The following is a 57671-nucleotide window of genomic DNA, read 5'->3' on the forward strand; positions in this document are numbered from 1 at the left end:
CTCCGCACCGGATCGCTGAAATTCCTGTCGGCTAAAGCCGGCAGCACCAGCTTGGTATATACCCGTGAGGACGAAAACGACAAAATCATCATCTTCATGAACAATGCGGCAAAAGCGAAAAACATCAACGTGTCGGTGCCGGAGGAACGCTGGCAGGATATCCGCACCGGCGACAATGTATCCGCCCACAGCGGCGTGCTCAGCATGAAGCTGCCTGCCTACGGCTGTGTGATGTTAAGGGCCTTATAAGATAACGTGCAAACAAAACGCTGCATGCGCAAAGGGGATGCCCGCTAACGCGGGACATCCCCTTTATTTTGCAAAATTCGATTCCGGCCGCTCCCGGGTACAATAAACGAATAAACCGTTTTGCTCTATCTATTGCGGATTGAAAGTCGCTCCTTGGATTTTTGCAAAATCCTCCATTTGGAACAAGATATTCAAAACGCTTCGGATTAAACCGGCTTCAGACGAAATTTCTCGTATCGTTGTTCCGTCCGAACTTGTATGTCGCGATCAGGAAGAACACGACTGCAAATGCAAGCAAAATCGACAGATGAAACCAAATGGAGCCGAACGTTTCTCCCGCCTGCAGCTTTTCGATGGACTGCAGCACCCAGCTCTGGGGCAAAAAGTCGGAGACCCGGCGAAGCGTCTCGGGCATGATGCTGAGCGGGAAAAAGCAGCCGGACAGCAGGCATGTCGGTATGATGACGAGGTTTTGGAGCGCGCCGGCCATGCCCGAGCTTTTCGAAAATGCGATGATGACGAGCGACAGGCTGATCGATACGACCGCAAAGATGGCCAGAATGCCCAGCATCTCACCGATCGGAACGCCCGGGTCCAAACGGAACACGACCCGCATGAAAAAGAGCGCGATCACGATTTGCGCGACCATGACGATGGCGTTCACCACAATGTTGGCAAGCACATACGTCTTGGCGTTGATCGGCGAAGAAAGAATCCGGTAGTAGGTCCGGTTTTCCCGGTGTTTAAGCATCAATTCCGCCAAACTCGAGGCCGAATTCAACATGAACATCAGCAGGAACCCGATCGATTGGTATGACATTTCTTTCGTCACGGACGTATCGTTTACCGATTCGGACGTCAGTTTAAACGTAGAGGAGCGGTATTGATCGTACAGCTTTCCGAATTTGTCCGCATCGCCGCCCGCGATTTTGCCCATTGCCGACACGTTATCGATATATCCGTGCAGCATCGATTTCATATACGCGGTGACTTGCGCGCCTTTCACCGATTCGATCGCGATATGATCGGGACTCCCGCTCAGCACGCTTTCCGAAAAACCCGAATCGATGATCAGGCCGCTGTCGAGTTTGCTTGCAGCCAGCTGCTCTTTTAATTCGCTGCGGCTAACGTTGACGAGGCTGACATGATCCAGGTTCTTAACGAATCCGACCGTGTCCTCCGCGATCTGTTGACCGCTGTCCTCGTTGACGACCCCTACCCTCAGTTCCGTCGGTCCGCTCGAACCGTAGAGCAGAACGGAGCCCAGTATGCCAACGATCGGCAGGCCGAAATATAAGATCAACGCGCTGCGTTTGCGAAACGTCATGAGCATCGTTCGGGTCGCCAGAAACCATATATCTCTCCACATGTTACAGTCCCTCCCTGCGTCTCATTGCAAATATGGATACGACCAAGAATAAAACAGCGAAACCGATGTTCAGCATGACGACGGGCCATGCCGCCGAAACGTTGTTGCCGTAGATGACCTGCGTCAAACCGTGGTTCGCCCATCGGATCGGGGACAGGTTCACGAGAAATCCCATCACGCCTCCGCCGGAATCATCCCCGATCGGGAAGTAGGCACCCCCGAAAAAGGACAACAATTGAACGACGAGGCTGATGATGCCGCGCGATGCCGCTCCTTTCAACAAATAGCTGCCGGCCAGGCCGAAGCTCATCGCCATGATGACTTCAGATATCAACACGATGATGACGATTCCCATATGATGGCCCCAATAGGCTTTGAACACGTATTTGCTGAACACAATAATGACGATGACGCATAATAAATTGGAAACGAGCCCGCCTAAAATTTTGCCCGCAAAAATCTCGCTTTTGCGGATCGGGGCAATGACAAGCCTTACCGCCGTTCTTTGCCAAACCTCGCCTTGAATGAGCCCGCCTGCGGCCATGGCCGCCCACATGCCGACCATGACGGTCATCGCCAGCGCATAGTAATCGATCGAGCCCGGCGTCCGATTGGGATCGACGGACGATTCCTTGATGTAGTCGCTTCCGCCGCTTGCAAGCACCATCTCCGTCTTGGCCGGTTCGATGCTCGCCACTGCCGCCGTCGCATTGTATTTATCCGTAAAAGAAGCCAGCATCCCCTGCACGATATTGCTTTCGATCGCGTCGCGGCTGCTGCCGTACATGGAGATGCCTTGGTTCGTCAGCTCCACATAATCCGCGTAGCGATTGTTTTCGACTTCCTCTCTACCGTCCATGCCGGGTTTTAGAGGTTCGAAGGTAACGCCCATTTTGCCGACTTCCTTCGTAAAGGCCGCAAAAGCTTCGGAAAGCGGCCCTCCGCCGGTGGCGTCTTTTACGACGACCTTCACGTCCCCGATCGACACTTCCGAGCTGAACGCATTGGTCAGCGCGAGTCCGAGGATCAGCATGAGCACGATCGGAAAACAGAGCATGAATAGGATCGTGCGCCAGTCGCGGAAATCCTGTTTGATCTCTTTGATTGCAATCGATAAAATATTCACGGCATAAATACCTCTTTTCGTCGAAAATTAATCCCGTAAATTACGGCCCGTCAGCGTCAGGAATACCGACTCCAAATTCGGCTCCTGCTCCTCGACCGAACGGATTTCTTTGCCGGCATCCATCAGCTGCTTGAGCATCCGGTTCAAATTATCGACAGCCGCATCGCTGTGCACGCGGATCACGTTATCCTCCTGGTGCACGGTCCGTACGCCCGGAACCGGCTTCAGCAGCTCCCCTTCCGTTCCCTGCACGGTTTTCAGCTCGATGCGGATATCCTTGACGTCGGTGATGGTCGATTTGAGCTGTTCTTTCGTGCCCTCGGCGATGATTTTGCCATGGTCGACGATCGCAATGCGCGAGCAAATTTCTTCGACTTCCTCCATGTAGTGGCTGGTATAAATGATGGTGCAGCCCGATTCGTTCAGTTTCCGCACCGAAGTCAAAATATAGTTGCGCGATTGGGGGTCAATCCCGACCGTCGGTTCGTCCATAATGATCAGCTTCGGTTTATGCGCGATCGCGCAGGCGATGTTGAGGCGGCGTTTCATACCGCCCGAAAAATTTTTCGGGAAGTTTTTCGCCTTGTCGCTGAGTCCGACGAACTCCAGCGCTTCCTCGGTCCGCTCTTTCAGCTTCTCGCCCCGAAGTCCGTACAATCCGGCAAAAAAACTTACATTTTCATAGGCGGTCATATCTTCGTAAATGGCCAGATCCTGCGGAACGATGCCCAAGTTCATCTTGGCAAAACGGCTCTGCTTCATGATGTCCTTTTCCAAAATCCGGATTTCTCCGCTCGTCGGACGAAGCAGCGATGAGATCATGTTGATCGTGGTGCTTTTACCGGCGCCATTGGCGCCGAGAAACCCGAAAATTTCCCCCTCGCGAACCGTCAGCGACATGTTGTCGACCGCGACGAAATCGCCGAATTTTTTCGTAAGACCCCGAATATCCAAAACGTTCATTTATTTTTCACTCCGTTTCGTTGTTCTCTTGATGTCCCTATCTTAATAAAAAAGGACGCCCTTACGTCAGTGCATAAGTTCATCCTTTGTACATGAGAAATTTCATATGTTGTTGTGGGCATCCGCCGCGGGGCGGATGAACATTCTCACTTGCCCTCATGCGGAATCAGGGTCGTGATGCTGAAACCGTTCGTGCCGTCGGCAATGACCGTTCCGCTGACGGACGCGGTACGCTCCTCCATCCCGATTAAGCCGAGACCTTTGACGATTTTGGCTGCGCCTTTTCCGTTGTCGGCGACGACGGCTTTGATCAGGCGGTTCAGCACCCGGATTTCGACGTGAACGGCTGTGGCGCCGGAATACTTCGCGCAATTGGTCAGCGCTTCCGTCACGTTTTCATAAATGATTTTCCACTGCAGCGGCGTGATGCTTTCCATGTTTCCTTCATGAACGACCGAGGTCATCAGTCCGGTTTTTCCGCTAAAAGCTTCGACGGCCGTTTTCAGGCGGCTAAGACCAAGCTGCTCCACGGGGGGTTTGTTGCTTTTGAGCGTAATCCGGATTTCCTCGATCGCTTCTTTGGAAATGCCGATGGCGTTTTGCAGCAGCGTTTCCGCGGTGGCCGGGTCGCTGTTCAGCAGCCGTTTGGCGGCCTCCATCTGAATCAGCGCGCCCGTCATCGAATGGCCGATGCCGTCATGAATTTCCTGGGTGAGCCGGTTCCGCTCCTCGAGCTTGACCATATATTCGGAAGCGCGGGCGAAATCCTGATTTTCATTGAGGCTTTTGGCCATCTTATGCAGCTGCCTGCGCATGCTCCCAAGCTCGTCCTCCTGCCTGACCACTCTCCCCATATAGCGGCGTACCATACAATAGTTGAAAAAACCGAGCGCAGCCACAAATGCATATAAAATCATCATCGCATCGCGCAAAAAAATGACCGGGGCCATGATGGCCAGCAGCAAATAACCGTTTGAGCCGGGATAAAAAGAAGCCAGCTCATTGAAGCTGAACGGCAGCAGCAGCGTAAAATACGGATGATAGACCGAGCAGCCGATCAAAAACAGAATAATCGCCAGAACGATCGCCTTTTTGGTGCGGGTGCGCTTGACGATATGCAGGATCAGGTTCAGCGCCAAATAGGCGAGAAACAGGAAAACCAGCCATACGTCCCTCGTGGCTGCCGTAAAATAGGTCGCGATGACGGCAAACAGCACCATGATCGTTTTATTGCCGACCGTCCACAGTTCCATACATATGTTATCCTTTCACTCTAACGGGTTTTGCCCGTCAGGTAGTAGATCGCGATCTGCGTGCGGTGCGAAAGCGCCGTTTTGTTCAAGATGGAGGTGATGTAATTGGCCGTCGTTCCTTCGGATATAAACAGCTCCTTGGAAATTTCCTTGTTGGACAAGCCCTGGGCGATCAACGACATCACCTCAAGCTCCCGTTCGGTGAACAAGCTGCGGTCGAAGGGACAGGCATCCCCGCGATCTCCGGCATCCTTCTTTGAAGCTTCTTCCGCTGGCGGCTTCCCGGCCGCTGGCTGCGGCGCTGGCGAACCACCGCCCGGCCCGCCCGTCACCTGCGACTTCAGCTTATCCAGCACCACGTCCTGAAGGACGCTGTGCCCGTTGTGCACGCTTTTGATCGCGTCGCGGATCCGCTCCGGATCGTTGTTTTTCAACAGATACCCTTTCGCGCCGGAGCGGATGGCATCAAGTATGTATTCATCGTCATCGAAGGTCGTCAGGATCAGCGGTTTGGTCCGCGTTTCCTCGGTCAGCAATCTGGCGGCTTCCACCCCGTTCATGTTCGGCATCCGCACATCCAGCAAAGCGACGTCCACCTCATGCGCCTTGCAGTATTCCACCGCCTGCCGCCCATCGTCCACCGTAGCGAGAACTTCAAAATCCCCGAACGTATTCAGGATGATCTTCATGCCTTCCCGTATAAAGGAATTATCATCCGCGATCAGCACTTTAATTTTCATGCGCAGCCTCCTGTCTCCTTATCAAACTCATTTTACATGATGCCGCGCCCGGTGGGGAAGGGATAGAAAAAAGCCCCTGAATCAGGGGCTGGGGCTTAGCTGCGTACAACTTATAACATAAAAAAGATAATTCCCGCAAGCACGATCCGGTATACGGCAAACGGCACGAGCTTGATCCGGTTGATGAGCTTCAGGAAAAAACGGATGGCAAGCAGCGCCACGATAAAGGAACTGATAAATCCGGCAGCAAAAAACGGCAGCATATCGGCCGTAACATACTCCCAATTTTTCAGCAGCGACAAACCGCTTGCTCCCGCCATGATCGGCACGGCCATGATGAACGTGAAGTCGGCCGCCGCCCGGTGGCTCATCCCAAATAACACCCCGCCGGAAATGGTCGATCCGGAACGGGAAAATCCGGGCCATAAAGAAAGGCACTGGATCACACCGACCGAAAAAGCTTGGCCGTATGTTATCTGGTCCACCGTTTCGGCCTTCGGCCGCTTAGGGCCCCACACATCGGCGGCAATCATCAGAAGCGCCCCGACAACCAGGCCGATCAGTACCGTCCGCGTCGAAAACAGATGCTCGTCGATATAATCGTCGAACAGCACGCCCAGAACGCCCGCCGGGATCAGCCCGACGATGACCTGCGTCAGTTTGAGGCGGCCTTGATCGGAGCCGTTGCCCCCGTTCTTCGCCTTTCTTCTCCGGAGGCCCAGCAGGTCCATGAACCGGCCCCAGAACAACACCACAACGGCCAAAATCGACCCGAGCTGAATGACCACCTTAAAGGTGTTCGCTGCCGGCTGCGATAGAAATTGCTGCGTTTTCAGCCACATGTCGTCCACGATAATCATATGCCCGGTGGAAGACACCGGGGCAAATTCCGTCAAACCTTCGACGATTCCGAGAATTACCGCTTTGATGTACTCCATCCACTCCAAAACTGCTACAACTCCTTCAGGTTATTGCCGGTTTTCATTTTTCTAGCCCGGCGCAGATACAAATACAAAACCGCAAATACGGCCAGCGCGATCACGGCATAGGTAAAATGGGAGTACACATCCATATAATGCACGATGTTTTCCCATGACTCGCCCAATGCCGCTCCCAAATAGACAAGGACCGTGTTCCATATCAACGTTCCGACCGTCGTAAAAAGCAGAAACAAGCCGAAATTCATGCGGGCCATGCCCGCCGGAACCGAAATGAGGCTCCGCACCAGCGGAATCATCCGGCACAAAAAGACCGTCCAATACCCGTACTTGGCGAACCACCGGTCCGCCCGGCGAACGTCTTCCTTTTTTACGCGCAGAACATGTCCCCACCGTTCGATGAAACGTTCCAAACGCCGAACCTCCAGAAGCAAGCCTACATAATAGAGCAAAACGGCCCCGACCACCGAGCCGATCGTCGCAGCGACGATCACCCCGGGCAGCGTCAAATGGGTTTTCGTGGTCATAAACCCGCCGAAGGTTAAAATCACCTCGGACGGTATAGGCGGAAACAAGTTTTCCAGCATGATCACCAGCGCAATGCCGGCGTAACCGAATTGTTCCATGATATCCGTAATCCAGGTTTGCATGATGTACCTCCGATACATTTAAATAGGAAGGCGATTCGGGAACAGCGGCGGGCGCCTATTCCGCTAAGCATCTACAGCAGCCTTTTCCTTACGTTCCGCAAATAGTGGTAACGGATGAAGAAAAAATACAGCGCCTGGGCCGCGAAAAAACAAATCAATACGACGCCCATTTCAAACGCGATCGACAAATAAAAAAGGCTTTGCAGCGCCATAAAGGCAAAACTGCTGTGAATGACCGCCATGGCGATCGGGACGAAAAACAGGAGCGCCATCTGCCGGGTCACGATCCGGTTCAGTTCCTGATCCGTCAGCCCGAGCTTGGCCATGGCCGCATATTGCCGCCGGTCGTAGTCCAGATCCGCATAAAGACGGAAGTACAGGAAGGAACCCGCGGCGATGAAAAATACCGTGCCGATCAGCAGCGCGGCAAAAAGCATCGCGCGATACGCGCTCATCTGCATGACGTACAGCGTGCCGCTGACGGCGATCGCATAACCTCGGCCTTCGCCGTATTTCACCTCGCCTGAGGCGGCCAGCTCGCCCGCCGCTCCAAGCGTTTTCCGGAAATCGTCCACGTAAAACGCGGTATAACGGTCGGTCCCCGCCCGGGACTCCAAGCGGCCGAATAATTCGTCGCTGACAACGATGCCGCTGGTATAGCCGTCCATTTGCCGCAGCTCCGTCCGCAGCATATGCTCGGGCACCGCCACATGCCGGGTATAGCCGATTTCCTTGATGCGCAGCCGGCCGCCTTGCGCGATGTGCACCGCCAGCGGCCTTGCTTTCATGTACGCCTTATCCCGTTCGGAATTGATCATCGCAAGCGCATCATAACCGGTTAAAGGCTGCTCGCGGTACGGAAGGCCCGCCATTCGGATCGCCCGCTCATAACTGGAAATTGGAATGACGGACAGCACCTCGGAAGCAGGGCCGGAGCCTTCCGGAACGACCTGGATGTTTTTGACCGGAAATTGGAGAATGCGAGGGTGCAGTCCTTTCGCCAGCAGTTCGCCTTGGATGGATTGCAAATGGTCCCGCTCCTGCCGGCTGCCGTCCTTGGCCACATAACTGACCGCAGCCGGGTAATCGTTATGAAATTGTTCCGACAGCGTATTAATGGAGGCCGATACGCCTACCGCGCAGAACGAAACGGTCGACACGATCGTCACCATGAACAGCATCCGGGAATGGTCCTTTAACCGGTAGGACAGATTGGACAACGTGACGATGTTCGTTTTTTTCCAAAACAGGCCCCGCTTTTTCTGAAGGCGTTCGACAAGCCATACCCCCGCGTGGTTATACAGCAGATAGGTGCCCACGACGGTCATGGCGGTGACGGGCAGCATGCGAACGTACAAATTGGAGACGCTCGTCGTAGCTGCAAACCAATAGGCTGCGATGATGAGCACGGCGGCCGCCCACGATAGCCGGGCCGATCCTTTGGGAGCAACTTTTGTTCGACGTCCGGCTTGAAAAAGCTCGATTAACGCAGGATTCCGGAACAAAGCCGACGTGCACACCGAAATGATCAGAAAAAGCACGGCAAACGCGCCAACCGTAAGTGCAAGCGCCTCCCACGTCAAGCGGAACGGGATCGAGGGAATGCCGAACACAGGGGAGCCCATCATCAGAAAAAGCTTCCCGGTGACAAGCCCCGAGAGGATACCTGCGACAATGGCCCCCGTTCCGATCAGCATGTTTTCCAAAAAAATCATCCGGTGCAGCTGCTTATTCGTCATGCCGTGCATCAGCCAGATCCCGATCTCATGTTTGCGCGAGAGCAAAAATGAACTTACCGAGTACAGTACAAAAAAGAACAAAAAAAGATACATTACGCATAAAGCCGTAATCATCGTCTTCATGACGATCGGATACACAATAGACTCACGGAGTCCAGGATTAAAAATGAACAAAGTGCAAACGAAAAAAATCAGAACCGAAAAGGCGCTGCTTAAAAAATAGGCCGCATACGTCCGCTTGTTGCGGGAGACGTTTCTATAGGCGAATTGTAGAAAGGACATGGCGATCCCCTCCCAAGAGCGAAAGCATGTCGATGATCCGCTGAAAAAATCCTTGGCGGTTGTCTCCCCGGTAAATCTCGTTGTAAAATCGCCCGTCTTTGATAAAAATAACGCGCTTGCAAAAGCTGGCCGCAACCGGATCATGGGTCACCATCAGGATCGTGGCCTCTTCTTCCCCGTTCAAAGACCCCAGCGTCCTCATCACGTCGTCCGAAGCCTTCGAATCCAGATTGCCCGTCGGTTCATCGGCAAGGATCAGCGACGGCTTGTGGATGAGGGCACGGGCGATGGCAGCACGCTGCATCTGGCCGCCCGAACATTCGTAAATCCGCCGATCCAAAATGTCCGAAATGCCCAGCTTTGAGGCCATATCGTTTAATTTTTGCTCCATCTCCCCTACCGGTACGCCGTCAAGCGACAACGGCAGCACGATATTTTCAGCCACGGTCATGGCGTCGAGCAGGTTAAAATGCTGAAAAACAAACCCAAGCTCGTGTCGGCGGAAAAGCGCCGTCTCCGTCTGTCCGAGCTGGTGCGGATTAACGCCGTTGATGATGATTTCCCCGGAGGTCGGCTCGTCGATGGTGGCAATCACGTTCAAGAGCGTGGTTTTCCCGCTCCCCGACGGCCCCATGATTCCGACGAATTCCCCCTTCAGCAGGGAGAATTGGACATTGTCCAGCGCTTGCCGCGGCACCTGTCCTTCATAAATTTTTGATAAGTATTTCACGTCCAAAATCGTCAACGCTTCCGGCTCCTTGCTTCATAAGATCGATCTTATGTTTTTATTATAGGGAGGATGCGGTTCACGCTGCTATCCCGTAAGCTTACACAAGCTTACACTTTTGTAAGCTTCACTTGCGCGAGCGTCATTTTTCTAAAAAATGATCCGAACGGTCGTACCTTTCCCCGCCTCGGATTCAACCTGAAGGTCATGGCCCAGTTTCCCGCAAATTTGCTTGGCCAAATAGAGCCCCATGCCTGTCGATTCCCGGAACTCCCTCCCGTTCTCCCCGGTAAAATAAGGCTCGAATATGCGGGGCAAATCCCCTTTGGGAATGCCGACTCCTTCATCCTGCACCTCGAGCACCACACGTTCATCGCGGCAATAGCTATAAAAAACGATCTTGCGATTTTCGCCCCGCGTATAACGGACGGCATTGGTAATCAACTGCGTCAGCACAAAGCCAAGCCATTTCTCGTCCGAGGCGATAGGAAACGGCTCATCCATCCGGATCAGCGGAAACACATGGCTGCGGATAAACAGCCTTTTCTGGGATGAGGTCACCTCCCGTACGACCTGGCGCAAATCAAGCGTTTCGACATGAAAATCCCGTTCGAACGTATCCAGGCGCGCGGTATACAGCACGATGTCGAGTCCCTTTCGGATCCGGTCCAGCTCGTCGCCGATGGCGGCGAATTCCGCTTCGTCCCTGTTCCGGATCATCAAATGGATGACGGACAGCGGCGTCTTCATCTGATGGACCCACTGATGAATGAACTCCATATGGGATTCGATTTTATGCTTGTACTGCTGCAAATCGGTCTGATAACGCCGGTGCTGAAGCTTGATCATGCGCTGCAGGCTTTGGGCGAGCGGCGTCTGCTGCTTGTCCTTCAGCAGCTCCTCGGTGGAAGAAGCCTCTGCGGCCAATCGGGCATAAAAGGTGCGGTTTCTTATGTAGCGGATCACGAGGTAGGCGGACAACAAACATACGCTGAGCAGGCCGGCATACAATCCGGTATTCAAATGGCGGCTGCCGTCGAGCCAATACACGAGGGTTACGAGGAATAGTTGCAAAAAATAGACGGCGACAAGAGGGGCTTGGTCCCGGAAAAACAACCTCATGTTTCATCCCCCCAGTTCGGCAGCAGGCGGTACCCTTGCCCGCGGATCGTTTGAAGGGCGTCTTCGATGCCGACCGACGCCAGCTTTTTGCGGACGCGGGTGACGTAGACGTTAAGCGTGTTATCGTCGACGAACCATTGGTCGTCCCAAATTTTATCCAGCAAACGGTCCCGGCTGACGACTTGTCCGGATCTTGCAATCAACTCATCCAAAATTTTGGCTTCGGTCGGGCTTAAGTCGGTTTTGTCCTCATTGAAGGCGAGCGTCAGCCGCTCTACATCGAGGGTTAACCCCGAGACGGCCACCGTCCGCTGCTGCTGCGATGCGGCGTAAGATCCGTAAGCCCGGCGGAGTTGGCTGTTGATTTTGGCGAGGGCGATTTCGAAATCGAAGGGCTTGGTCAAATAATCGTCGGCCCCGTTTTCCAGCGCCATCACCTGGTCCATTTTGCCGTCGCGCGCGGAAATGAAAATGATCGGGCAGGTCGAGCCGTTCCGGATTTGCCGGCACCAATAAAACCCGTCGTACATCGGCAAATTGACGTCAAGCAGCACGAGATGGGGCTGAAACCTTTCAAATTCGGCGATGACCGCCCCAAAATCGGCAGCGCATTCCGTATCGTAACCGAACCTGCGTAAATGCTCTTCCAGCAGGCCCACAAGGCCTTGGTCATCTTCGACGATAAATATTTTGAACATTCGAGTTTTCTCCTTCGTCAAAGGGGTATTTGCCTAGTATTGTACCATGAAGATCCGCGACTAGCTTGCATCATGCCTGCTCCTTTTGAGCGGTAGACGAACATGGAAAAGGAGCAGCTGCCGCGAGACAACCGCTCCTTTTTGACTTGCTTTTTTCAGACGTTACGGGAAATCCCCGCCCGTCTCTCCCTCCTTGTCATTGCGAGTTTATCTATTCGCAACCGTCGATTTAACCGCTTTTGGCCGATACGGGAAAATAACGCATCTCAACAGGCGAGACAGACTTTGCTTTTGGCCCTTCTTCTATCCTTTCGGACGAATCGTCCCCGCTTTCATCCGAGCAGTCCCGGCGGACTCTCCCCTCTCCCAGCTTCATGTCGATAAAATCGACCACCTGCTGCAACGAGGCGATTTGGCTGACGATATTTTCCCGGTGGCTCATTAAACGCTCCACCAGCTCGGGATATTCCGCGGGATCGGCATCGGCGGAAACCGCCAAAAACGGCCGCATTTCCTCCAGCGGCATTCCCGTCTTTTTCAAACAGGATAGGAGCCGGATCGTATGGATGTCCTCCTGCCGATAGATGCGGTGCCCGTTGTCCTTCCGGTCCGCCCGGGGCAGCAGCGCGATCTTTTCGTAATAACGGATCGTATCCTCGGAGATGCCGGTTTGCTCGGCGGTTTGTTTGATCGTAAAAGTTTGCTCTGCCTTCACCCTACTCCCTCCTGGAGATTGTTTTTTGTGCATTATACATCTTGGAGCTGGCTCCAAGTCAAGTCTATTCGCCTTTGAATCAAAACCTTGTTTCTACTCCTTGACTTGGAGCCGACTCCAAGTTCTACAATGTGCGCTACTAGGGGAAATATCCCGACTTCAGGAGGAGAAGCACAATGAACGAAAACCAACGCGAAAATATCGCACTGATTACGGGCGCAAGCGCCGGGATCGGGTTGGAATTGACCCGGAAATTATTGTCGGAGGACTGGCAGGTGGTCGCTTTGAACCGTTCGGACTTTCCGGCAGACGATGCGAGCATCCAAAAAGCGGTCAAAAGCAGGCGGCTTCGCATGTATAAAGTAACCGATCTCGCGGATTACGCCAGCTTGAGACGGGCTTTGGAGGAGATCAAAAATAAGGAACAGCGGATCGATGTTTTGTTCAACAACGCGGGCGGGAGCTTTCACGAGCTGAGTTATTCGATACAAGGGCGCGAGAAGCATTATGAAGTGATGACCGTCGTGCCGTATATCATCCTGATGGAATTGAAGGAACTCATTAACGGCGGCCGCTTAAAAACGGTGATCAACACTTCATCTTCAGCGCTTAAATTTACGAAAGAGTTCAGCATCGAAATTCTGGAGCGCCCCAAAACCTTTCGCAAGCTGATCGGCCCTTACGCTACCTCAAAGCTGGCGCTTTCGCTGTGGACGCAGGCCATCGCGCCGCAGCTTGCCAAGGACGGCATCAAAATCCGCAGCGTCGACCCGGGCAGCAACAATACGTTAAGAAAGGGAAAAAAATCAGGACTACCCCTATTGGTCAAACCGTTGATGAAGCTGTTTTTCTCCCCGCCTACCCAAGGCGCTGATCGGTTGTATGAGGGTGCGCTCGGGGAACATCGCCATGAGACCGGGGTGTTTTTGCTGAAGGGTCAGGTCGCTGATTTGCATTTTAAAGATCAAGCTCAGAACGTTTTAGACAGGATAAACGCGATATACAAACATGAGTTTCTTGGTGAAGCGCGCCTGAATGATTAAAAAGCTTGAAGCCGACCGGCGAACACAAGCAGCAGGAGGCAGCCGACAGGCTGCCTTCGATTGTTGATCGAGCTAACTTCCCTTTAGCTTAACCGCATCCACCATGTAACGCGACTTCATAAAAAATGGAACAGAAGAACCTGCAAACATTAAGCTGCTTTCCGTTTGTACGCGCGCATCGCAAAGAAATAAGCTACAAGCATAATTCCGACGCACCACGCAAGCGCGATCCATATACCATTGCCCACAGGCTGGCCTGACAGCAGCGCACGGATGGATTCCACGATTGAAGTCACCGGCTGGTTTTCGGCAAAAGCGCGAACGACCTTCGGCATCGAATCGGTCGGCACAAAGGCCGAGCTGATAAATGGCAGGAAGATCAGCGGATAGGAAAATGCGCTTGCGCCTTCCACCGATTTTGCTGACAATCCGGCAATCGCCGCGACCCACGTCAAAGCCAGCGTAAACAGCACGAGGATACCGGCTACGGCAAGCCATGATAGAACCCCGGAGGACGAGCGAAAGCCCATCAGGAGCGCTACGAGAATGATGACGACCAGAGAAATGACGTTGGATACCACCGAGGTCAGCACGTGCCCCCACAGGACGGCGGAACGGGCGATCGGCATGGAGTGGAACCGCTCAATGATGCCCCGCTGCTTATCCAGAAACAGGCGGTAAGCCGTATAGGATATACCGCTTGCGATTGCAATCAGCAGGATGCCCGGCAACAGGTAGTTCACATAGTTATCCGTACCGGTGTGGATGGCGCCGCCGAACACATAGACGAACAGCAGCATCAGCGCAATCGGTGTGATGCAGACCGTGATAATGGTGTCCATGCTGCGGAAAATATGGCGCATGGAGCGCCCGAGCATGACGCCCATATCGCTAAAAAAGTGATGCTTTACCGTTTCCATTTACATGGCCTCCTTATTGCCGATGATTGCGAGGAAAATCTCCTCCAATGAAGGTTGTTTTTCCACATATTCCACCTTCGCTTGCGGGAACAGCTTTTTCAGCTCCGAAAGCGTGCCATTCGCGATAATCCTGCCTTCGTGAAGAATGGCGATTCGGTCGGCAAGTTGCTCGGCCTCATCCAGATACTGAGTGGTTAGAAATATCGTCGTGCCGCCGTCTGCAAGTTCCTTGACGGTCCTCCAAACCTCGATCCGGGCCTCAGGGTCAAGCCCTGTAGTTGGCTCGTCGAGGAAAATGATCTGCGGATTCCCGACAAGGCTCAAAGCGATGTCGAGCCTGCGGCGCATGCCCCCCGAATACGTAGATGCCTTGCGGTCCGCGGCGTCTGTCAGGCCAAAGCGTTTAAGCATGTCATCCGCAACCTGACGCGGATTTTTAAGATGCCGCAGCTTGGCGATCATCATAAGATTTTCCCGCCCGGTCAAAATCTCGTCCACGGCGGCAAACTGCCCGGTCAGACTGATCGCATGCCGCACATGCTCGGGTTTTGACGCGACGTCAAATCCGTTTACGGTGGCGGTGCCTCCGCCCTGTTTGAGCAGCGTGGTGAGGATTCTGACAATCGTCGTCTTGCCCGCGCCGTTGGAGCCAAGCAGGGCGAAAATTTCACCTCGCTTCACTTCAAAATCGACGCCCTTTAGGACTTCCTTGTCTTTGAAAGATTTTCGCAGACCTTTGACTTGAATTGCTTTTTCCATCCTGATCCCCCCCTTTTACTTTGTTTCATCCGTCATCTTTTTTATGGCCTCGTAAACTTTTTGGTCAACGGATTCTTGATAGATGTCAGCGTAAGTTTTTGAATCTTTGATTAGATCGTCGCAAAAAGCCGCTACGTCATTGCCCGTCACTTCGAGCACGCCTTTCCCCAAGGCCGCGCCCTCTTCAAAAAGATCGACAATCCCCGAGAGTAAATCTGTTCCTTCGGTTAGTTCAACAGGGCCTACCTTAAAGAGATATTTTTGAATCTCTTTATACACGATCTGATAATCTTGCGGGAGCGCTTTGACACGCGCCACATGCGCGCGCCACTCTTTTTTGCCTTCGATGATATCTCGTATTCTCATGTTATCCTCCTCCTATTTGCCTAATTTTTTAGCGATATTATTGTTAAGTTGCTCACGCCACTTGTCACGGTAAGACTTTGCCCCATCGATGCCTGCGAGTGCTGAACAGAAGCCTTTGATATCGTCACCGAGCACCTCTTGAACACTCTGACCGTCCGCCGACGCTTCTTCGAGCAGGCCAAGCACGCCGTCAAGAATTGGCATGAGGTTGCGACCAGAAAAATTGGTATACGACCAAATATTTGTATTGATGTCTTCCCATGCCGCTTGATAATCGGCCGGAAGCTTTTTCACTCGCGCTTCAAAAGCCTTCATTTCTTTAGTCATGTCGCTGCCGGTGATTTTTTCCCAAAAATTCATTGTTTTTCCTCCTTTAACTCATTCATTTTTGATGATACGAACTCCCATTTTTCCCAGAACTTCCGCAGCTCCTCACGCCCCGCGTCATTGATCGCGAAAAACTTTCGCGGCGGTCCCATGTCGGAGGGCTTCTTGGTGGTCTCCACCAATTTGTTTTTTTCAAGGCGGATCAGAATGGTGTACACCGTTCCCTCCACAACATCTGAGAAGCCGAGGGCGTTCAGCCGCCGCGTGATTTCGTAGCCGTAGGTTTCATTGCGGCTTATAATCTCTAGGACGCAGCCCTCAAGCACGCCTTTGAGCATTTCCGTCAGGTTTTCCAACACAATCGCTCCTTGCTATTCTGTGTTACTGGTATGAAGTATTACTTACTACCACTACAAAGTAACACGTAGTAGTTCGTTTGTCAACAACGTTTGCCCTGACGGATTTTATTTTTTCAACCGGGACAAAGCTCGCCCAATTCCAACCACATGTCGCTGTTAAAGTTTCGGGTCGGCCCCCATATAACTGCATCGCAAAAAAAAGAAGCCGCCAATATGACGACTTCTTACATATATGTTTGTATACCGCTCGATAAGTGTCTTCAAACGACTTTACCCTTTGCTTGCGCCCGACGTCAGTCCGTCCACGAGCAAACGCTGCAGGAAAATAAACAATATGGTGATCGGCACCGCGATCAGGACCGCTCCGGCGGAAAATGCCGTAAAGTTCGTATTTTGGTTCGAAGCGACCATATCGTACAGCCCGACCGCCAGCGTCCAGTTTTCCTTCGTCCGCAGAACGAGCCGTGCAAAAATGTAATCCACCCAAGGGCCGACAAACTGCGTCAATGCCATATAGGTGATCATCGGTTTGGAAAGCGGCAAAATGATGCGCGTAAAAATCTTCCAGTTGCTCGCTCCATCGATTTTGGCGGCTTCATCCAGCGTACGCGGGATCGTATCGAGAAAACCTTTGGCGATAAACGTTCCCCCGAGAGGGGCTCCGGCGGCATACACGACGATCAGCGCCAGATGCGTGTCCAGCAGATGCCACTCTTTTAACAAAAGATAGATCGCGATCATGCTCATGAAGCCCGGAAACATCCCCAGGATAAGCACGGTCGACAACGCCGTCTTCCGCCAGCGGAAACGGAACCGGGATACCGCGTAACTGGTCAGCAGCGTCAAAAATACGCCGATGATCATTGAGCACGTGGCGATTTTCAGTGTGTTCAAATACCACTGGCCGAACATGAAGCTTTTCGAAGTAAACAGCTCGCGATAATGGTCCAGCGTAAAGGTTTCCGGAATCAGCGTCTTGCTGTACAGCGATTTCCCCGGCCGGAACGATCCCAAGACCACCCATAGGGCAGGATAAACCGCGCATACGGACAGGATGACCAGAACGAGATAACTCAGCCCCAGCCGGAAACCTCTTCTCACTTTGCGTCCGCTCATTGGATCATATCCTCCTCTTTGAATGACTTGGTCCGCCGGTAATTGTAAATGGAGAACGAGGCGATAATCAGGAAAATGATGATGCCGACAGCGGACGCCATGTTGTATTTATTCTGATCCAGCGTCAGTTTGTACAGCCAGGTCACGAGCAGATCCGTCGCGCCGGCGTATTGATAATCCCCGACCACCGGATTGCCGTTCGTCAGCAGGTAAATGGCGTTAAAGTTGTTGATGTTGCCCGCAAACTGCATGATCAGCGTCGGCGCCGTCGAGAACAGGATCATCGGCAGCGTGACGATTTTGAATTTTTGGTATCCGCTAGCCCCGTCAATTTCCGCCGCTTCATACATGTCCTTCGGAATGGTCGTCAGGATCCCCATGATCAAAATCATGGATACCGGAATGCCTACCCACATGTTGACGATGATAACCGTCACTTTGGCCCAGAACGGGTCCGTAAGCCAAGGAAGGCCGCCAAGGCCGAAGTAACCTAGGTATTGGTTGATGGGGCCGAATTGGCCGTTAAACATGTTCCGCATGACAAGCAGCGAGATAAGCTGCGGAATCGCATATGGAATAACCAGGATCGTCCGCCACAGCCCTTTGAATTTGATGCCCTGTTGATTGATCAGAAGCGCCACCAGCAGGCCTCCCAAATATGTGGTTAGCGTGGACAGAACCGCCCAGATAATCGTCCAGGTCAATACGCCAAAAAACGTATGGCTCCATGTTTTCAGCGACAATAAGTCCTTAAACGTCTGAAAGCCCACCCAATCGACAAGTTTCGCCGGAGGTATATGATTTGGCGCCGAGTAGTTGGTGAATGCCAGCATGATCATAAACAGAATCGGCATAATTGTAAAAAACAAAATGCCTATGGTCGGAAGGGCCAAAAAGGATTGCGCAAATTTATAGTCCATCACATACCGGACGGATTGTTTGAAATTGTTCGGCTTTTTGCCGTTTTCCCGGTTTTGCGCCGTTTTATAGGCATCCCGGATGTTCATGATATAGACGATAATAAACAGAACCAAAAATAAAAGCGTGATCAAGCTCTGGACCAGAATGAAAATGGAGTGGTCCCCCTCGATCTTTTTGGATATATTCCGGGGCGTTTCCCCGAGGGTTACGATTCCCCATAACGCTCTACCCAAATTATTGCTGAAATAAAAAACAGCCCATGCTTCGACAAGCAGGAACAAAATGCCTTTGATGAACTGGCGGTTATATATTTGTCCAAGTCCCATGCTTAAAATCGACAGTATCGTTGCCTTGCTGCGGTGCCTTTGCATCAGCCCTCTCCCCTCCCCGAATTATGCGAAAGCATCTGTTGACGCTTACGGCGTGTAACCAGACCCCCATGCGGAGTTTCTCTAGCGGCACGAGAAAAAATGCCCTTTTGACAAAAACACCAAACATGACGACGTTTTAAGGTGAATCGCCCGCCGCTCGGTGAGCGGCGGGTCGATTCAACAACAACAGGATCTGCCAAGCTTCTGTCTTATTATTTGGTCGCGCCGTTGTTCAAGTCTTTGATTTGCTGAGCCGCTTTGTCCATCGCTGTTTTCGGATCCGCGTTGTTGTCCCAAATTTCCGGCAGCGCCGCGTTCACAGGACTCCATACGTTGCCCATTTCAGGAATGGAAGGCATCGGCTGCGAGTTTTTGGCTTGCTCCGCAAATGCCGAAATATACGGGTCGTTTTTGATTTGGTCGGATTCCAGCGCTTCCTTGTTCGTAGGGATGGAGCCGACTTTTTCGTTCAGCAGCAATTGAGCGTCCTTGGTGGACGCGAACTCGGCGAACAATTGAGCCGCATTCGGGTATTTCGTAAACGAGTTGACGTACCATGCTTTAATACCGGAGAAGGAAATGGCTGTTTTGCCGCCGATCGTCGGGATCGGCGCGATGCCGAGGTTGTCGCCGAGCGCTTTTTTGTAGCCGCCAAGCTCCCAAGGCCCGTTGATGTCCATGGCTACGTCGCCGGAATTAAACAAGCTGCGTTTGATATCCGGGTTGATATCCCCGCTCTTCACCGGCAGAATCGTTTTCAGCTCCTGGTACACTTTCAAGCTTTCCAGCGCGCCTTCGTTGTTGATGCCGATGTCGTCTTTGTCGGTTCCGTTTTTGCCGAAAATATATCCGCCGGTCGAAGCGATAAACGGATAGTTGAAGTACATGTTGCCCGTTTCCCACATGATGGCGTATTTTTTCTTGGCGTTATCCGTAAACGTTTTGCCGAAAGCGATGACATCTTCAAACGATTTGGGCGCTTCTTTCACGAGGGATTTGTTGTAGTACAACGCATAGGTTTCAGCCGCTCTCGGATATCCGAAAAGCGTGCCGTCGTAGGTTACGCCTTGAACGGCTGCCTCGGTATTGTTTTTGGTGATTTCGTCCTTGAATGCTTCGTTTGGCAGCAGGAGGCCAGCTTCGACGGCTCTGCCCAGGTTGTCATGCGGGAAAATAACGACGTCGGCGGCCAGTCCGGAAGGCCCGTCCTGGGACAGCTTCGTCACTTGGTCCGTTGGATTGACTTCTTCGATTTTGACCGGAATATTATATTTGGCCGTAAATTGCTTCGCGATTTCATCCGTAAACGCTCTTTCGTCCTTGCTCTCCCAAACGACCAAGGAAGCTCCATCCTCCGGCTGCAGTCCTTCCGCAGCTGCGGCATCGTTGTTATTTTCGGCAGGCGCCGTCGTTTCGGAGCTGTTGTTGTCTGCCGGTGCAGGCTCCTCGGCGGTTTTGTTGCCGCTGCCGCAGGCCGTAATGGAAAACGCCATCGTCAGCGTAGCAGCCAAAGCCAGAAACTGTTTCATTTTCATTTCGCAATAACCCCTCTCCTGGATTTAAACTTCTGCGTCCCGATTCAAGCGCAAACGATTTCACAAGAAGCAATAACGGTCCGATTTTTATGTATGACGGACCACTTTTCTTCAATCGGTTCCGAAGTAAGCGCTTTAATCATGCGTTTATCATACACGGAGCTTTTTGTTTTGTAAAAACGTTTGCACAGTGTAATTTCGGCTAAATTGGGTAGTTTTCCGGCTGTAATCGCCCAATATCTCGAAATATTGCATGCTTTCTTAGATTCTGGGACCTATTTACTGCAAAATAACGGTGGAATAGGCCGGAAGCGATACGATATTTTTGTTGATGACAGCGCCGTCGCTGCTGTTGCGGACCATTTTTTGAAAAACGGACAGGCTTGCCGGTTCCAGGGAAACGTCCTGAGGCTGACCGGATAGATTGTGCAACACGAGCACGGTTTGCTCCGGACTTTTGCGCACGAAAGATACGATGGCGGGATTCCCCGTTTCGATACTCGCCAGCTCTCCGCCGCGAAGGGCAGGCAGGTCGTTTCGCCAACGGATCAGCATCCGGTAAGCGGACAGCAGAGAATCCTTTTGATTCGTTTGGGTCTGAACGTTCGCTTCCTTCCGATTCGCGCCGCTGACGATCGGTTGTTCCCAAGAGGTTTGCGCTTTGCTTTTCCCGTCCGCCGTCCATGCAAACGGTTCGCGGATTTGTTCGTCCGGTTTTGCGCCAAGCATGCCGATTTCTTCCCCGTAGTAAATAAACGGGTTGCCCGGCAATGTAAGCAGAAGCGCCGCGGCCATTTTGGCATGATTCGTATTTTTTCCGAGCTGGCTCATCACACGGTCCTGATCGTGGTTGGACAAAAAGACGGCATCCACGTACCGGTTCCCGGACTTCTCCATGTAGAACCCGCGGGTTCGCTCCAACGTAAACGCCAGATTGTTGTCCTTTTCCTGCTTGACTGCGCTGAGGATATGATCCGCAAGGCTGAAGTCGAACGCCGAATCGAACGCCCGGTCCAAGTATGGAGCGATGACGGCCGCCGATGATTCCCAAACCTCGCCCACCATGTACGCGTCTTTGTTCACGGCATTCATGCCGCTGCGGAATTCCTGCCACCAAGCTGCATTTTTGGCGGTGGTTGCCGGGCTGCGGTCGCTTTGCAGGTTTTCGTAGATATGCTTGGCGCCGTCTACCCGGAAACCGTCCACGCCAAGCTTCAGCCAAAACTGCCCGACATCCTTGATCTCGTTGCGAACCTCCGGATTGTCGAAATTAAGGTCGGGCATGCCTTCCCAAAAGGTACCGAGGTAATGGGCGCCTCCGCGTTCAAACCACGGATTGCCGCTACCCGCCGCGCTGGTGCCGGAAGGGGCGATCCCCTGATCCTCCGCCCATACGTACCAGTCGCGGTATTTGCCGTTTGGGCTTTGGCTCGCTTCGACGAACCACGGATGCTGCACGCTGGTATGGTTCACGACCAGGTCCATGATCACTTTGATTCCGCGCTTATGGGCTTCTTCCACCAGCCTTTTCATATCCTCCAGCGTCCCGTAATCGGGGTTGATGTTGCGATAATCGGTGATGTCGTAACCGTGGTAGCTTGGGGATGGCTGGACCGGCATAAGCCAGATGCCGCCTACCCCTAAATCGTCATGGGTGTCCGGATTGCCGTCGTTCAAATAATCCAGCTTCTCCGTTAAGCCTTTCAGGTCCCCGATGCCGTCTCCGTTCGAATCCGCAAAAGACCGGACGAACACCTCGTAATAAACGGTCGACGGCTGCTCGCGAATCTTCATTTTCGTTTCTCCTGCTCCCCCCGGCGCTTGCCCATTTCCATCGGCCTTGGCGGATTCGCGCGGCCCTTCGACTGCCGCGTTCGGTTCCGACGTTTTGGATTTTTGCGCCCCGGGACCTTCGCTGCCACAACCTGCCAGCAAAATACCGGCCAATGCCGCAGCCGCCGCTCCGCGCCCCCATCTTCCAATGGACGCCTTACTTGCCGTTTGCGCTCTTTGCTTCATGTTCTCCTCCTTCGCAAAGTCATCAGACAATGTTAAGAAAACGGACGTTCAGGCAGCATGTCATGCTCTGCCGCATCATCATTGTTTGCCGCCCGTGCTTTCTTACTACGCAGAATACGCTTTCTGAAAACGCACGCGCAAGATATTTTTTCTTCGCTGTTTTTCTTCCGAACACCCCAAAACGACGCCAAAGCTTGGCCGATCCTTGACAGCCCTGCGCGATTGCAATATCGAAAACAGGCTGGTATCCGCTTGATTTTCCGCCGTTTCCGAGCCTTGTTCGGACGGACCCGGATCAACCGTATTTACAAGCGCACATGCTTTGGATTAAGATAGCAATTGAAAAATAAGGTGAACATTTGAACAAAGGTTCCCGTCTATCAAGGAACGCAAACGGTTCCACAGGGAGGTCACCATGTCTGTAACGATAAAAGATGTCGCCAAAAAAGCGGGCGTTTCCCCTTCCACCGTGTCCCGTGTGCTGTCGAACAACACGAGAATCAGCCGGGAAACATCCCAAAAAGTGCGAGACGTCATGGAAGAGCTTGGGTATCACCCGAACATCATGGCCAAAAGCCTCGTGTCGAGAACGACGGAAACCATCTGCGTCATTTTGCCGAAACCTGCCGAAGAGCTGTTTCTGAACTTGTTCTTCATGGAGCTGATCCGCGGCATCGTCACACAGGCCAACCGTTCCGGATACGACGTGCTGATCAGCTCGGGCGGAAGCGAGCAGGAGGAAGTTGATGCCGTATCCCGACTGCTGAAGGGCAAACGGGTCGACGGCGCGATTTTGCTGTATTCCCGCAAGGATGACCAGGTCGTGGAGTTTTTGAAAAAAAACCAGTTTCCGTTTGTCCTGATCGGGCGCAGCGAAAAATATCCGGACATTTTGTCCGTGGACAACGACAATGTGCAGGCAGCCTACGATGCCACCAAACATTTGATCTCGCTCGGGCATGAGCGCATCGGGTTTGTGAGCGGCCCGCCGAACCATATCGTGTCCCGCGACCGTTTGAAAGGTTACATGAACGCGCTGGAGGAAGCCGGGCTCGAAATGCGCCGCGACTGGATCGTCGAAGGCGAATTTTTGCAGGAAAGCGGCTATCGCGCCATGTCCTTTTTCATGAACCTTCCTGAACGCCCTACGGCGCTCGTGGTGATGGACGACTTCGTCTCTCTAGGCGTTCTGCGCGGCCTTCATGAATTGGGCTACAAGGTTCCCGAGGATTTATGCATCGTCAGCTTCAACAATCTTTCGATCGCCGAGCTGGCGTCGCCGCCGGTCAGCAGCATGGATATCGGCATTTACAATCTTGGATACACCGCTTCGCAGGCTTTAATCCAATCCATCCAGCATGACGGGGACAAACATCTTCAGAAACGTCATATCATTCCCCATCGTCTGGTCATTCGCGAATCATCCGTTTACACGCCGCCGAAAGAGTCTTGACCGGGCAAAAACTCCAGTGATGGCGCCAATCAGCGAATTCGCCGCTTGGCGGCCAAACCGACGACAAGGCGCTGATCCGATCGGCGCAATTTTGAACGGGGTTCGTTTGCAAGCAGGCAATACGCTCACTGCGTCACGGCTGGGCTTTCCGGCGTTTTAAGCCCATCACTTCATGATTTGTTATGAAATAAGCGGAGCATCATTGGTGCTTCTTTTATTTTCCGCTGTAGTTCAAACGTTTGCACAAACAACAAAGGAGGAACTTGCCCATGTCGCTGCATACACCGATTCGCGCCTGCCTGTTCGATTTGGACGGCGTGCTGGTCGATACCGCCAAATATCATTATTTGGCCTGGAAGCGGCTTGCCGGGGAACTTGGCTTCGACTTTACCGAGCAGGATAACGAAAGGCTGAAAGGCGTAAGCCGGATGGCTTCGCTCGACATTTTGCTTTCGATCGGCGGCATTTCGCCGGATGAAACCACCCGCCTTGCGCTCGCCGAAAAAAAGAACGGCTGGTACGTCGATTACATCACCCGGATGGATGAATCCGAGATTCTTCCGGGCGCCCTGGCTTTTTTGCAGGAGCTGAAAGCCGCCGGCCTGCTCGTCGCGCTCGGCTCGGCCAGCAAAAACGCGATGACGATTTTGAACAACACGAAACTGGCCCCTTATTTTGACGCCATCGTCGACGGAACGAAAACGGCCAGCGCCAAACCCGATCCGGAGGTGTTTTTGCTGGGAGCCCGGGAACTGAAGGTCAGCCCTGCGGAATGTGTCGTATTCGAAGATGCCGAGGCCGGCATCGAAGCCGCCATCCGCGCAGGCATGCGCAGCATCGGCGTCGGGTCCGAAACCACGCTTGGCCGGGCCGATGCGGTTGTGTCGTCTTTGCGGGAAATGTCGCTGGACCGTCTGGCAGAAATCTTTCCGTCCATATAGATTGAATTAAAGTTTTTACTTGTCATTCCTTGATCCACAGGGAATATCCGTTTCGAAGATGTGACTTACTTTAATTCAATCTATACAGCTAATTTTCAACATATTTCCCTGGAAATTTCGGTTTTGTGAAGTTTGAGCCGCGAAGCTTGACCGAAATTCCCCCCTCACCTATTACCTCATAAAGGAGCCGATGATGATGAAACCTTATTTAAAGCTCGACCCATGGAACATCGTTGAAGAGGATTTTCAGCCGCACCTGCATGAAATTTCGGAAAGCATTTTCAGTATTGGAAACGGATACATGGGGCAGCGCGCCAATTTCGAGGAGTCCTACAGTGGACCTTCGCTGCAGGGAAGCTACATGGCCGGCGTTTATTATCCCGACAAAACCCGCGTCGGCTGGTGGAAAAACGGCTATCCGGAGTATTTTGCCAAGGTGCTGAACAGCACGAACTGGATCGGCATCGACATCGATATCGACGGACAACCGCTGGACCTCGCCAACTGTAAGGTGAAGGATTTTACGCGGGTGCTGAACATGAAGGAAGGAACGTTGTCCCGCAGCTTCACGGCCGAGCTTGAAGGCGGCAAGGAGATCCGCGTCGAAGCGATCCGTTTCGTCAGCATGACCCGCCATGAAATCGGCGTCATCCGGTATGCGGTCACGCCGCTCAATTTTGAAGCAACCTTCACGGTTACTCCTTACCTGGACGGCGACGTGCAGAACCGGGACGCCAACTATGACGAAAAATTTTGGACGGAAGTCTCGAAGGAATTCGGCGAGCATGATGCGGCGTTGACGGTAAAAACGAAAAAGCTCGACTTCCACCTGACTTCGGTCATGACTTTTGAAATCAGCAAAAACGGCGAACTCCTTGATATAAAACCGGAGCTGCTGGCGAAAGAGAAGTATGTCGGCTTCCGCGCGCAGGTTGAAGCGTCTGCGAATGAGCAGATCGCCATTTACAAATATGCGGCCAACGTGACCTCCCGCGACCATGGTTTGGGGCAGCTGGTGGATGCCGGACGCACCGCCCTTCAAAGCGCGGCGGAAGCTGGCTTTCAGGCGCTGCACCGGGAGCAGGTTCAGGCATGGGCCGATAAATGGCAGGACAGCGACATCGTGATTGAAGGAGATGTGGCGGCGCAGCAGGCGATCCGTTTTAACATCTTCCAGCTCAATCAAACCTACAGCGGCGAGGACGACCGGCTGAACATCGGACCGAAAGGGTTTACCGGCGAAAAATACGGCGGCAGCACGTATTGGGACACCGAAGCCTACTGCCTGCCTTTTTACCTGAGCACCGCCGACAGCTCCATCGCCCGCAACCTGCTCATTTACCGCTACAAGCATCTGGAAAAGGCCAAGGAAAATGCGCGCAAGCTCGGCTTTGCCAAAGGCGCCCTCTATCCGATGGTGACGATGAACGGCGAGGAATGCCATAACGAATGGGAGATCACCTTTGAGGAAATCCACCGGAACGGCGCGATCGCGTACGCGATTTACAATTACGTCAATTACACCGGGGACTTTGCTTACCTCGGCCAATACGGCCTTGAAGTGCTCGCCGAAATTTCCCGCTTCTGGGAGGAGCGCGTCAATTATGTCGCCGCCAAAGGGCAATACATGATTTTGGGCGTGACAGGTCCCAACGAATACGAAAATAACGTCAACAACAACTGGTATACGAACCGCATCGCCTGCTGGACGATGGAATACACGCTGGAAGTGCTCGATTACCTGCGTGAAAACGAACCTTCCCGATACCGCGAGCTGATAGAAAAACTGCAATTATCCGAAGCGGAAACGGCAAAATGGCAGGATATCATCGACAAAATGTATTACCCGTACGATCCGGAGCGGCAAATCTTCCTGCAGCAGGATGGATTCCTTGATAAAGATCTGACGCCTGTCAAGGAGCTCGATCCGAAACATCTGCCGCTGAACCAAAACTGGTCCTGGGACCGCATTTTGCGTTCGGCTTATATCAAGCAGGCCGATGTTTTGCAGGGGCTCTTTTTCCTGGGGGAACGTTACGACCTGGAGACGAAAAAGCGGAATTTCGATTTCTACGAGCCGCTGACGGTGCATGAGTCCTCCCTTTCGCCTTGCGTTCACTCCATCATTGCGTGCGAGCTCGGCTACAAGGAAAAGGCTTACGAAATGTATTTGCGGACCTCGCGCCTTGACCTGGACAACTACAACAACGATACCGAAGACGGCTGCCATACGACCAGCATGGCCGGAACCTGGATGTCCGTCGTGTACGGCTTCGGCGGCCTGAAGGTGAAAGACGGCGTCCTGCATCTGAATCCGTTTAACCCGGGACACTGGAAATCCTTCTCCTTCAAGGTGATGTTCCGCGGTTCGCGCCTGAAAGTGACGGTTGGGGAACAGGAAGTTGTCATCGCCAACGAGTCGGAAGTGCCTGCCGATGTCCAAATTTACAGCAAAGAGTACACGGTTGGCGGCATGAGCCACGTAAAAGTCGAACATTAATGCCTGCTTCACCCGCTAACAGGCTCCCTTTTGTTTGGGAAATGGCGATGATCGTAATTGAATGAATGAAAAAAATGGGCCGCCCTAAGGTTGAACTTTGACCTGGGGCGGCCCATTTGTCTGCTTGCAAACTTCTTTCATAAACTATCATTCATTTTTACCGAAAATATATCAAACTTTCCACAAAAATGGTTGTTCATATATTTAGGATATTCTCCAAAAATAACGGTCTTGTGAAAGGGGAAAATAGATAAAGGGGAGTTTATCTACAAAGTTGTTTTATAATAAGGAGAAGAAATGGAATGGCTAAAAAGAAGACGTTTATGTTTTTTAGTGTTCTGGCTCTAATGTTTACGCTGGCCGCTTCAGCATCGGCATCCGACTCCGCATCTTCTTCAGTTGAAGGGCCCAAAGCGTCAGTTCAAACGGATGTTGTTATTGTTAAACCGCAAGGATTTATTGATAACATCAATCAAGAAACTACTAAATTGCAAGCTGCTAACGATTCGGCCCCGACAGTGACGATTGAAGAAATAAAGCCTCAACAGAAATTGAACGCTTACAATTTGGATGATATCTCCGTTTACGGCACATCCAGACCTAGAGATTTTTGGAATTTAGCAAGTTCTATTATATGGGTTTTGATTGCCAATCCTTAGGGAATGGGCATGATGGAGAGTTCACCGTCTCTCAATGAACATTATCCTTCGATGGTTACAATGAATGATTTGACAAAACAAGCCGGCGGTCAAACATCAACCGCCGGCTTGTTTTTTATTGATCATATAAGTCACTTTTACTTACGGAATGATAATTTCCTGGCCGATTTTCAGGCCGCGGACATTGGTGATTCCGTTTGCTTTGGCGATTTTTTCCCAGTCCACGCCGAACCGGAGCCCGATGCGGTACAGGTTGTCGCCTTTTTTGATCACGTATACTTTACCGCTTGCGGACGGCTTGCCTGTCTCCGGTTTAGGTGCAGGCTTCGTTTCAGGCTGCGACGGTTTCTCCGGAGCCGTAGGAACCGGAGGCTGTTCCGGTTTCGTTGGTACGGTTGGCGTTGTCGCCGGAGGCGTCGTTGTTTCCGTCGAAGGCGCAGGCGCGCTTACGGACAGATCAAGCGCATATTTCGCAAAGCCGTTGCCGCCGTCGCCGACATACGTCATGTTTTTGCTTTTCGCTACCAGGTCTTTGGCGTCCGGAGACGACGTAAACGTGACGTTCAGCTTTTTATCGATCGGAGCAAACGACCAGTTGTTGTCCGCGGAAGGATTGATCGTTCCGTTTTCGCGGATGTAATCGATAATGACCTGGCGGTTTTCGTCCGGAGCCGCCATGATGATCCGTTTGCCGTCCGGATTCGCCAGCTTGGAAGACGAAGCGCGGTAGTTGTTGGTCGCCACGACGAATTTTTGCTTCGGATCGATCGGTTTGCCGTTATACTGCAGGTTTTTGATGCGGTTTGCATCCGGGTTGACCAGGTTGCCTTTCAGGTCGAATTTGTTCGGCTGCGTGACATCGATTTGGTACGTCACGCCATCGATCACGTCATAGTTATATGTCGGGAAATCGTTGTTGATAAGCGGCTGCTCCGTCGTTTTCGAAGGATCGATCTGGTTGAACTGCCCTGCGGACCATTCAAGCCAGTTTTTCAATTCTTCGCCGTTGACGACGACCGCATGCACGGTGTTCGGATACACGTACAGGTCGGACACGTTTTTGATGGCGATCGTTCCGGCCGGAATGTTCGTGTAATACGAAGCGCCCGAACGTCCGCCCGCTTTAAACGGAGCGCCTGCGGAAAGCACCGGAAGGTTTTCGTATTCCGTGCCTTTCAGGTTTTTCTCCACATACCATTTTTGGGCGTTGGTCACGATTTGAATGGACGGATCGTCCTGTACGAGCGCGAAATAGCTGGTGATCGGCGCCGTCGTTTTTCCTACCGGTCCGCGGACGTATTCGATCGTGGCGTCATGTTCGGCTTTAACCGCATTCACGATATCCTGATCGGCGTCGACCAATGCCTTTTTGTTCGCCACGTCGTATACGGCGCGGGTTTCGGTTTTGGAGCCGACGACCTTCCATTTGCCGTCTGCTTTTTCAAGATCCAAATCGATGATGCCGAGATGGTCCCCCCAATATCCGGGTTCGACGGAAGGAACGCCGTTGATGGTGCCCTTTTCGAGGTCCACGCCCTTTTTGCCTTTGAACTCGTCGCTTGGGAAGGTTTTATGCGCATGGCCGAACATAATCGCGTCGATGCCTTCAACCTGGCTCAAATACAGCACGGAGTTTTCCATCAAGTCGGTTTGCGGAATATCCTCGAAGCCGGAGTGCGGAATCGCGACGATGATGTCGGCGCCTTCTTTTTTCATTTGCGGCACGAACTTCTTGGCGGTCTGGATGATGTCTTTGGCGATCACCTTGCCGACCAGGTTCGCGCTGTCCCATTGCATGATTTGCGGTGGCGCAAAAGCGATCACGCCAACCTTGACGGTTTGCTCCTGGCCGTTTTCGTCAATCACTTTTTTGTTCAGAATCGTATAAGGGGTAAAATAGTTCACGTCGTTGCTTTCATCCTGATCGCCGTCGTCCTTGTAGATGTTCGCGTTAACGATCGGGAAGTTGGCTCCCTTTTCCGACAGATTCAGAAAATCGAGCCCATAGTTGAATTCATGGTTCCCTACGCCGCCCGCATCATACTGCATCAAATCCATCGCTTTGTACACGGGATGAGTTTGACCCGGTTTCAGCGGATTGACTTTGGCCACGTAATCCCCCAGCGGATTGCCTTGCAAAAGGTCGCCGTTGTCGAACAGCAGGCTGTTTTTGGCTTCCTTGCGCGCCGCGTTGATCAGGGTGGCCGTTTTGGCAAATCCGTATTCGTCCGTCGGCTTGTCTGAATAGTAGTCATAATTGACCATATTGACATGCAAATCGGATGTTTCCATCAAGCGGAGCTTGACCTTCGGGTTCGCCGTGCTTCCGTCGGCATAAGCCGCAAACGGAAGTGCCAGAACGTTAAAGGCGACGGCTGCTGCGGTGATGGTTTTCGCTACTTTCTTACGGGACTTCGACATTTTACCCCTCCTAGAAAATATATACCTGATATTACAAATGCGCGGACCTTTTGTAACCGTTTTCTATTTTATAACCACCGGTTAAATATTTTAGGGTCCACTAGTAGTTTAAATCCAATTTCAGCCGAAATAAAGACAAATACCTCCATTTGCAAAAAAATAATACCCGGGACCCTGCCCCGCGTATTATGCAAGATGTTACATACGTTTTCAATAGTTCGAAATCACTAGAAAAATACCGTCTTATTCGATCCACTCATGCCTTTCGCCGCCCTCCGAAACATGGATGATGCGCACCGGAATGATTTTTAAGACGACGTAGTCGGGGTCATCGGGTCCGGTAAATTTGTCTTTGAATTCCGGCTTCCAGAAATGCTCGCGAAGCTCGCGGTTGTCCGTGATGCTGCAAGTCCCTTCGATTTCGGCCCAGCCCCCGGCGCTTCCGTTTTCATAGCCGAAAAGCAAGGAAACATGCGGGTTGTCCTCCAGCTCCTCTACCTTATGCGTCTTGCGGTCCGCCACGAGATAAATGCTGAGGCCCCTGTTGTATAACATCATGTACCGCTGCTTGGGCCGGTTTCCTTCGACGGTGGCAAAAGCGCAGAACTCATGGTGATCCAAAATTTTGACGATGTTTTGCTCCATCACGATCCGGGCTTCCATAGTCCATACTTCTCCTTCCAAATAAGAACTCCTTAAACGTAGCTTGCCCTTTCCGGATTTGGATAAATCACACAGGAGAATTTTTCAATATTTTATGATTTTAAGCATTTTCTCTTGTATGATGAACATAATGCTGATCAGAGGTTCGGACGATTCATCCGACGACGCAAATTTGCTGCCAAAGGAGTTATCATGAAACGATTGATATGGATTGGATGCTTATCTTATTTTTTGATCGGGCTGGCTCACGTCGTGCTCGGCTCTGTGCTGCCGGTGCTGCTGGAACATTACGACCGCGAATACAGCCAGGGCGGAACGCTCATTTTCACGCAGTTTGCCGGTTTTTTGGCGGGCGTTCTCATCTCCCCGCTTCTTAACCGACGTTTTGGCAAAAGAGGCGGGCTGCTGATCGCCATATCCCTGCTTTGCGCAGCCGAGCTGGCATACCTGCTGCTGCCGCCCTGGGAACTGCTTTATCCGACGGCCGTCTGCGCCGGCTTCGGTTTCGGCATGATTGAAGCCGTGATCGGGACGATTATCATTGCGGCGATCAAGGAAAAAACGGCCGTGGCCATGAGCCGCCTTGAAGTCTTTTTTGGCGTGGGCGCCATGGTGATGCCGCTGATCGCCAGCGGGTTCATCTCTCAGGGCTGGTGGCGCTTTTCCTTTCTTGTCATTTCCTTGTTTTCCCTCGTCACCCTGCTGTTATGGTCCAAAAGCTCGTTCGGCGAAATCGATGCGGAGCTCCGTGCCGACAGGAAGGCGGCAAATGTCAGCGGGACGGACGTGAACGCGGCCTCCCACAAAAAACGTTTTCCGTATCAGGGAAAATCATTGGGCATTCTGGCGCTGTTCATGGTGTTTTTCTTTCTCTACGTCGGCACGGAAATGAGTCTGGCCAACTTTATGCCCGCCATCCTCATCGAAAAAATCGGCATGAAGGAAGCCTTTGCCACGCTCAGCGTGACCTGCTTTTGGGTGGCGATGTCCATCGGCCGGATTTTCTCCGGCACCGTCGCCGAACGCATCCATTACCGCGTGTATGTGCTGTTCAGCTGCGCCGTTACGCTGGTGCTGCTGGCCGTATTTCCTTTGACCGGAGCGGTCTGGTCCGCTTTTGCCGTCATCCTGCTGCTCGGCTTGTTCATGTCGGGGATCTTCTCGATCGCCCTCGTCTTCGCAAGCAAGCTGCTGCAAGGAACGGAGGAGTCGACGCCAAGCATTCTGATTGCCTCCGGGGGCGTGGGCGGCGCGGTGCTTCCGCTAATCATCGGCTGGTGCATGGATCATTTGCAGGTCAACCAGACCGCCTGGATGCTCGCCTTGTTTACTCTTTTTATGGTCATTCTAAGCCTGGCGGCGTTTTTCTTGCAGCACAAACAGCTTCGGCTCAACGATCCAAAGAATACGCCCTTGCCAACCTCCAACAATGGATAAACGAAGCTTATTTCAGCTTGGATATGCCTCCGCTGATCAAATTCACCTTAACGTCGATGCTTTCGATGCTTCCCGGATCGAGCGGAATTTTGTCTTCGGCGCTTAATTTGTGCCAGGCATCGGGCATGCTTCTGCGGAGTATGCCCGATAGCCCGTATGCATCCACATCCATTTCCAGACCTTTCAAATAGGTCTTCATAATTTGGTCTTTAATTTCCTTCGTCGCAGCCAGCTCCAGTTTTTTCTTGGTTACGTTCTTGTTCAACTGGGGAAGCGTAGCTTGCGTCGACACTTTGATGTCAAATACGGGCTTGCCTTGTCTCAGCTTCGGGCGGATCGACGATTTAACCTTGTCCATGACCATCATAGCCTGCACCTCGTTCCCTTTCCGGATGACCAGAGGCGTTCTTCTCGTATTCTTTTCCAGCCATCTCAGTCCCAAAATATCCGAATTCTCCAGGCATCCCCGAAACTTTTGCTTTTGCAAAAAACAAACCCCGGTCATGCTGACGTTGGGCGAAGGCTTCCGGTTATCGGTCCAGTCAGGAATAATCGCAGCATTCGGCAAAAGCACCGTTTCGCCCTTTTCTTTCCACTTCCATATAAACTTGTAGAGGTACAGCGGGGAGATGACGGAACTTTGTTCATAGATTCGCATCGGGCTGTTGAGCTGCGAGTAGACCACCGACAAATCGGCGATGGATGGAGTATTGAGCAATTCTTCCATCGGCTCCTTGGTCGCCATCGTCCAGACCGTATACCTGAATTCATAATACCGGTCCCATACGTCCAGTACCTGATCCACAATCCCGTTTTTTAACGCCGCCTCGCTAAATACGATCGTTTTCACATTGCTCCAGACGACCCTTTGCGGGCTTGAGGTATACATATTAAAGACTGCGGTATCAAACGAATCGCCTACCGCTTTACCGACAAACGTCTTCTGCAACTGCGATTGCCCGGACTCTCTCTTGGCAACGCCGCTGAAATTAAGCATTTGGATATACAGAACGACCTGTCCTTTTACATAATCGACCCCAACGGTATTCACATAGATCATATGCTCGATTTCCCTTGCCCCCCAGCAGCCCGTGAGCGGCATGGTCAAAAGCGCCAAGGCAAGGATGCAGCGGATCCATTTCATCATCATGTTCATCCTTTATTTCCCTTCCCGCCCGTGAACCCGCCCTTGCCCCATGGCATCCTGAACAAAACTTTATACATTTCCCTGAACTTCGGAGGACTTAGCGGAGCCAAATAATAGGTGCCGAAGGAACGGAGATTGACTAGGAAAAGCACCATCGCCAGCAGGGAGAACAGCACCCCGAACAATCCCAAAATACTGCTGATCAGAAGCACGAAGATTCGAAACAGGCCGACGATATTGACCAGGGACTGGTTCACTAGCGTAAAGGTGGAAAGCACGGAAATCGCAATGACCACAATCGTCCCCGGGCCTGCGATTCCTGCGCTCATGGCTGCCTGCCCGATAATCAATCCGCCGACCACCGATAAGGTCTGTCCGAACGCGGAAGGCAATCGCATGCCCGCTTCCCGGAAAATTTCAAATAAAAACAGCATGACCATCGCCTCCAGAGGAGCCGGGAGCGGCACCCCCTGCCTGGAGTTGACCAAGGTTGCAAGCAGCGTAAAGGGGATTTGGTCTTGATGGTACGTATTCAGCGCAATCCAAAATCCCGGCAGAAACAAAGAAAGCAGCACACCGATCCCCCTCAAAAAACGCGTAAAAGCAACAACGACATTGACCAGAAACGCATCTTCCGAAGAGTTGATCAGGAAATTGATGTTCACAGGAGCGATAAGCACGGTAGGAGCACCGTCCATCACAATGACAAATTTGCCGTGGAGCAGCGAGTTTACGGCATAGTCCGGTCTTCCGGAATAAGTCATCAGCGGAAAAACCAAGAGGCCTCCGGTCAACATTTCCTCAAGCTGGCTGTTGCTCACGAGACCTTTGGTTTTTATGCGGGATAACCTCGCCCTGATCTCCTGGAGAACATCGTCCTTGATCGTTGCCTTATGATATAAAAGATGGATTTGGGTCGCCGTTTCGGAACCGATCGTAAATTCCTCGACAGCGAGCTGATCGGTCTTGAGCCTTCTCCGGATCAAAGCGATGTTCGTATACGAATCCTCGACGAAACCGTCCCTTGGTCCTCTCGTTGAAACTTCCGTATTCGGCTCCTCCGGCTGCCGTTTCGGCGCATTGCCCATAACCATGGAGTAACATCGGTTCGATGGCGCAAATATAAGAAGAAGATCTCCCGCAAGCACGGTCGTTTTCATCCCTTCTTCCGTCCGGTCCTGCGGAATGGGCTCCATTTGAAAAGGAACTTTAAGCGGCAAATCCATCTCATCCGACAACAGCATTTGCTCCGGGATATTTTTTAATTCAGGGATAACGTTTTGCTCCACTTTGGCGGTATCGGACAACCCTTCGCAATAAACCAACTGAACGGAATAACCCTGGGCCGGTAATAAGACGGTTCGTTTCTTAATATCCGCGCTCGACCCGAACAGCCGCGAAACCATATCCTCAATGTTTTGGGCCGGCTTGCTTTTGATTTCATGCCTCTTCACGGCGCCATTTTCCCCCTTCGGCGGGCCAAGCTGATCAGCCCCGTAATAATCACGGAAAAGGACAGTATCCCCCAAAACGATACGGGAAGCACATACTCCGACAGCATCTTTAGAAAAAAACGGTCGCTTATAGGAATGGCCGTAATAGCAAGGGTAACCGCAAAAATACTTCCTAGCACCCAAGCCTTCGCCTTTTTTCTTGTGACTTGGAAAATATCGAGTATGAGAAACATGGAGAGCGAAATTCTCAAAAACGCGCCGCTGAACCATTGGTAGACGCTAAAGAAGTCCATATGCTCGATGTAACGGCCAATGGTCAGCAGCCTCCATTCCTCAAAAGCCGGAAACCGGAGCTTGTTGGCCTCATCCACTCCGAATTCAACGATGGCGCCGATCAGCGGCCCTACAGTCAGTCCCGAAAGAAGCAGGATCATGAGCATAAAAGAAAGATACGACAGGCGCGATCTGATATGATGCTGCAAAAAGAAAAACATGATCACTTCGACAAAACCGGCTCCGGCATAAAGGACTCCGCCCCAAACGGGCTTCATTCCATGTTCAAGTATCGGCTTCAGCAACGTGTAATCCTTATGAGGCATGTTAAACAACATGATAAAAAAGCCCAATACAACGACGAAAGGCAGCAATAAACCCGCGGTATTGGCGAGGGAATGGATGCCTAAAAAGGCGCTTACGGCCGATATCAAAAGGAAGAGGAAGCTGAATATGAGAAAGGGCGTCTCCGGAGAAAACGTGAGATGGATCCAATATACCGTGTCTTTTGTCGTAATGACGCAAATCGTAAACAGGTACACGGCGATGATTGCGGCAAGACCGCGGCCCACAATGGGATGATAGGCCTTGGACAGCCAACCGAACAGATGGCGTTTGTTCAGTTTGGTTATGCCGATGTGAAGCATCAACGCCCATACGAGCGCGCATCCGCTTGCCAGCAGCACTGAAATCCAAGCGTCCCGGTTTGCCGCCTGCAGCAATATGGGGATAAGGATGACATGATTCAGAAGGCCGGTGCTCAGCAACAGAATCATGACGGATTGAACAAACGAAATATTTGTTTTTATTTCCCTCAGCCTCCTGCCTTAACCAGACTCCCTTCACCCTTATCGTGGCATTTTTTAGAATATTTATTCTTCTTCCGGACGGGACGCTTTTTCAAGACCGGTTGATTTTTCGGATTTCTCCCTTTTTCCGCTTCCAATCGAAAGGTTTCGAGCCGCAGCGATTGAATTCTTTCAAGGTTAGGACTATAATACCAATGTAAAACCCGCAACTTCATAAGAATCCGGGGTGCTGGAATCGGCCGGCTGAGATTGTATCCCTTCAAGATACTGACCCTTAAACCTGATCTGGGTAATGCCAGCGTAGGAAAAGCCATGTCATGGCGTTCGCCATGCTATCCTTGCGCCTTAAGCGTCCCGAATCCGGGGCGCTTTTTTTGTTGAATGATCGGACCCTGAACGAAAAGGAAAATGCAAGGGGCCCTTGATTCGCTTCCAGATCGAAAAAGAAAGATTCTTCTGCATGAGTGAAGGGGAGAACATAGGTAAGGGAGAGAGAAACGCAATGAAAACAAAAAGATTCGGGCTGTTTTTGCTCGCATTGCTGCTTGTGCTGGCTACGGCCGCTTGCGGAAGCAAAAACGCCCAAACGACGGACGAAGGGAAACCGTCCGGGGAAACGTCCCCTGCTGCGGGCGGCAACGAGCCCAAAAAGCTGAAGGACGTCAAGATCGTCCTGGATTGGACGCCGAACACGAACCATACGGGGCTGTACGTCGCCAAGGAAAAAGGCTATTACGAAGAGGAAGGCCTGAACGTCGACATCGTGCAGCCGGGCGCCGGAGGGGCGGAAGCCATGGTCGCGTCGGGCAAGGTGCCGTTTGGCATCAGCGTGCAGGAAAACGTCACCCAGGCGCGCACGCAGGGCGTTCCGCTCGTATCGATCGCGGCGGTGATCCAGCATAACACGTCCGGCTTTGCCGCTCCGGTCGACCGCAACATCAAAAGACCGAAGGACTTTGAAGGCAAAACCTACGGCGGCTGGGGCTCCCCGGTGGAAAAAGCGGTCATCGACTCGATCATGGCCATCGATAAAGCGGACGTTAACAAGCTGAAGATCGTCAACATGGGCGAAGCCGACTATTTTACGGCGGTAAAACGCGACATCGATTTCGCCTGGATTTTCTACGGCTGGACCGGCATTGAAGCCGGGCTGCGCAAGGAACCGCTCGACATGCTGTATGTCAAGGATTTTTCCGACAAGCTCGATTATTACACGCCGGTGATCGTCACAAACGAAAAGCAGATCAAGGAAGATCCGGAGCTGGTCAAAGCTTTTATGCGCGCCACCTCCAAAGGGTACCAGTTTGCGATTCAACATCCGGAGGATGCTGCGGGCGTGTTGATCAAAGCCGTGCCGGAGCTCGACAAGGATCTGGTGATGGCCAGCCAGAAATGGCTCAGCCCGAAATACCAGGACGACGCCAAGCGTTGGGGCGAGCAGAAGGAACAGGTGTGGAAAGGGTATTCCGATTGGATGTACGAGCATAAGCTGCTCGACAAGCCGCTGGATGTCCAAAACGCGTTTACGAACGACTTTTTGCCGCAAGAATCATGATCTTTCGTGTTTCCAGTCATTTATCATAACTTGCAAAGGAAGTGATCGGGTATGGCTCATACCCTGCTCAGCATTCAGGTCATCCCAAAAACGCCGAACAACGAGGACTCTTATCCTTACGTCGACCGGGCCATCGAAGTGATTCAGCAGTCGGGCGTCAAATACGAGGTGCATCCGCTGGAAACGACGATGGAGGGCGAGCTTGAGGAACTGCTGGAAATCGTGCGCCGCATGCATGAGGTTCTGGTGGAGGCCGGCAGCCCAAGCATCATCTCCCAGATCAAAATCGCCCATAACCCCGGCGGCATCAGCATGGATCGGCTTACGGAGAAATACCGTCCATGAGGCGCTGGTGGAGCCATGTATGGCCGCCCTTTGTGGCGGTCCTCTTCTTTTTGGCCGTATGGGAGCTGTGCACCTCGCTGTTTCATATCGATAAATGGATTCTTCCCTCCCCGGTCGACATCGCCAAGGAAACGGCGGACGGGGCCGGGGATTTATGGGGCCATGTCTGGGCTACGGTCAGGCTGACGCTTGAAGGTTTTATCATCGGAACGGCAGTGGGGCTGGTCATCGCCCTTATCCTGCATTTGATTCCGTTTCTGAAGTCGGCGCTGTACCCGCTGCTTATTTTAAGCCAAAATATCCCGACCATTGCGCTGGCCCCGCTGCTTATGATTTGGTTCGGCTTCGGGCTGCTGCCCAAACTGATCGTCATCACCCTCGTCTGCTTCTTCCCCGTTGCCGTCGCCACGATGGGCGGACTGAAACAGACCGACCGGGTCATGCTCAATTACATGCGGATGATCGGCGCGAACAAACGGCAAATATTCGCCAAGCTGGAGCTGCCGCATGCGCTGCCCGCGATCTTTTCGGGCGTCAAAATCGCCGCGACCTACAGCGTCATGGGGGCGGTCATCGCGGAATGGATCGGCGCGGACAAGGGCATCGGATATTATATGATGCTGCAAAAATCGGGATACCGCACCGACCGCATGTTCGTCGCCATCATGGTCATCGTCGCGCTCAGCCTGCTCATGTTCGGAATCATCGCCCTGCTGGAACGATGGCTCGTGCGCTGGAAACCGAAGCAGGAAAGTTAATGCCGGACAAAGAAAGGAGCGAAAAACCGACATGTCAACGCTAGAAAAAACGACAGCCGCCGCCAAAGCCGGCGGCCATCCCCCTGCCCCTCCCGCCCTGGAGGCATCCGGCATCAGCAAAGCCTTTCAGGAAAAGCGAAGCCGCCTGCAGGTGCTGGACGACGTGACGCTTACCGTGGGCAAAGGCGAATTCGTCTCCATCCTCGGGCCGTCGGGCAGCGGCAAAAGCACGCTGTTCCATATTATCGGCGGCCTCGTCAAGCCTGACGCGGGAACGGTCCGCATGAACGGCGCCGACGTTACCGGCCAGCAGGGACATATCAGCTACATGCCGCAGTCGCCTGCCTTGTTCCCTTGGCGGACGATCGAAGACAACGTCCTGCTATCGCAGGAGGTGCAGGGCAAGGTTGACAAGGAGGCCCGCGAAAACGCCCGCATGTGGCTGAGCAAAGTCGGCCTCGGCGGGTTCGAGAAAAACCACCCGCATACCTTGTCCGGGGGGATGCAGCAGCGGGCCGCCTTCCTTCGCGCCCTGCTGAGCCCGCAGGAGCTGATGTGCCTCGACGAGCCGTTCAGCGCGCTGGATGCGTTGACCCGGAGCGATATGCAGCGCTGGCTGCTCGACATTTGGGAGGAAAGCCGCCGCTCCGTGCTGTTTATTACCCATAACATCGAAGAGGCTCTGCTGCTTTCGAGCCGCATCTATGTCTTTTCCGGCCGTCCGGCATCGGTGCTTCACGTCATCGACGTGCCTTTCCCGCGGCCGCGCCGCGAGGAGATCATCGAACACCCGGATTTTATCAAGCTCAGACGGGAGCTTTCCGGATGGCTGCGCGAAGAGCAGCTGAAAATGCAAGGAGCTAACTGACATCATTTAACCGAGGCGTTTTTCCGCCCGCGTGAACGCAAAAACTCGGCCCGCGATTGCCGTTCCCCCAAGGAACAAGGAATCGTCGCGGACCGAGTTTTTTATGTTTATGAGAAGGCACCCTACGCAGTTCGGGGAGCTTTATGGTTCAGGTCGCCCGGCAGTTCCCGGCGCCGAATAATTTCATCCAAAACAGGGGAACGTTGTATACGAGGTGAAACGATGAAATTCCGAATCCGACCGGTTCTGCTGTGTCTGTCCCTGTTTCTTATGGCCGCCCCCGCCGCCACAGCCGCAGCGGAGGAGCTTCAGCCGAAAGAATCGAAGCTGCTGATGTATCAGGACATCATGGTGGAGCTGCTGCTTCCCGAAATCCAGAATGCCGTAAACGATTATTACCGGAACATGCTTGCGGCCAATCCGCTCGTATACCCGTACGAAATCGAAATCATTCAGGCCAAGCGGGTCAACGGCGGACCCGGAGACCGGGGCTTCCACTTTTCCGTGACGCTGGAAACCTCCCCGGTTCTGGGACCGCATATCGGCGTCGGAAAAGACCGGATGACGATCGAAATCTCTCCCCTTTTCCCCGATAAAGTCAAGCTGGTCGCGTTCCGGCACTTAGAGTCCTACGAGCTTCCGCAGAACTACCGGCATCTCCTGAAGGCAAGTGCGGGAAATCCGTAAGCCGGCTTGCGATGCCCAAGCCGCGCCGTGCATGAGCTTGCCCGCCTGCACAACAATCGGACATCGGCCGAACCTATTTGTTATAATGATGATACCATTTTGAACGACGCATCATTGCGACAAATGAGGAGGCAGCCCCTTGAACTCTACACCTGATCCCCGGTTCCGCTCGGAGCAAAGCTCTGCGGACCACGCGGCAACGCAGCAAGCTTTGAGCGAAACGATGGCCCCGTTGATCGATGCCCATATCCACTTGGACTCATACGATGCATCCCGGCAGCAGGTTATTCTGTCCGGTTTGGCGCAAGCCGAAGTTGCGGGCGTGATTACGGTATCCATGCACCTGGATTCCGCCCGCCGCAATCTGCGGCTCGCAGGGCAATACCCTTCCCTGGTTCACCCGGCCTTCGGTTTTCACCCGGAGCAGCCCATACCGGCTTCAAACGAAGTGGACGAGCTGCTGGCGTGGATGGAGCGGCATGCCGGAGAGATGGTCGCCGTCGGCGAAGTCGGCCTTCCTTATTACACGCGGAAGGAAGCCAAGGAAACGGGCCGGCCGTTCGACGATAGGCCGTACGTGGAGCTGCTGGAACGTTTCCTGGCCTTCGCCCGGGATCACGGCAAGCCTGTCGTGCTCCATGCGGTATACGAGGATGCCGATACCGCCTGCGATCTGCTTGAACGATACCGCATTCGGCGTGCCCATTTCCACTGGTTCAAAGGTTCGCCCGATACGGTGGAGCGCATGGCGAAACGAGGATACTACGTTTCCTTTACGCCCGATATCGTGTATGAAGAAGAAATTCAGGAACTCGCCCGCGCGTATCCTGCCGATCGGGTCATGTCCGAAACCGACGGCCCTTGGCCGTTCGAAGGGCCGTTCGCCGGACAGATGACCCATCCGCGGATGACCGCGGCGGTAGCGGAAGCGTGGAGCCGGATTCAAGGCTTATCCCTGCGGGAAGCCCGGGAGCTTTTATATATGAACGCCAAGCGTTTTTACGGGATTTAGCTGGGGCGCACGGGCTTATTTTTTCATGAACCCTTTGGCGTCCAGAAACGCCTTCATGTGCAGGCGGGTCGGCTCGCCCAATCGGTTCGCCATGACCTGCGACCATGGCGCATCCTGCTTGCCGCCGGTCCGTTCCTTCAGGTATGCCGCCATCGTAGCATCATACTCCTGAACCGGGGCTACGCTTTGTTCCTTCGAATAACCGTTATGGTGCAGCACCGACGGCAGCGGCAGGCGCGGGCGCTGCCCCGGCTGATGGTCCGGAACGCCGACGCACATGCCGAACACCGGGTATACCAGCTCAGGCAGACCGAGCAGCTCGGACAATTCGGCAATCCGGTTGCGCACGCCTCCGATATAGACGATGCCCAGACCCAGCGACTCCGCCGCAATGGCCGCGTTTTGGGCAGCCAAAGCGGCGTCTACCGTCGCCACGATAAAGTTTTCCGTGCTGTCTTCGTGCGATTCCCTTCCCCGCAGCGGCTCCGCCGTCACTTGCTTTAACCGGTACAAATCGGCGCACCAGACGAGGAATACCGGACATTGCTCCACGTAAGCCTGGTTTCCGGCCAGCTCCGCCAATCTTTTTTTGAGTTCCGGGTCCGTCGCCGCAATGACGGTGTACGCTTGCACATTGCTTGAGGTGGAAGCCATTTGGGCGGCGGAAACGATGGTTCGGAGTTGCTCTTCGGTAACATGCGTATCCTTGAATTTTCGGATCGAGCGGTGATTCATCAATAAGGACAACGTATCGTTCATGCTTCAAATCTCCTCCTGATCGTAGCTGTTATGTTCACCTTATATGATAATCCCCGGGATTCCTCGTCTCAATGCCGAAGCCCGCTGCTCTTTTTTATTGAATCGACATCACTTGCCCTTTCGTTATCGCCACGAGTTCCCCTGGCGTCAGTTGAAACACGGCTTTCGGATGCCCGGCTGCAGCCCATACCGTCCGAAACTTCAGAAGGTCTTGATCAATGATGGTGATCATGTTTTCGCTGTGGCCGATGGGGGCCACCCCGCCGATCACAAAACCGGTCCGTTCCCGTACGAAATCGGCATCGGCTTTGCCCAGTTCATCCTGCACATAACGCGCTATTTCCTTTTCATTAACGCGGTTTGTTCCGCTCGCGACAACCAGCAGGGGCTGACCCGATTTTTTCAAACGGAAGATGATCGATTTTGCAATTTCCGCCACCTCGCACCCGATCGCGTCGGCAGCCTCCTTGGCGGTTCTCGCGCTATCCGGCAGCCAAACGACGGTATGGCCGTACCCCATTTCGGACAGCAGGGCTTGCACCTGCTGCACCCCTTCATGAATTTCGCCCATGTCCTTTCCTCCTTGTTTCATATGTTCCTGCAATGATTTTTACTTGGCGGCCGGCGCCGACCCGGAAGCGTCCGCCGAAGCGTCCAGCAGCACGGCATTGATGCCGTTCAGGAACGCCAGCGCGCTTGCTTTGATGATGTCCGTGTCCATGGCGCGTCCGGAGTAGATTTTGCCCTGCTGTTCAACCCGGATGTTGACGCGGCCTACGGCTTCTTTGCCCCGGGACAGGCTGTTGATTTTGTAATCCTTCAGCTGCACGTCCAGCCCGACGAGCGATTTGAGCACGCTGTACAAAGCGTCGATCGGGCCGTCTCCCACCGCGCTGTCTTTGTATACTTCGGAGCCTTTTTTCAATTTGACGGTGGCCGTCGGATACAGATCGTTGGTGACGACCTGGAACGATTCCAGCTCATACAAATGGCCGCTTGCGCTCTCGTCCATTGTCCGGTGATTGGTCACCAGGTAAAAGACGTCATGGTCGTACACTTCTTTTTTGGCGTCCGCCAGCGCAAGGAACTTGCCGAACAGCACTTCGAAATCCTCCGCGTTGCTGACGTCGAAGCCCATTTTCTCCACCGCGTTTTTGAAGGCATGGCGGCCCGAACGGGCGGTCAAAATCAGTTCCATGCTTTCCCCGCCGACCTCTTCCGGGGTCATGATTTCGTACACTTGGCGGTCTTTGAGCAGTCCGTCCTGATGAATGCCGGAGGAATGCGCAAAAGCATTTTCGCCCGTGATGGCCTTGTTGACCTGCACATCCAGCCCTGTCAAATGGGTCAGCAATCTGGACGTTTTAAGCAGCTCCGTCGTTTGGATGTTGGTCGTGCAGCCATAATAGTTTTCTCTGACCTTCAGGCCCATGACCACTTCCTCCAGCGAGGTATTGCCTGCCCGTTCGCCCAGGCCGTTGATCGTCACCTCGATCTTGTCGGCGCCGTTATGGATCGCGCTCAGCGTATTGGCCGTGGCCAGCCCCAAGTCGTTATGGCAGTGGACGCTCAGGATGACCTTGTCGTTCAAGTTTTTCAGCCGCTCGTTGATTTTGCGGATCAGCTCGCCGAACTCCTCCGGCACGGCGTACCCGACCGTATCGGGCACGTTGATGATGGTCGCGCCGGCTTTGACGACGGCCTCGATCGTTTGCCACAAATATTCGAAGTCCGATCTGGAAGCGTCCTCGGTGGAGTACTGTACTTCAGGCAGCAGCGTTTTTGCGTATCTGACCGCGTCGACGCCCATCTGCATGACGGCTTCCTTGGAACGGTTGAATTTTTTGTCCACATGGATGTTCGATGTGCCAAGCACGATATGGATGAACGGATGCTGCGCAAGCTTGATGCTCTCATATACGGCGTCGATGTCGTTTTTCACCGCGCGCGCCAGCGCCGTAATCGATACCTTGTCGCCGACCGTGCGCACAATTTCCTGGACCGCTTGAAAATCGCCGGCGGAAGACGCAGGGAACCCCGCCTCGATGATGTCCACGTTCAGCCGCTTCAGCTGCTGGGCAAACTCGATCTTTTGCTGCACGTTCAGTTTTGCGCCGGGCACCTGCTCCCCGTCGCGCAGCGTCGTGTCCAAAACGATAATGTTACGGTTCATTTTGCATGCCTCCCAAAGGTCATTTAATTTATATGGTGAAGGACTGTTGGTTAAACCCGGACTTTAACCAACAAAAAAACCCCGTCTCTACGTATAGAGACGAGGTTTAACCCGCGGTACCACTCTAATTCATTCCATAAAGGAACGATCTCTTTCGATGGCCATCACCATCTATCCCTGTAACGGGGGAAGCCGTCTAACCCTACATTGTCGGGCAGCTGTTCATAGACGAGTTCAAAGTGATCGACGCTGCCGTTTTGCACCAACCAACGGCTCTCTGAAAGGTCGTTTCACCTCTACTATTTCTAATCCCTACATTTGGTTTTTATAAATTATTGGCTATTATAGGGCATGAAACTTTTCCTTGTCAACCTCTTCCATCGGATTTTTACGGGTTCACCCGCTGCAGGCGCAGCGCGTTCAGCACGACCGAAACGGAGCTGAACGCCATCGCCGCGCCCGCCAGCCACGGTTCAAGGAAGCCCGCGGCGGCGAAAGGGATGCCGACCGCGTTGTAGGCAAGCGCCCAAAACAGGTTCTGCTTGATGTTCCCCATCGTCCGGCGGCTCATCAGGATGGCGTCGGCGATGCCGTTCAGGTCGCCGCGCATCAGCGTGACGTCCGCCGCCTCCATCGCGACGTCCGTTCCGGTGCCGATCGCCATGCCGATATCGGCGGTGGCAAGCGCCGGGGCGTCATTGATGCCGTCCCCGACCATGGCGACGCGTTTGCCCGCCTGCTGCAGCTTCTTCACCTCGGCGGCTTTGCCCTCGGGCAGCACCTCGGCCAGCACGCGCCGGATTCCGGCCTGATCCGCGACCGCCCGGGCCGTACGCTCGTTATCCCCGGTGACCATAATCACCTCGATGCCCATGTCATGCAAGCGGGACACCGCTTCGCGGGAAGTATCCTTGATCGTATCCGCTACGGCGACCATCCCCGCATACTTGCCGTCCACGGCGACAAGCATCGCCGTTTTGCCGGCGTCCTCCAGCAGCCTCATGCCGGGCATGGCGGTATCGACGGGAATGCCCCGTTCCGCCATCAGCTTGCGGCTGCCGACCAGCACCCGCCGTCCGTCCACCCTGGCGGAAACGCCGTATCCCGGCAAATTTTCGAAGTCCTTCGCCTCCGGCAGCGGGAGCGCCTTGCTTCGAACGAGCGCCCCGGCCACAATCGCTTCGGCGAGCGGATGCTCGGACCTCGACTCGACGGCCGCCGCCGTCCGAAGCAGCGACTGCTGCGTCATGAGCGGCGCCGGGACGACGTCGGTCAGCACCGGTTGGCCGCTGGTGACCGTCCCGGTTTTATCCAGCACGACCGCGTTAATCCCTTGCGCCGTCTCGAGATGCTCGCCTCCCTTGAACAGGATGCCCAGCTCGGCGGACCGGCCCGAACCGGCCATGATCGAAGTCGGGGTTGCGAGGCCAAGCGCGCACGGGCAGGCGATGACCAGCACGGCAATCGCCTTCTCCAGAGCGGACGGGAACTGGCCCGGGAGGATATAGAAATACCAGACCAAAAAGGTGACGACGGCGATCCCGACCACGATCGGAACGAATATGCCCGATATGACGTCGGCGATCCGCTGGATCGGCGCTTTCGAGCCCTGGGCTTCCTCGACGACCTTGATGATTTGCGCCAGCGCCGTTTCGCCTCCGACTTTGATGGCCTGAACGCGCAGCGTGCCGTTTTTATTAAGCGTCGCCCCGACGACCGCATCCCCTTCCCGTTTGACCACAGGCAGGCTTTCCCCCGTCAGCATCGATTCGTCGACGGAGGATACCCCTTGGAGTACCCGCCCGTCCACCGGTATTTTTTCGCCCGGTTTGACGATCAGCGTATCGCCCGTCCTTACATCGTCGATCGGGATGTTCGATTCCTGGCCGTCGCGGAAGACTAGCGCGCTTTTCGCCTGCAGCCCCATAAGGCTTTTGATCGCTTCGGAAGACCGCCCCTTGGCCAAAGCCTCGAACCATTTACCGACCAAAATCAGTGTAATGAGGACGCTGCTCGTCTCGTAGTACAGTTCCGCCGGATGATGCATGTCCGCTCCGAGCGAACGGATGGTCAAATAAAGGCTGTAGAAATAAGCGGCCGACGTCCCGAGCGCCACCAGCACGTCCATATTTGCGCTCCCGCCCCGCAGCGCTTTATACGCGCCCGCATAAAACTGTCCGCCGATCAGAAACTGGACCGGCGTCGCCAGCGCCAGCTGGAACCACGGGTTCGTAAACGGCGCAGGCACCGGAATCCAGGACGTAAAGGCGAAGTGCTGGGTCATCGCCCAAAGCAGCGGCAGCGACAAAACGGCCGCCATCATCCATTTGAAACGCTTATAGCCGATCTCCTGCCGCCTCAGCTCCGCGTTGTCTTTCGCTTCCCGTTTGGGGACGGCCTTGTAGCCGAGCTGTTCCACTTTTCTTATCATATCTTTCACGGTGACCGTGCCAGCCGCATATTCCACCCGAGCCGTCTCCAGCGCCAGGTTCACGTTCGCCCGGGAAACCCCCGGCATTCGGCCGAGCCCTTTCTCGATTCGGGCCGCGCAGGCGGCGCAAGTCATGCCCGAAATATCGAAGCCCATCGTTTCTTTCATCACGCCGTAGCCAAGCGATTCGATCTTGGCTTCCATTTTCCGCAAATCGGTGGACTTCGGATCGTAAAAGACGGCGGCCTGCTCCAAAGCCAGATTGACATGGGCCCGGTTGACGCCCTCCATCCGCCCAAGCCCCTTCTCGATCCGGGCCGCGCAGGCGGCGCAGGTCATGCCGGTGATCTGCAGCGTGGCGCGCTTCCCGTCCTCACGGTTTCCCGTATTCCGTTCCATAATCCCGGCTCCTTTCCGCTAGATACCCTGTTGGAGCATTATATGCATGACCATGCGTTCTCAGAAGGACAAGGCCGTCCGTCTCAAGAAAATGCACGAACAAAAAAAGGCAGCGGCAGACCCCGTCATCAGGTCCGCCGCTGCCTTGCAAGCATGGCCGGTTATATGTTTCGCCGATTCCCCGGTTGGAGATTATACGACGTCATACCCCTGCTCTTCGATCGCCTCTTTGATTTGGTCGAGGCTGATTTTGCTTTCGTCGAAATCCACCGTAACCTTATTGTCCGCCAGATCCACCTTGCCTTTGGCTCCGATTTCCTTCATCGCGCCTTCGACGGCATGGACGCAGTGGCTGCAAGACATTCCTTGAACGTTCAACGTTACGCTTTTCATGGGTTATTCCTCCTTGGATTTTGGGATAATCCCTGCTTTAAGGGATGTTATTTCATCAGTTTCTTGACCGTTACGAGCAGTTCGTCAATTACCTCGTGGTCTCCGGATTCGATCCGTTCCACCACGCAGCTTCTCATGTGATCTTCCAGCAGCAGCTTGCCGACCCCATTGAGAGCGGCCTGGATCGCAGCGATCTGATTCAGGACGTCGTCGCAATAGGTGTCCTTTTCGATCAACCCCTTGACGCCGCGAATCTGACCTTCGATGCGGTTCAGGCGGGTGATCAGATTGTTTTTCGTTTGCCTGGAATGGTGGCTGTGCCGTTCGCTGCAGCCTCCCGCGCAAGCATCGTCCAGAAATTCGGCATTTTCCTCCCCGGGGGAGATTTTTGCCTTTTGTTCAGCCTGGGCAATCATCTCATTCCACCTCCTTTTATCGAAGCCTTCGCCATCATTATACTATACCCTCCCTGGGTATTCAAGTGACATTTGTGAAGTTTGGCTTACATAAAGGATTTTCTTGGAAAATATCGAAATTTCAATGAATGGCAGCCAATATCAGTCCGAATATGCCGAAGAGGTTTGCAAGCCTTGTTCGATTCCCTTATATTGGTCTGGCAAACCCGGTTTTATGCGCATTTGTAGGCGCCGGAGGCGCAGGATGTCTTTCAAGGATTTGACCCGGTTTCTTGCATCTTTGCAAAATCCTCTTATGCTATATATACTACGCACATGCTACATCTTCAGAACAATCTGAACGAACAGGGGAAATATCCATGTTAAAAAAACACCCATTCCTGCAGTCCTGGATCACGAAAAACATGAACGCCCTTTTGTTCTGTATCCTTGGCATCGTCTTGTTTTCATTTTATGTACCTAGCCTGTCTTTTGAATATCGTTCGGGACAGTGGGTGCTGCTGGGATCGATGTTTGCCGCGTCGCTTGTCCTCTATTTCTATACCTTTCAGATTCCTCCGGAGGGCAGCAAGCAGTCGATGGACTCGGCCGTTTATTTGGCATGTCTGTTCATTTTCGGAACTTCGGCGGCGCTTGGCCTGCTTTTTCTCAGCTCGCTGCTGTTCGCCCTCATCGAACGAAAGGTGTCGTGGTGGAAGCATCTGACCAACTTTTCGATCTACGCGATCATGATCTGCGGGGCGGGGGCCGTTTTTAGCGGACTGGGCGGGCAGCTCGGACAGCTTCAAAACAAGCATCTGTTGTCTTACGTCGGCGCCTTGATCGTCTATTTCGCCTTGAATGTCCTCTGCATCGCAATCTATTATTACATGGCGGACCGGAGCCGCATCGCCGTCATGCTGAGGGGGCTGCTGCAGGAGTCGGCGCTTGTGTATACGTGCATCCTCATCCTGTCGCTCGTCCTAACCATTCTGATCGAAAACAATGGAGTGACGGGGCTCATATTATTTCTCGGGATCAGCATTTTTTTGTCCCATCTGTTCAAAAAGCTTTTCGATATGTACCTGCAGCTGCAGGAACGGGCCATCCGGGACCAGCGCACGGGGCTGTATAACCACAGCTATTTCGAAAATCTCCTCGAACATGAAATCCGGCTTGCCCGTTCTGCGGGCACTCCCCTCTCTCTGGCCATGATCGATATCGACGATTTCAAACGTTTTAACGACCATTTCGGCCATTTGGAAGGGGACAAGCTGTTGGGATTGGTCGGTGCGATTTTAAAAGAGGAGGCCAAACAGGCGGGCGTAACCGCTTCCCGGTACGGCGGCGAGGAATTTACGCTGCTCATGCCCGGATATACCGAGCAGGAGGCGCTTGTTTTCGTCAACCGGCTGCGCAAAAAGGTGAATGATACTCCCTTTGCCGGCGTGGAAATATTGCCTCATGCTTGCCTTTCCTTCTCGGCGGGCATTTCCGGGTACCATATCGACATCCACGACAAATCCATGCTCGTGCTGCAGGCGGACCAGGCGCTGTACGACGCCAAAAAGCAGGGCAAAAACGTGGCTTATATCTACGGCAGCTCCTTTCCGCTCGAGCAGGAAATCGAAATCGCACAAGATGTGCGGGACATCGAGCAGCTGCTTAATCTGTTTTTATATAAAGACATCAATACGTTTAAGCATTCCAAGCGCGTATTCCGCTACGCGATGGACATAAGCCTGCTCCTGAAGCTTGATCCGCATACGCGGAAACAGTTCGTGCTCGGCGCGCTCATCCATGACATCGGCAAACTCGAAATCCCGTGGGAAATATTGAACAAACAAGACAAGCTGACCCCGAACGAATGGGAAGCGGTCCGGAAACACGTCAACTGGGGCAAGGAAATGGCGATCACGAACGACAAGTTCAAGGAGCTCGCTCCGTACATCGAACTGCATCATGAACGATTTGACGGGACGGGTTATCCCCATGGTTATAAAGGGGCTGAAATTCCGGTGCTGTGCCGGATGCTTACCATTATCGATTCCTTTGACGCGATGACCTCGGAACGGCCCTACCAGTCCACCAAATCCGTCCAGGAAGCCGTCATGGAGCTCCGCCGCTGCTCGGGAACCCAGTTCGATCCGGAGCTGGCCGGCCTGTTCATCGAATACATCGAAGGAAAAAGCGGTCTTGGAACCGGCGGCAAGGAGCTGCCGAACTAAGCGGCCCCATTCAAAAAGGCCGTCCCTAACGGCTTCATGCCAAGGGACGGCCTTTTCTTATTCCGAGCCTGCTGCCACGTCTTTTCGGGTACTGGCTTGAGCTGCCGGAGAGTCTTATCGGCTGCCGTTCAATTCATGCGAGGTCTGATGAAGTTCTTTGATCATTTGCTGCAGAAACATATTTTGCTGCCGGCTGATGCCATGCTGGTTATCCCGGATCAGCAGCTGTTGAATGTGTTTCTTCAGCATTTCGCTACGACGCTCCAATACGGCTTGACTCATAAGATTTCATCACTCCTGATTTGGTTTTCCCCTGGCGGGAAGTTCTTTATTTCATTATAAAACGATATGAAAAAAGATGAAAACGTTCAGAAAATAGCAGAGGCTTCCCTGAGACAGCTGAGCTTGCAGGAGGTCCCGATAAGCGGTGCCAGCCGGAAAGATGCTCCCGATTCCTCCCTGATGCCCCCCGATAGGGGCCGATGAGCCTTCAAAATTTGCCGATACGGGCAGGTATGTTCTTTGAAGCCAACCATCCGCCTTGCGCCAAAACAGCAGAAAACCTTTAACCTGGAAAGCCCAACGCTTCCCTGCCATGAAATGCTGTGATTTCCTGCACTTTTTCGGAACTTTGTCACATCCTCTTTACTCTTGAGCTGCCGCGGGTTTCCGGCTCCTTCTTCTCTATGGCGTGGACCGGCAGGGGGCGAATAGCCCACACGGGCCATTTTTTTCTGCGGGATGCGGCTATACAATAATTTCTGGGCTTAAGGAACGTCGCCGGAAAGACGACTCTGCCCGATTCATGGCATGTATGGAGCATATCTTTCGCGAAAAACGCAACATCCTCAGCAAGAAGAACAACAATCCGGCGGTTTGCAAACGGTCTTTTGAAGCATAAAGCTCTTTTGCAAACCCCCAGATCGAAGGTGATCCATTGAACAAGAACAAACGGCTGCTTTCGGGATTCATGACGGTGATGCTTGCCGTCCTCTTTCTCTTTCCCGGATTGGCTTCAGCCCATGCGTATATCGTCGAATCGAACCCGGCCGAAAACGGGACGCTGCAAAAATCTCCGGCCAAGATCGACATCCGTTTCAACGAACCTCTGCAAAAAGCCTTTCATGCGATCAAAGTGACGGACTCTACCGGAAAAACGGTTAATACGAGTGAAAGCCGCTTTCCTGATGGAGAAAACTCCGTGCTGGAAGCCGATCTGCAGCCCGATCTCCCGAATGGCGTTTATGCCGTGCAGTGGAAGGCGGTGTCGGCCGACGGCCATCCCATCGAGGGGACGTATTCGTTCCAAATCGGCGAAGGCGGCGGCAGCGGTGCGTCCGGGTCCGAAACGGTCGTGTCTGCCGGTTGGCCCGGCGCCGATCTGATCGTCACCCGCTGGCTCATTTACGTCAGCCTGGCTTTTCTGGCAGGCATTTATTTTTATCAGCTGTACCTGCTGCCGGCCGGAGCCGGAAGCCGTCCGTCTTGGTCGGCACGCAGCTTGCGTCTTATGTGGATCGGCATCGCGGTATTTGCGCTCAGCTTTCTCGCCAGTCTGCCGCTGCAGACCGGGATCGATGCCGGCGTCGGCTGGAGCGGCGTAGCGTCCGATCCTTCCCTGCTGCTTAAAATGCTGCGGATCACGAGCTTCGGCGAGGTGTGGCTTGTGCAGCTTCTGCTGCTGGCCATCCTTGTTGCCTTGGCCTATGCCCTGCCGAAAATCAAAGACAAGGACCATGCCTACATGGCCGGCACCGTCTCCTTCCTGCTCGTGATGGTTCTGCTTTTGGCCAAAGCCTTTATCGGACATCCGGCCGCTTCTTCGCAAAAGGCGCTTGGCATCACGATGGACTTTCTCCATCTGGGAGCCGCTTCCCTTTGGCTGGGCAGCCTGCTTGCATTTGCGGCGCTGCTCCCGAAAGAAGCGTCCCTGAAGGCGGAGACGGAAGAACGCAGAAAAGGGTATTTCGCCGTCATCCGCCGCTTCAGCTTATGGGGCACGGTCTTTGTCGTCCTGATCCTGATCAGCGGGATTTACGGCAGCCTGCAAAACGTGCCGACATGGTATTCGCTTTTCCACACGCCTTACGGAACGGTTTTGTACGGCAAATGTGCGCTGCTCCTTATTATGCTGGCCTGCGCGCTCTGGAATTTTTTGACCGGCAAAGAAGCCAAAAAGACCTTGGGACCCGGCGTCTGGCTGGAGCTGGCGGCCGGCGTTGCCGCCCTGGCTCTTGCTGCGGCCTTGACCAACATGCCAACCGCCATGTCTTCGCCAGGCCCGCTTGATGTGAAGCAGACGCTGGAGAACAAAACGGTCGTTGCGCTGCACATTACCCCGAACGTCACGGGCGTCAACGACTTTGAGGTTCGGATCCAGGACGGCAAAGGGCAGCCGGTGCAAGGCATTCAGCAGGTGAAGCTGACCCTGACCCACCTCGACATGGATATGGGCAAATACGAAATCGTCATGCCGGGCGGCAAAGCTGAGGGGTTCAAGGCCAAAGACCTGATCACCATGGCCGGCAAATGGAACGTCCGCGTGCATGTCTTAACCGACAAGCTGGATACTTGGGACACCGATATCGTCATTCATGTCGGTAATCATTAAGGTCGTTAACCGAAGATTATGCAAAAATTCTGAACCAAAAATAAAGGAGAGAAACTTTCATGAAATTGTTCAAACGACTTCCGTTTATGGCGACCGTTGCGGCGGGATTCCTGCTGTTCTCCGGCATCGCCAGCGCGCATGTGACGGTGAAACCCGCCGTCTCCCAGCCCGATGCCTGGGAAACTTACACGATTAAAATCCCGACTGAAAAAGAGATCCCGACGACCAAAGTCACTCTAAAGGCGCCTGAAGGCGTTGAACTGATGTCCTACCAGCCGGTCCCGGATTGGAAAGTCACTCCCCAGAAGGACGGCTCCGGCAAAATCACCAGCATCACCTGGGAGGCGACCGGAGCCGGCATCCAAGCCGGCGAATTCCAGCAGTTTAATTTCGTGGCGCATAATCCCGACAAAGAAACGAACGTAGCTTGGGACGCGTTCCAATACTATAAGGACGGCAGCATCGTGGAATGGACCGGCGACGAAGGTTCCGAATCCCCGCATTCGATCACGAAAATCACGACGGCTTCCGGGGAGGCAACAGAACCTGCCGACCATGGCCATGACGCTGCGGCCGGGGATCAACAAAGCCAGCAAGGAGACGCCGGCAAAACCGAAACAGCGACTCCCGATCCGGCCCCTGCATCCGACAACTCGTCCGCAAACGGCGTACAAACCGCAACGCTTGTCGTCTCCATTGCCGCGCTCGTGTTGTCCGTCATTTCTCTTGTTGCGGCTTTCGCCAAGAAAAAGCGTTAATGTCACCGGTAAGAAAAACGTCTATCGACGCACTCCCGAAGAAGCCGGACCGCATGATAGGCAGTTCTTCTTACAATACCCAAGAAGCAGCCCCCGCAAAGCGTGGGCTTGGCTTCGCAGCCGATTCAGCCCGTGCCTGCTATAGGCGCGGGCTTTTTTATGTCCACCCCATGCGGACAAGCAGTCCATAATAGCTAGCATGATGCCCGTAGCCCGGCCATATATTGTAAAGATGTATGGCGTCCAAATTGGAAGCCGGACGCAACCATATACGAAGGGAGGTCATCGATATGATCGAGTTTCGCGAGGTTAACAAAGCATACGGAAGCTTTCAAGTTCTGCAAAATATCAATCTGCGGATCGAAGAAGGCGAGGTTGTCGTCATCATCGGTCCCTCCGGCTCCGGAAAGAGCACGCTGCTCCGCTGCATCAATCGCCTGGAAACGATATCGTCGGGCGAGCTCATCGTCGGCGGCACGCCGCTGCATGACAAAAAGATCGACATTAACCGGTTCCGTCGCGATATCGGCATCGTGTTCCAGCATTTTAACCTGTACCCCCACAAAAAAGTGATCGACAATATTACGCTCGCTCCGGTCAAGGTGCTGGGCCTGAGCAAAACGGAAGCGAAGGAAAGAGCCCTCTCCTATTTGAAGCGTGTCGGCATCGCCGACAAAGCGGACAGCTATCCTTCCCAGCTCTCCGGCGGCCAGCAGCAGCGGGTGGCGATTGCCCGGGGGCTCGCCATGAAGCCGAAAATCATGCTGTTCGATGAACCCACCTCCGCCCTGGATCCGGAAATGATCGGCGAGGTGCTGGATGTCATGCGGGACCTGGCCCATGAGGGCATGACCATGGTAATCGTCACGCACGAGATGGGTTTTGCCCGCGAAGCCGCGGATCGGATCGTGTTTATGGACAACGGACAGATTCTCGAAGAAGCCACGGCCGCCGACTTTTTCCGGGAACCGCGCGAGGAGCGCGCCCGGCTCTTCCTAAGCCGTTTGATCCGGCATTAAAAACGCATGCCTACATATTCTCTCGGGAAATAAGCAAAGAAAGGGGTAAAACGAATGAAAAAAAGATCCTATGCAAGCCTGCTGCTGATCCTGCTGGCCGCCTGCCTGGCGCTTGCCGGCTGCGGCGGCAAAAAAGAGGCCAAAGGAGGAACGCTTGAGGCGATCAAGGCGCGCGGCAAAATCATCGCCGGCGTGAAATACGATACGAAGCTGTTCGGGCTGAAGGACCCCGCGACGGGCAAAGTCGAAGGCTTCGACATCGATATCGCCAAAGCGCTCGCCAAAAAAATCCTTGGCGACGAAAACAAGGTCGAGCTGAAGGAAGTTACCTCCAAAACCCGGATTCCGCTGCTGCAAAACGGCGACATCGACCTGATCATCGCCACGATGACCATCACCGAAGACCGCAAGAAGCAGGTCGACTTCAGCGATGTTTATTTTAAGGCGGGCCAATCCCTTCTCGTGAAAAAAGGCAGCCCCATCAAAGGCTTGGAGGATTTGAAGAAAGGGATCAAAGTGCTGGCCGTGAAAGGTTCTACTTCGGCGCAAAACATCCGCGAAAAAGCGCCGGATGCCACCGTATTGGAATTCGAAAATTACCAGGATGCGTTCACCGCGCTGAAAGCCGGCCAAGGGGATGCCCTGACGACCGACAACGCCATTTTGCTCGGCATGCAAAAGCAGGACCCGAATTATGAGCTGGTCGGCGGCAATTTTACCGACGAACCTTACGGCATCGCCATCAAAAAAGGGGATGCGGAATTCGTCAAAACCGTCAACGATCTGCTGAAGGAAATGAAGGAAAACGGCGAATACGACAAGTTATACGAGCAATGGATGGGCGTCAAGCCGGAGTAACGGGAGACTGCGGCATCCATCGGAGGCCTCGGCCTCCCTCCCGTCTTCCTTCGGGCCAATCTTTAGGGAAAGGAGAGTCAACGCATGGAAGGGAAGTTTGACATCCACATCCTTTTTGACCATTGGGATCGGTTTTCCGCAGGTTTTCTGCATACGATCGGTTCCAGCGCCCTTGCCCTTGTCGGCAGCTTCATTCTCGGGACGATCATCGCCGTCATGCGCATCGCGCCGGTAAAGCCGCTGAATTGGATCGGTACCGCTTACGTGGAATTTATCCGCAACATTCCGCTTTTGCTCGTCGTATTCGTCTTTTTCCTCGGGCTGCCGACGCTTGGCGTTCCGCTGGACGGTTTCACATCCGGAACCCTCGGCCTGATGGTATACACCGCATCCTTTATTGCCGAAGCCATCCGTGCCGGGATTCAGACCGTCCCCACCGGTCAAAGCGAAGCGGCGCGGGCCACCGGGCTCACCTATATGCAAACGATGCTGCATATCATCCTGCCGCAAGCGTTTAAAATCGTTTTGCCTTCAATCAGCAACCAATTTATTAACCTGGTGAAAAACTCGTCCATCCTCGCCGTCGTCTCCGGCTTCGACCTGATGTATTACGCCGACCTGATCAATGCCGACACCTTCCTGCCGCTAACCGTCTACACGATTGTCGCATTATTTTACCTCGTCCTGACCCTGCCCCTCAGCATGGCGGTCCACTATATGGAACAGAAATTTCGAGCGGCGGACCGTTGACTGAGCCAGGCATCACTTTTGCGAGAGGAGGCTTGAGGCATGGATTTTGCAGGAGCCTATTCCTGGCCGAACCTTTCCTTTATTTTGCAGGGATTTGGCGTAACGCTTCTCGTCGCCGCCCTGTCGATTTTGTTCAGCTTTGTGCTCGGCACGTTGCTCGGCGCCATTCGTTACGCCCGAATTCCGATCTTGTATCGAATTTTGGCTGTCATCATTGATCTGATCCGAAATCTGCCTTTGCTGCTGATCATCTATTTCATTTATATCGTTCTTCCGTTGGTCGGGGTCAAGCTCCCACTCTTATGGGCGGCCATCTCAGCCTTAACCATCTTCGAAGGCGCGATGATTTCCGAAATCGTCCGCGGCGGCCTCAATTCGGTGGATCGCGGACAGATCGAAGCGGCCCGTTCCTCCGGGCTCAGCTACCTTCAGACGATGCGCTTTATCATTCTCCCGCTCGCGCTGCGCCGCATGGTGCCGCCGATCGTCAGCCAGTTTATTTCCCTGCTTAAGGACACCTCGCTTTGCGTCATTATTTTGCTCCCCGAAATGATGCATAACATACAAATCTTGCAGGGGCACAGCCCGAACTACGTCATCCCGTCCTTGATTTTGGCAGCCGTCTTGTATTTTGCCGTCAATTATACCTTGTCGATCATAGCCCGGCGGCTCGAAGCCAAAACGGCCTAACAACGGGGATTTTACCGGAACTTACGCCCTCGTACTCCGCTTTAATCAAGAAAGATGCAGCCTGTTTGCTTTAAAAGGAACGGCAGCTGCATCTTTTTTTATGTTGCCGCCGGCCTGCCCGTCTCCAAAAAAAGGGAATCCCGCCGCCCGGGACGAAATGATATATCCTGATCCCGATTCCGAAGGAGGAAATCATGATAAATTTCCAAGACCGTTTACAAAAATACGCCGAGCTGGCCGTCAAAATCGCGGTGAACATTCAGCCGGGCCAATCGCTTTGGATTAACGCGCCGATTCAGCAGCCGGAATTTGTCCGCCTGGTGACGGAGCAGGCTTATAAGGCTGGTGCCAAACTCGTCCATATCGAATGGCAGGATGAGATCAGCACGCAGATCAAATACCGTCTCGCGCCGGACGAAGCTTTCGAGACGTATCCGGCATGGAGAGTCCAAGCGGTGGAGCAGTTTGCCGAAGAAGGCGGAGCTTTTTTGTTCCTCGAATCCAGTAATCCGGAACTTCTGAAAGGCATCGATCCGAAGAGGATTGCGGCCAGCTCCAAAGCCGCCGGAACGGCGCTGGCCAAATGGAGGGCGGACATGTCCGCCAGCAGATTCACGTGGTCGATCATCGGCGTGCCGTCGGAAGGCTGGGCGAAGCTCGTATTCCCGGACCTCGACAAGGACGCAGCGATCCAGGCGCTGTGGGAGGCGATTTTCAAGGCGTCCCGCGTCGACCGGGAGCAGCCGGTGCAGGCTTGGCATGAACATAACGAAACCCTTCATGACAAAAGGGCGTACCTCAACCGCAAGCAATACAAAAAGCTTCATTACCGCGCCCCGGGCACCGATCTGACGGTCGAGCTTCCGGATCGCCATATTTGGAACGGGGGCACGGCGGTAAATGCGCAGCAAAATCCGT

The 57671-nt window shown here is 53.5% G+C and carries 54 protein-coding genes, 1 riboswitch and 1 other annotated feature (2 of these 56 only partly in view); of the genes, 21 read left to right on the forward strand and 33 right to left on the reverse strand.

All coding sequences use genetic code 11. The features are described from left to right. On the forward strand, nucleotides 1-249 hold the 3' portion of the coding sequence (locus tag GQY55_RS05865) for an alpha-glycosidase (protein WP_160039113.1). 1494 nt of this gene lie to the left of the window's left edge; only the last 249 of its 1743 coding nucleotides appear in the window; its start codon lies off the left edge, out of view; the stop codon is at nucleotides 247-249. 217 nt (nucleotides 250-466) lie between these two features. Here the strand turns inward: GQY55_RS05865 and GQY55_RS05870 are convergent, their stop codons facing one another. The 12 genes from GQY55_RS05870 to GQY55_RS05925 form a co-directional block, all read right to left on the reverse strand. Then, the gene (locus GQY55_RS05870) at nucleotides 467-1618 is read right to left on the reverse strand and encodes an ABC transporter permease (RefSeq protein ID WP_160039115.1); all 1152 of its coding nucleotides are present in this window, start codon (nucleotides 1616-1618) and stop codon (nucleotides 467-469) included. A gap of 1 nt (nucleotide 1619) precedes the next feature. Next, on the reverse strand, nucleotides 1620-2744 hold the full coding sequence (locus tag GQY55_RS05875) for an ABC transporter permease (RefSeq protein ID WP_160039117.1): 1125 nt from the start codon (nucleotides 2742-2744) through the stop codon (nucleotides 1620-1622). A 27-nt stretch (nucleotides 2745-2771) separates the two neighbouring features. Beyond that, a complete protein-coding gene (locus GQY55_RS05880) occupies nucleotides 2772-3707 on the reverse strand; it encodes an ABC transporter ATP-binding protein (RefSeq protein WP_160039119.1) in 936 nt (311 codons plus the stop codon). 146 nt (nucleotides 3708-3853) lie between these two features. Further along, on the reverse strand, nucleotides 3854-4960 hold the full coding sequence (locus tag GQY55_RS05885; protein WP_160039121.1) for a sensor histidine kinase: 1107 nt from the start codon (nucleotides 4958-4960) through the stop codon (nucleotides 3854-3856). A 20-nt stretch (nucleotides 4961-4980) separates the two neighbouring features. After that, entirely contained in the window at nucleotides 4981-5700 is a 720-nt protein-coding gene (locus tag GQY55_RS05890; RefSeq protein ID WP_160039123.1) for a response regulator transcription factor, read from the reverse strand. A 110-nt stretch (nucleotides 5701-5810) separates the two neighbouring features. After that, nucleotides 5811-6638: an undecaprenyl-diphosphate phosphatase gene (locus GQY55_RS05895; protein WP_201452116.1), complete on the reverse strand. Its 828-nt coding sequence runs from the start codon at nucleotides 6636-6638 to the stop codon at nucleotides 5811-5813. Nucleotides 6639-6652: 14 nt separating this feature from the next. Then, on the reverse strand, nucleotides 6653-7288 hold the full coding sequence (locus tag GQY55_RS05900; RefSeq protein ID WP_160039127.1) for a DedA family protein: 636 nt from the start codon (nucleotides 7286-7288) through the stop codon (nucleotides 6653-6655). A gap of 71 nt (nucleotides 7289-7359) precedes the next feature. Then, nucleotides 7360-9309 (reverse strand): FtsX-like permease family protein, encoded by a 1950-nt coding sequence (locus GQY55_RS05905; protein ID WP_160039129.1) that lies wholly within the window; start codon nucleotides 9307-9309, stop codon nucleotides 7360-7362. Then, nucleotides 9284-10054, reverse strand: a complete 771-nt coding sequence (locus GQY55_RS05910; protein ID WP_160039131.1) for an ABC transporter ATP-binding protein — start codon at nucleotides 10052-10054, stop codon at nucleotides 9284-9286. Before GQY55_RS05910 ends, GQY55_RS05905 begins: the two co-directional genes overlap by 26 nt. 132 nt (nucleotides 10055-10186) lie before the next feature. Next, a complete protein-coding gene (locus GQY55_RS05915; RefSeq protein ID WP_160039133.1) occupies nucleotides 10187-11158 on the reverse strand; it encodes a HAMP domain-containing histidine kinase in 972 nt (323 codons plus the stop codon). Further along, on the reverse strand, nucleotides 11155-11856 hold the full coding sequence (locus GQY55_RS05920) for a response regulator transcription factor (protein ID WP_160039135.1): 702 nt from the start codon (nucleotides 11854-11856) through the stop codon (nucleotides 11155-11157). Before GQY55_RS05920 ends, GQY55_RS05915 begins: the two co-directional genes overlap by 4 nt. A 229-nt stretch (nucleotides 11857-12085) precedes the next feature. After that, nucleotides 12086-12571, reverse strand: a complete 486-nt coding sequence (locus GQY55_RS05925; protein WP_160039137.1) for a MerR family transcriptional regulator — start codon at nucleotides 12569-12571, stop codon at nucleotides 12086-12088. 176 nt (nucleotides 12572-12747) lie between these two features. Here GQY55_RS05925 and GQY55_RS05930 point away from each other — a divergent pair, with 176 nt between their 5' ends. Then, nucleotides 12748-13614: an SDR family NAD(P)-dependent oxidoreductase gene (locus tag GQY55_RS05930; RefSeq protein ID WP_160039139.1), complete on the forward strand. Its 867-nt coding sequence runs from the start codon at nucleotides 12748-12750 to the stop codon at nucleotides 13612-13614. Between the two features lie 149 nt (nucleotides 13615-13763). Here the strand turns inward: GQY55_RS05930 and GQY55_RS05935 are convergent, their stop codons facing one another. The 9 genes from GQY55_RS05935 to GQY55_RS05975 form a co-directional block, all read right to left on the reverse strand. Further along, entirely contained in the window at nucleotides 13764-14534 is a 771-nt protein-coding gene (locus GQY55_RS05935) for an ABC transporter permease (RefSeq protein WP_160039141.1), read from the reverse strand. Continuing rightward, nucleotides 14535-15293, reverse strand: a complete 759-nt coding sequence (locus tag GQY55_RS05940; protein WP_160039143.1) for an ABC transporter ATP-binding protein — start codon at nucleotides 15291-15293, stop codon at nucleotides 14535-14537. Between the two features lie 15 nt (nucleotides 15294-15308). Next, nucleotides 15309-15659, reverse strand: coding sequence for a DUF1048 domain-containing protein (locus GQY55_RS05945; RefSeq protein WP_160039145.1), 351 nt, complete (start codon nucleotides 15657-15659; stop codon nucleotides 15309-15311). Between the two features lie 12 nt (nucleotides 15660-15671). Beyond that, nucleotides 15672-16019, reverse strand: coding sequence for a DUF1048 domain-containing protein (locus GQY55_RS05950; RefSeq protein WP_160039147.1), 348 nt, complete (start codon nucleotides 16017-16019; stop codon nucleotides 15672-15674). Continuing rightward, nucleotides 16016-16324 carry a PadR family transcriptional regulator gene (locus GQY55_RS05955; RefSeq protein WP_328803729.1) on the reverse strand — a complete coding sequence of 103 codons (309 nt, stop codon included), beginning with the start codon at nucleotides 16322-16324 and terminating at the stop codon, nucleotides 16016-16018. Before GQY55_RS05955 ends, GQY55_RS05950 begins: the two co-directional genes overlap by 4 nt. A 291-nt stretch (nucleotides 16325-16615) precedes the next feature. Next, on the reverse strand, nucleotides 16616-17461 hold the full coding sequence (locus tag GQY55_RS05960) for a sugar ABC transporter permease (protein WP_160039151.1): 846 nt from the start codon (nucleotides 17459-17461) through the stop codon (nucleotides 16616-16618). After that, nucleotides 17458-18753 carry a sugar ABC transporter permease gene (locus tag GQY55_RS05965; protein ID WP_160039153.1) on the reverse strand — a complete coding sequence of 432 codons (1296 nt, stop codon included), beginning with the start codon at nucleotides 18751-18753 and terminating at the stop codon, nucleotides 17458-17460. Before GQY55_RS05965 ends, GQY55_RS05960 begins: the two co-directional genes overlap by 4 nt. Nucleotides 18754-18965: 212 nt before the next feature. Beyond that, nucleotides 18966-20288 (reverse strand): sugar ABC transporter substrate-binding protein, encoded by a 1323-nt coding sequence (locus GQY55_RS05970; RefSeq protein ID WP_160039155.1) that lies wholly within the window; start codon nucleotides 20286-20288, stop codon nucleotides 18966-18968. Nucleotides 20289-20567: 279 nt separating this feature from the next. Further along, entirely contained in the window at nucleotides 20568-22307 is a 1740-nt protein-coding gene (locus GQY55_RS05975) for an alpha-amylase family glycosyl hydrolase (protein WP_160039157.1), read from the reverse strand. Between the two features lie 415 nt (nucleotides 22308-22722). Here GQY55_RS05975 and GQY55_RS05980 point away from each other — a divergent pair, with 415 nt between their 5' ends. The 4 genes from GQY55_RS05980 (at nucleotide 22723) to GQY55_RS05995 (ending at nucleotide 27860) form a co-directional block, all read left to right on the forward strand. Beyond that, nucleotides 22723-23760, forward strand: coding sequence for a LacI family DNA-binding transcriptional regulator (locus tag GQY55_RS05980; RefSeq protein ID WP_160039159.1), 1038 nt, complete (start codon nucleotides 22723-22725; stop codon nucleotides 23758-23760). 269 nt (nucleotides 23761-24029) lie between these two features. Further along, on the forward strand, nucleotides 24030-24701 hold the full coding sequence (gene pgmB / locus GQY55_RS05985; RefSeq protein ID WP_160039161.1) for a beta-phosphoglucomutase: 672 nt from the start codon (nucleotides 24030-24032) through the stop codon (nucleotides 24699-24701). Between the two features lie 196 nt (nucleotides 24702-24897). Next, nucleotides 24898-27201, forward strand: coding sequence for a glycoside hydrolase family 65 protein (locus GQY55_RS05990; protein WP_160039163.1), 2304 nt, complete (start codon nucleotides 24898-24900; stop codon nucleotides 27199-27201). A 302-nt stretch (nucleotides 27202-27503) separates the two neighbouring features. Continuing rightward, complete coding sequence (locus GQY55_RS05995; protein ID WP_160039165.1) at nucleotides 27504-27860, forward strand: hypothetical protein; 357 nt, start codon at nucleotides 27504-27506, stop codon at nucleotides 27858-27860. Nucleotides 27861-28001: 141 nt separating this feature from the next. Here GQY55_RS05995 and GQY55_RS06000 read toward each other — a convergent pair whose 3' ends face one another. Next, entirely contained in the window at nucleotides 28002-30281 is a 2280-nt protein-coding gene (locus GQY55_RS06000; RefSeq protein ID WP_160039167.1) for a bifunctional 2',3'-cyclic-nucleotide 2'-phosphodiesterase/3'-nucleotidase, read from the reverse strand. 243 nt (nucleotides 30282-30524) lie between these two features. Continuing rightward, entirely contained in the window at nucleotides 30525-30944 is a 420-nt protein-coding gene (locus GQY55_RS06005; RefSeq protein WP_160039169.1) for a pyridoxamine 5'-phosphate oxidase family protein, read from the reverse strand. A 192-nt stretch (nucleotides 30945-31136) separates the two neighbouring features. On the opposite strand from GQY55_RS06005, the gene GQY55_RS06010 reads away from it, so the two are divergent. After that, nucleotides 31137-32381 (forward strand): MFS transporter, encoded by a 1245-nt coding sequence (locus GQY55_RS06010; RefSeq protein WP_160039171.1) that lies wholly within the window; start codon nucleotides 31137-31139, stop codon nucleotides 32379-32381. Nucleotides 32382-32388: 7 nt separating this feature from the next. Here the strand turns inward: GQY55_RS06010 and GQY55_RS06015 are convergent, their stop codons facing one another. Genes GQY55_RS06015 through GQY55_RS06025 form a run of 3 tightly spaced genes read right to left on the reverse strand, consistent with a single transcriptional unit; the run spans nucleotide 32389 to nucleotide 36031 of the window. Continuing rightward, nucleotides 32389-33528, reverse strand: coding sequence for a Ger(x)C family spore germination protein (locus GQY55_RS06015; RefSeq protein ID WP_236575444.1), 1140 nt, complete (start codon nucleotides 33526-33528; stop codon nucleotides 32389-32391). 5 nt (nucleotides 33529-33533) lie between these two features. Further along, complete coding sequence (locus GQY55_RS06020) at nucleotides 33534-34982, reverse strand: spore germination protein (protein WP_236575445.1); 1449 nt, start codon at nucleotides 34980-34982, stop codon at nucleotides 33534-33536. Beyond that, nucleotides 34979-36031 carry a GerAB/ArcD/ProY family transporter gene (locus tag GQY55_RS06025; protein ID WP_236575446.1) on the reverse strand — a complete coding sequence of 351 codons (1053 nt, stop codon included), beginning with the start codon at nucleotides 36029-36031 and terminating at the stop codon, nucleotides 34979-34981. The genes GQY55_RS06020 and GQY55_RS06025 overlap by 4 nt, the downstream gene beginning before the upstream one ends. A 245-nt stretch (nucleotides 36032-36276) precedes the next feature. Then, a riboswitch (TPP riboswitch) is annotated at nucleotides 36277-36388 on the forward strand. 178 nt (nucleotides 36389-36566) lie between these two features. On the opposite strand from GQY55_RS06025, the gene GQY55_RS06030 reads away from it, so the two are divergent. From GQY55_RS06030 to GQY55_RS06055, 6 genes are all read left to right on the forward strand, one after another. Further along, a complete protein-coding gene (locus tag GQY55_RS06030) occupies nucleotides 36567-37619 on the forward strand; it encodes an ABC transporter substrate-binding protein (protein WP_160039173.1) in 1053 nt (350 codons plus the stop codon). Nucleotides 37620-37670: 51 nt separating this feature from the next. Then, nucleotides 37671-37964, forward strand: a complete 294-nt coding sequence (locus GQY55_RS06035; protein ID WP_160039175.1) for a thiamine-binding protein — start codon at nucleotides 37671-37673, stop codon at nucleotides 37962-37964. Further along, complete coding sequence (locus GQY55_RS06040; RefSeq protein ID WP_160039177.1) at nucleotides 37961-38722, forward strand: ABC transporter permease; 762 nt, start codon at nucleotides 37961-37963, stop codon at nucleotides 38720-38722. The genes GQY55_RS06035 and GQY55_RS06040 overlap by 4 nt, the downstream gene beginning before the upstream one ends. Nucleotides 38723-38753: 31 nt before the next feature. Beyond that, nucleotides 38754-39590, forward strand: coding sequence for an ABC transporter ATP-binding protein (locus GQY55_RS06045; protein WP_160039179.1), 837 nt, complete (start codon nucleotides 38754-38756; stop codon nucleotides 39588-39590). Nucleotides 39591-39812: 222 nt separating this feature from the next. Next, entirely contained in the window at nucleotides 39813-40277 is a 465-nt protein-coding gene (locus tag GQY55_RS06050) for a DUF3888 domain-containing protein (RefSeq protein WP_160039181.1), read from the forward strand. Between the two features lie 223 nt (nucleotides 40278-40500). After that, nucleotides 40501-41289: a TatD family hydrolase gene (locus GQY55_RS06055; RefSeq protein ID WP_160039823.1), complete on the forward strand. Its 789-nt coding sequence runs from the start codon at nucleotides 40501-40503 to the stop codon at nucleotides 41287-41289. A 15-nt stretch (nucleotides 41290-41304) separates the two neighbouring features. Here the strand turns inward: GQY55_RS06055 and nfsA are convergent, their stop codons facing one another. The 6 genes from nfsA to GQY55_RS06085 form a co-directional block, all read right to left on the reverse strand. Beyond that, nucleotides 41305-42048, reverse strand: coding sequence for an oxygen-insensitive NADPH nitroreductase (gene nfsA, locus GQY55_RS06060; RefSeq protein WP_160039183.1), 744 nt, complete (start codon nucleotides 42046-42048; stop codon nucleotides 41305-41307). A 94-nt stretch (nucleotides 42049-42142) separates the two neighbouring features. Then, the gene (locus GQY55_RS06065) at nucleotides 42143-42619 is read right to left on the reverse strand and encodes a YbaK/EbsC family protein (RefSeq protein WP_160039185.1); all 477 of its coding nucleotides are present in this window, start codon (nucleotides 42617-42619) and stop codon (nucleotides 42143-42145) included. 39 nt (nucleotides 42620-42658) lie between these two features. Further along, entirely contained in the window at nucleotides 42659-44221 is a 1563-nt protein-coding gene (locus GQY55_RS06070; protein WP_160039187.1) for a 2-isopropylmalate synthase, read from the reverse strand. A 92-nt stretch (nucleotides 44222-44313) separates the two neighbouring features. Continuing rightward, nucleotides 44314-44543: a binding site (T-box leader), on the reverse strand. 66 nt (nucleotides 44544-44609) lie between these two features. Further along, nucleotides 44610-47051, reverse strand: coding sequence for a heavy metal translocating P-type ATPase (locus tag GQY55_RS06075; RefSeq protein WP_160039189.1), 2442 nt, complete (start codon nucleotides 47049-47051; stop codon nucleotides 44610-44612). Nucleotides 47052-47243: 192 nt separating this feature from the next. After that, a complete protein-coding gene (locus GQY55_RS06080; protein WP_160039206.1) occupies nucleotides 47244-47444 on the reverse strand; it encodes a copper ion binding protein in 201 nt (66 codons plus the stop codon). Between the two features lie 47 nt (nucleotides 47445-47491). Continuing rightward, nucleotides 47492-47860: a metal-sensitive transcriptional regulator gene (locus tag GQY55_RS06085; protein ID WP_160039216.1), complete on the reverse strand. Its 369-nt coding sequence runs from the start codon at nucleotides 47858-47860 to the stop codon at nucleotides 47492-47494. Nucleotides 47861-48219: 359 nt separating this feature from the next. Here GQY55_RS06085 and GQY55_RS06090 point away from each other — a divergent pair, with 359 nt between their 5' ends. Continuing rightward, entirely contained in the window at nucleotides 48220-50067 is a 1848-nt protein-coding gene (locus GQY55_RS06090; RefSeq protein ID WP_236575447.1) for a bifunctional diguanylate cyclase/phosphohydrolase, read from the forward strand. Between the two features lie 114 nt (nucleotides 50068-50181). On the opposite strand, the gene GQY55_RS30975 is transcribed toward GQY55_RS06090, so the two are convergent. Continuing rightward, nucleotides 50182-50349, reverse strand: a complete 168-nt coding sequence (locus GQY55_RS30975) for a hypothetical protein (RefSeq protein WP_201452100.1) — start codon at nucleotides 50347-50349, stop codon at nucleotides 50182-50184. A 655-nt stretch (nucleotides 50350-51004) separates the two neighbouring features. On the opposite strand from GQY55_RS30975, the gene GQY55_RS06095 reads away from it, so the two are divergent. The 7 genes from GQY55_RS06095 to GQY55_RS06125 form a co-directional block, all read left to right on the forward strand. Beyond that, complete coding sequence (locus GQY55_RS06095; protein WP_160039218.1) at nucleotides 51005-52678, forward strand: copper resistance CopC/CopD family protein; 1674 nt, start codon at nucleotides 51005-51007, stop codon at nucleotides 52676-52678. Nucleotides 52679-52737: 59 nt separating this feature from the next. Beyond that, complete coding sequence (locus GQY55_RS06100; RefSeq protein WP_160039220.1) at nucleotides 52738-53436, forward strand: YcnI family copper-binding membrane protein; 699 nt, start codon at nucleotides 52738-52740, stop codon at nucleotides 53434-53436. 290 nt (nucleotides 53437-53726) lie between these two features. Continuing rightward, on the forward strand, nucleotides 53727-54455 hold the full coding sequence (locus GQY55_RS06105) for an amino acid ABC transporter ATP-binding protein (protein ID WP_160039222.1): 729 nt from the start codon (nucleotides 53727-53729) through the stop codon (nucleotides 54453-54455). A 54-nt stretch (nucleotides 54456-54509) separates the two neighbouring features. Further along, nucleotides 54510-55313 (forward strand): glutamate ABC transporter substrate-binding protein, encoded by an 804-nt coding sequence (locus GQY55_RS06110; RefSeq protein WP_160039224.1) that lies wholly within the window; start codon nucleotides 54510-54512, stop codon nucleotides 55311-55313. A gap of 84 nt (nucleotides 55314-55397) precedes the next feature. Then, on the forward strand, nucleotides 55398-56063 hold the full coding sequence (locus GQY55_RS06115) for an amino acid ABC transporter permease (protein ID WP_160039226.1): 666 nt from the start codon (nucleotides 55398-55400) through the stop codon (nucleotides 56061-56063). A 39-nt stretch (nucleotides 56064-56102) separates the two neighbouring features. Then, nucleotides 56103-56753: an amino acid ABC transporter permease gene (locus tag GQY55_RS06120; protein ID WP_160039228.1), complete on the forward strand. Its 651-nt coding sequence runs from the start codon at nucleotides 56103-56105 to the stop codon at nucleotides 56751-56753. Between the two features lie 194 nt (nucleotides 56754-56947). Beyond that, nucleotides 56948-57671 carry the 5' portion of an aminopeptidase gene (locus tag GQY55_RS06125; RefSeq protein ID WP_160039229.1) on the forward strand. The gene runs 509 nt beyond the window's last position, so only the first 724 of its 1233 coding nucleotides appear in the window; the start codon lies at nucleotides 56948-56950; its stop codon lies off the right edge, out of view.

This window comes from Paenibacillus sp. USDA918EY (assembly GCF_009870825.1).
In the GTDB taxonomy this organism is placed as follows: domain Bacteria; phylum Bacillota; class Bacilli; order Paenibacillales; family Paenibacillaceae; genus Paenibacillus_AQ; species Paenibacillus_AQ albilobatus.

What these genes read in the sequence shown, in the direction of transcription:
- GQY55_RS05870 (WP_160039115.1), bottom strand. Translation starts at nt 1,618, where the DNA reads ATGTGGAGAGATATATGGTTTCTGGCGACCCGAACGATGCTCATGACG.
- GQY55_RS05880 (WP_160039119.1), bottom strand. Translation starts at nt 3,707, where the DNA reads ATGAACGTTTTGGATATTCGGGGTCTTACGAAAAAATTCGGCGATTTC.
- GQY55_RS05885 (WP_160039121.1), bottom strand. Translation starts at nt 4,960, where the DNA reads ATGGAACTGTGGACGGTCGGCAATAAAACGATCATGGTGCTGTTTGCC.
- GQY55_RS05890 (WP_160039123.1), bottom strand. Translation starts at nt 5,700, where the DNA reads ATGAAAATTAAAGTGCTGATCGCGGATGATAATTCCTTTATACGGGAA.
- GQY55_RS05895 (WP_201452116.1), bottom strand. Translation starts at nt 6,638, where the DNA reads ATGGAGTACATCAAAGCGGTAATTCTCGGAATCGTCGAAGGTTTGACG.
- GQY55_RS05900 (WP_160039127.1), bottom strand. Translation starts at nt 7,288, where the DNA reads ATGCAAACCTGGATTACGGATATCATGGAACAATTCGGTTACGCCGGC.
- GQY55_RS05905 (WP_160039129.1), bottom strand. Translation starts at nt 9,309, where the DNA reads ATGTCCTTTCTACAATTCGCCTATAGAAACGTCTCCCGCAACAAGCGG.
- GQY55_RS05915 (WP_160039133.1), bottom strand. Translation starts at nt 11,158, where the DNA reads ATGAGGTTGTTTTTCCGGGACCAAGCCCCTCTTGTCGCCGTCTATTTT.
- GQY55_RS05920 (WP_160039135.1), bottom strand. Translation starts at nt 11,856, where the DNA reads ATGTTCAAAATATTTATCGTCGAAGATGACCAAGGCCTTGTGGGCCTG.
- GQY55_RS05930 (WP_160039139.1), top strand. Translation starts at nt 12,748, where the DNA reads ATGAACGAAAACCAACGCGAAAATATCGCACTGATTACGGGCGCAAGC.
- GQY55_RS05935 (WP_160039141.1), bottom strand. Translation starts at nt 14,534, where the DNA reads ATGGAAACGGTAAAGCATCACTTTTTTAGCGATATGGGCGTCATGCTC.
- GQY55_RS05940 (WP_160039143.1), bottom strand. Translation starts at nt 15,293, where the DNA reads ATGGAAAAAGCAATTCAAGTCAAAGGTCTGCGAAAATCTTTCAAAGAC.
- GQY55_RS05945 (WP_160039145.1), bottom strand. Translation starts at nt 15,659, where the DNA reads ATGAGAATACGAGATATCATCGAAGGCAAAAAAGAGTGGCGCGCGCAT.
- GQY55_RS05950 (WP_160039147.1), bottom strand. Translation starts at nt 16,019, where the DNA reads ATGAATTTTTGGGAAAAAATCACCGGCAGCGACATGACTAAAGAAATG.
- GQY55_RS05955 (WP_328803729.1), bottom strand. Translation starts at nt 16,324, where the DNA reads ATGCTCAAAGGCGTGCTTGAGGGCTGCGTCCTAGAGATTATAAGCCGC.
- GQY55_RS05960 (WP_160039151.1), bottom strand. Translation starts at nt 17,461, where the DNA reads ATGAGCGGACGCAAAGTGAGAAGAGGTTTCCGGCTGGGGCTGAGTTAT.
- GQY55_RS05965 (WP_160039153.1), bottom strand. Translation starts at nt 18,753, where the DNA reads ATGCAAAGGCACCGCAGCAAGGCAACGATACTGTCGATTTTAAGCATG.
- GQY55_RS05970 (WP_160039155.1), bottom strand. Translation starts at nt 20,288, where the DNA reads ATGAAAATGAAACAGTTTCTGGCTTTGGCTGCTACGCTGACGATGGCG.
- GQY55_RS05975 (WP_160039157.1), bottom strand. Translation starts at nt 22,307, where the DNA reads ATGAAGCAAAGAGCGCAAACGGCAAGTAAGGCGTCCATTGGAAGATGG.
- GQY55_RS05980 (WP_160039159.1), top strand. Translation starts at nt 22,723, where the DNA reads ATGTCTGTAACGATAAAAGATGTCGCCAAAAAAGCGGGCGTTTCCCCT.
- pgmB (WP_160039161.1), top strand. Translation starts at nt 24,030, where the DNA reads ATGTCGCTGCATACACCGATTCGCGCCTGCCTGTTCGATTTGGACGGC.
- GQY55_RS05990 (WP_160039163.1), top strand. Translation starts at nt 24,898, where the DNA reads ATGAAACCTTATTTAAAGCTCGACCCATGGAACATCGTTGAAGAGGAT.
- GQY55_RS05995 (WP_160039165.1), top strand. Translation starts at nt 27,504, where the DNA reads ATGGCTAAAAAGAAGACGTTTATGTTTTTTAGTGTTCTGGCTCTAATG.
- GQY55_RS06000 (WP_160039167.1), bottom strand. Translation starts at nt 30,281, where the DNA reads ATGTCGAAGTCCCGTAAGAAAGTAGCGAAAACCATCACCGCAGCAGCC.
- GQY55_RS06005 (WP_160039169.1), bottom strand. Translation starts at nt 30,944, where the DNA reads ATGGAAGCCCGGATCGTGATGGAGCAAAACATCGTCAAAATTTTGGAT.
- GQY55_RS06010 (WP_160039171.1), top strand. Translation starts at nt 31,137, where the DNA reads ATGAAACGATTGATATGGATTGGATGCTTATCTTATTTTTTGATCGGG.
- GQY55_RS06015 (WP_236575444.1), bottom strand. Translation starts at nt 33,528, where the DNA reads ATGATGAAATGGATCCGCTGCATCCTTGCCTTGGCGCTTTTGACCATG.
- GQY55_RS06025 (WP_236575446.1), bottom strand. Translation starts at nt 36,031, where the DNA reads ATGATTCTGTTGCTGAGCACCGGCCTTCTGAATCATGTCATCCTTATC.
- GQY55_RS06030 (WP_160039173.1), top strand. Translation starts at nt 36,567, where the DNA reads ATGAAAACAAAAAGATTCGGGCTGTTTTTGCTCGCATTGCTGCTTGTG.
- GQY55_RS06035 (WP_160039175.1), top strand. Translation starts at nt 37,671, where the DNA reads ATGGCTCATACCCTGCTCAGCATTCAGGTCATCCCAAAAACGCCGAAC.
- GQY55_RS06040 (WP_160039177.1), top strand. Translation starts at nt 37,961, where the DNA reads ATGAGGCGCTGGTGGAGCCATGTATGGCCGCCCTTTGTGGCGGTCCTC.
- GQY55_RS06045 (WP_160039179.1), top strand. Translation starts at nt 38,754, where the DNA reads ATGTCAACGCTAGAAAAAACGACAGCCGCCGCCAAAGCCGGCGGCCAT.
- GQY55_RS06050 (WP_160039181.1), top strand. Translation starts at nt 39,813, where the DNA reads ATGAAATTCCGAATCCGACCGGTTCTGCTGTGTCTGTCCCTGTTTCTT.
- GQY55_RS06055 (WP_160039823.1), top strand. Translation starts at nt 40,501, where the DNA reads ATGGCCCCGTTGATCGATGCCCATATCCACTTGGACTCATACGATGCA.
- nfsA (WP_160039183.1), bottom strand. Translation starts at nt 42,048, where the DNA reads ATGAACGATACGTTGTCCTTATTGATGAATCACCGCTCGATCCGAAAA.
- GQY55_RS06065 (WP_160039185.1), bottom strand. Translation starts at nt 42,619, where the DNA reads ATGGGCGAAATTCATGAAGGGGTGCAGCAGGTGCAAGCCCTGCTGTCC.
- GQY55_RS06070 (WP_160039187.1), bottom strand. Translation starts at nt 44,221, where the DNA reads ATGAACCGTAACATTATCGTTTTGGACACGACGCTGCGCGACGGGGAG.
- GQY55_RS06075 (WP_160039189.1), bottom strand. Translation starts at nt 47,051, where the DNA reads ATGGAACGGAATACGGGAAACCGTGAGGACGGGAAGCGCGCCACGCTG.
- GQY55_RS06080 (WP_160039206.1), bottom strand. Translation starts at nt 47,444, where the DNA reads ATGAAAAGCGTAACGTTGAACGTTCAAGGAATGTCTTGCAGCCACTGC.
- GQY55_RS06085 (WP_160039216.1), bottom strand. Translation starts at nt 47,860, where the DNA reads ATGATTGCCCAGGCTGAACAAAAGGCAAAAATCTCCCCCGGGGAGGAA.
- GQY55_RS06090 (WP_236575447.1), top strand. Translation starts at nt 48,220, where the DNA reads ATGTTAAAAAAACACCCATTCCTGCAGTCCTGGATCACGAAAAACATG.
- GQY55_RS30975 (WP_201452100.1), bottom strand. Translation starts at nt 50,349, where the DNA reads ATGAGTCAAGCCGTATTGGAGCGTCGTAGCGAAATGCTGAAGAAACAC.
- GQY55_RS06100 (WP_160039220.1), top strand. Translation starts at nt 52,738, where the DNA reads ATGAAATTGTTCAAACGACTTCCGTTTATGGCGACCGTTGCGGCGGGA.
- GQY55_RS06105 (WP_160039222.1), top strand. Translation starts at nt 53,727, where the DNA reads ATGATCGAGTTTCGCGAGGTTAACAAAGCATACGGAAGCTTTCAAGTT.
- GQY55_RS06110 (WP_160039224.1), top strand. Translation starts at nt 54,510, where the DNA reads ATGAAAAAAAGATCCTATGCAAGCCTGCTGCTGATCCTGCTGGCCGCC.
- GQY55_RS06115 (WP_160039226.1), top strand. Translation starts at nt 55,398, where the DNA reads ATGGAAGGGAAGTTTGACATCCACATCCTTTTTGACCATTGGGATCGG.
- GQY55_RS06120 (WP_160039228.1), top strand. Translation starts at nt 56,103, where the DNA reads ATGGATTTTGCAGGAGCCTATTCCTGGCCGAACCTTTCCTTTATTTTG.